This is a genomic window from Bradyrhizobium sp. SZCCT0153 (assembly GCF_018129995.1).
In the GTDB taxonomy this organism is placed as follows: Bacteria; Pseudomonadota; Alphaproteobacteria; order Rhizobiales; family Xanthobacteraceae; genus Bradyrhizobium; species Bradyrhizobium japonicum_G.
On record NZ_JAFCKS010000013.1, the window covers coordinates 56,170 to 105,253 of the forward strand.

At 63.9% G+C, this 49,084-nt stretch carries 49 protein-coding genes and 1 pseudogene; 16 read left to right on the top strand and 34 right to left on the bottom strand.

What is annotated here, in order from left to right:
• Window positions 1-167: 167 nt before the first annotated feature.
• The 5 genes from JQ572_RS32865 to JQ572_RS32885 form a co-directional block, all read right to left on the bottom strand.
• The gene (locus JQ572_RS32865) at window positions 168-791 is read right to left on the bottom strand and encodes a flavin reductase family protein (RefSeq protein WP_211386986.1); all 624 of its coding nucleotides are present in this window, start codon (window positions 789-791) and stop codon (window positions 168-170) included.
• 129 nt (window positions 792-920) lie between these two features.
• On the bottom strand, window positions 921-1,520 hold the full coding sequence (locus JQ572_RS32870; protein WP_211386987.1) for a TetR/AcrR family transcriptional regulator: 600 nt from the start codon (window positions 1,518-1,520) through the stop codon (window positions 921-923).
• A gap of 34 nt (window positions 1,521-1,554) precedes the next feature.
• The gene (locus JQ572_RS32875; RefSeq protein ID WP_211386988.1) at window positions 1,555-4,692 is read right to left on the bottom strand and encodes an efflux RND transporter permease subunit; all 3,138 of its coding nucleotides are present in this window, start codon (window positions 4,690-4,692) and stop codon (window positions 1,555-1,557) included.
• Window positions 4,693-4,872: 180 nt separating this feature from the next.
• Window positions 4,873-5,979, bottom strand: coding sequence for an efflux RND transporter periplasmic adaptor subunit (locus JQ572_RS32880; protein ID WP_211386989.1), 1,107 nt, complete (start codon window positions 5,977-5,979; stop codon window positions 4,873-4,875).
• 188 nt (window positions 5,980-6,167) lie between these two features.
• A complete protein-coding gene (locus JQ572_RS32885; RefSeq protein WP_211386990.1) occupies window positions 6,168-7,499 on the bottom strand; it encodes an MFS transporter in 1,332 nt (443 codons plus the stop codon).
• A 243-nt stretch (window positions 7,500-7,742) separates the two neighbouring features.
• Here JQ572_RS32885 and JQ572_RS35475 point away from each other — a divergent pair, with 243 nt between their 5' ends.
• Window positions 7,743-7,907, top strand: a complete 165-nt coding sequence (locus tag JQ572_RS35475) for a hypothetical protein (protein ID WP_349643123.1) — start codon at window positions 7,743-7,745, stop codon at window positions 7,905-7,907.
• Here the strand turns inward: JQ572_RS35475 and JQ572_RS32890 are convergent.
• From JQ572_RS32890 to JQ572_RS35235, 3 genes and pseudogenes are all read right to left on the bottom strand, one after another.
• Window positions 7,849-9,012, bottom strand: a complete 1,164-nt coding sequence (locus JQ572_RS32890) for a winged helix-turn-helix domain-containing protein (protein ID WP_211386991.1) — start codon at window positions 9,010-9,012, stop codon at window positions 7,849-7,851. The two genes, JQ572_RS35475 and JQ572_RS32890, sit on opposite strands and share 59 nt — an antisense overlap.
• A 117-nt stretch (window positions 9,013-9,129) precedes the next feature.
• Window positions 9,130-9,384, bottom strand: a complete 255-nt coding sequence (locus JQ572_RS32895; RefSeq protein WP_211386992.1) for a hypothetical protein — start codon at window positions 9,382-9,384, stop codon at window positions 9,130-9,132.
• A 120-nt stretch (window positions 9,385-9,504) separates the two neighbouring features.
• Window positions 9,505-9,751: pseudogene (locus JQ572_RS35235) on the bottom strand (hypothetical protein).
• 525 nt (window positions 9,752-10,276) lie between these two features.
• On the opposite strand from JQ572_RS35235, the gene JQ572_RS32900 reads away from it, so the two are divergent.
• Window positions 10,277-10,918, top strand: a complete 642-nt coding sequence (locus JQ572_RS32900; RefSeq protein ID WP_211386993.1) for an OmpA family protein — start codon at window positions 10,277-10,279, stop codon at window positions 10,916-10,918.
• A gap of 59 nt (window positions 10,919-10,977) precedes the next feature.
• Here JQ572_RS32900 and JQ572_RS32905 read toward each other — a convergent pair whose 3' ends face one another.
• Window positions 10,978-12,408 carry a phospholipid carrier-dependent glycosyltransferase gene (locus JQ572_RS32905; RefSeq protein ID WP_211386994.1) on the bottom strand — a complete coding sequence of 477 codons (1,431 nt, stop codon included), beginning with the start codon at window positions 12,406-12,408 and terminating at the stop codon, window positions 10,978-10,980.
• A gap of 51 nt (window positions 12,409-12,459) precedes the next feature.
• On the opposite strand from JQ572_RS32905, the gene JQ572_RS32910 reads away from it, so the two are divergent.
• Together JQ572_RS32910 and JQ572_RS32915 are read left to right on the top strand one after the other, a co-directional pair.
• Complete coding sequence (locus tag JQ572_RS32910) at window positions 12,460-13,161, top strand: FecR family protein (RefSeq protein WP_211386995.1); 702 nt, start codon at window positions 12,460-12,462, stop codon at window positions 13,159-13,161.
• Between the two features lie 2 nt (window positions 13,162-13,163).
• Window positions 13,164-14,219 (top strand): hypothetical protein, encoded by a 1,056-nt coding sequence (locus JQ572_RS32915; protein ID WP_211386996.1) that lies wholly within the window; start codon window positions 13,164-13,166, stop codon window positions 14,217-14,219.
• Window positions 14,220-14,341: 122 nt separating this feature from the next.
• Here JQ572_RS32915 and JQ572_RS32920 read toward each other — a convergent pair whose 3' ends face one another.
• The 3 genes from JQ572_RS32920 to JQ572_RS32930 all read right to left on the bottom strand — a co-directional run bounded on the left by JQ572_RS32920 (window position 14,342) and on the right by JQ572_RS32930 (window position 15,939).
• Window positions 14,342-14,830 (bottom strand): VOC family protein, encoded by a 489-nt coding sequence (locus JQ572_RS32920; RefSeq protein WP_211386997.1) that lies wholly within the window; start codon window positions 14,828-14,830, stop codon window positions 14,342-14,344.
• A 41-nt stretch (window positions 14,831-14,871) separates the two neighbouring features.
• Entirely contained in the window at window positions 14,872-15,300 is a 429-nt protein-coding gene (locus tag JQ572_RS32925) for a VOC family protein (RefSeq protein WP_211386998.1), read from the bottom strand.
• A 126-nt stretch (window positions 15,301-15,426) separates the two neighbouring features.
• Entirely contained in the window at window positions 15,427-15,939 is a 513-nt protein-coding gene (locus JQ572_RS32930) for a cupin domain-containing protein (protein ID WP_007606929.1), read from the bottom strand.
• Between the two features lie 128 nt (window positions 15,940-16,067).
• Here JQ572_RS32930 and JQ572_RS32935 point away from each other — a divergent pair, with 128 nt between their 5' ends.
• Complete coding sequence (locus JQ572_RS32935; RefSeq protein WP_211386999.1) at window positions 16,068-16,286, top strand: CsbD family protein; 219 nt, start codon at window positions 16,068-16,070, stop codon at window positions 16,284-16,286.
• A gap of 59 nt (window positions 16,287-16,345) precedes the next feature.
• Here JQ572_RS32935 and JQ572_RS32940 read toward each other — a convergent pair whose 3' ends face one another.
• Window positions 16,346-16,810 carry an FKBP-type peptidyl-prolyl cis-trans isomerase gene (locus tag JQ572_RS32940; RefSeq protein ID WP_211387000.1) on the bottom strand — a complete coding sequence of 155 codons (465 nt, stop codon included), beginning with the start codon at window positions 16,808-16,810 and terminating at the stop codon, window positions 16,346-16,348.
• 71 nt (window positions 16,811-16,881) lie between these two features.
• Entirely contained in the window at window positions 16,882-18,468 is a 1,587-nt protein-coding gene (gene ggt / locus JQ572_RS32945; protein ID WP_211387001.1) for a gamma-glutamyltransferase, read from the bottom strand.
• A 196-nt stretch (window positions 18,469-18,664) separates the two neighbouring features.
• Between ggt and trhO the strand changes: the two genes are divergently transcribed.
• Window positions 18,665-19,432, top strand: a complete 768-nt coding sequence (gene trhO / locus JQ572_RS32950; RefSeq protein ID WP_211387002.1) for an oxygen-dependent tRNA uridine(34) hydroxylase TrhO — start codon at window positions 18,665-18,667, stop codon at window positions 19,430-19,432.
• Window positions 19,422-19,640, top strand: coding sequence for a SlyX family protein (locus JQ572_RS32955; protein ID WP_256807873.1), 219 nt, complete (start codon window positions 19,422-19,424; stop codon window positions 19,638-19,640). Before trhO ends, JQ572_RS32955 begins: the two co-directional genes overlap by 11 nt.
• A 6-nt stretch (window positions 19,641-19,646) precedes the next feature.
• Here the strand turns inward: JQ572_RS32955 and JQ572_RS32960 are convergent, their stop codons facing one another.
• Window positions 19,647-21,551 (bottom strand): sensor domain-containing diguanylate cyclase, encoded by a 1,905-nt coding sequence (locus JQ572_RS32960; protein WP_211387004.1) that lies wholly within the window; start codon window positions 21,549-21,551, stop codon window positions 19,647-19,649.
• A gap of 172 nt (window positions 21,552-21,723) precedes the next feature.
• Window positions 21,724-21,939 (bottom strand): hypothetical protein, encoded by a 216-nt coding sequence (locus JQ572_RS32965; protein ID WP_211387005.1) that lies wholly within the window; start codon window positions 21,937-21,939, stop codon window positions 21,724-21,726.
• Window positions 21,940-22,048: 109 nt separating this feature from the next.
• On the opposite strand from JQ572_RS32965, the gene hemE reads away from it, so the two are divergent.
• Complete coding sequence (gene hemE / locus JQ572_RS32970; RefSeq protein ID WP_211387006.1) at window positions 22,049-23,083, top strand: uroporphyrinogen decarboxylase; 1,035 nt, start codon at window positions 22,049-22,051, stop codon at window positions 23,081-23,083.
• Between the two features lie 208 nt (window positions 23,084-23,291).
• On the opposite strand, the gene JQ572_RS32975 is transcribed toward hemE, so the two are convergent.
• Complete coding sequence (locus tag JQ572_RS32975; protein WP_211387007.1) at window positions 23,292-24,011, bottom strand: dienelactone hydrolase family protein; 720 nt, start codon at window positions 24,009-24,011, stop codon at window positions 23,292-23,294.
• A 97-nt stretch (window positions 24,012-24,108) separates the two neighbouring features.
• The gene (locus JQ572_RS32980) at window positions 24,109-25,089 is read right to left on the bottom strand and encodes a Bug family tripartite tricarboxylate transporter substrate binding protein (protein ID WP_211387008.1); all 981 of its coding nucleotides are present in this window, start codon (window positions 25,087-25,089) and stop codon (window positions 24,109-24,111) included.
• Between the two features lie 157 nt (window positions 25,090-25,246).
• Between JQ572_RS32980 and JQ572_RS32985 the strand changes: the two genes are divergently transcribed.
• The gene (locus tag JQ572_RS32985) at window positions 25,247-26,152 is read left to right on the top strand and encodes a LysR family transcriptional regulator (protein ID WP_211387009.1); all 906 of its coding nucleotides are present in this window, start codon (window positions 25,247-25,249) and stop codon (window positions 26,150-26,152) included.
• Window positions 26,153-26,277: 125 nt separating this feature from the next.
• Here the strand turns inward: JQ572_RS32985 and hemC are convergent, their stop codons facing one another.
• Both hemC and JQ572_RS32995 read right to left on the bottom strand, forming a co-directional pair.
• Window positions 26,278-27,258, bottom strand: a complete 981-nt coding sequence (hemC, locus tag JQ572_RS32990; RefSeq protein WP_211387010.1) for a hydroxymethylbilane synthase — start codon at window positions 27,256-27,258, stop codon at window positions 26,278-26,280.
• Between the two features lie 25 nt (window positions 27,259-27,283).
• Window positions 27,284-28,909 carry a GMC family oxidoreductase gene (locus JQ572_RS32995; protein ID WP_211387011.1) on the bottom strand — a complete coding sequence of 542 codons (1,626 nt, stop codon included), beginning with the start codon at window positions 28,907-28,909 and terminating at the stop codon, window positions 27,284-27,286.
• Window positions 28,910-29,365: 456 nt separating this feature from the next.
• Between JQ572_RS32995 and JQ572_RS33000 the strand changes: the two genes are divergently transcribed.
• The gene (locus JQ572_RS33000; RefSeq protein WP_211387012.1) at window positions 29,366-29,515 is read left to right on the top strand and encodes a hypothetical protein; all 150 of its coding nucleotides are present in this window, start codon (window positions 29,366-29,368) and stop codon (window positions 29,513-29,515) included.
• A gap of 5 nt (window positions 29,516-29,520) precedes the next feature.
• On the opposite strand, the gene JQ572_RS33005 is transcribed toward JQ572_RS33000, so the two are convergent.
• The 6 genes from JQ572_RS33005 to JQ572_RS33030 all read right to left on the bottom strand — a co-directional run bounded on the left by JQ572_RS33005 (window position 29,521) and on the right by JQ572_RS33030 (window position 33,314).
• Complete coding sequence (locus JQ572_RS33005) at window positions 29,521-29,964, bottom strand: DoxX family protein (protein ID WP_249129639.1); 444 nt, start codon at window positions 29,962-29,964, stop codon at window positions 29,521-29,523.
• A gap of 300 nt (window positions 29,965-30,264) precedes the next feature.
• Complete coding sequence (locus JQ572_RS33010) at window positions 30,265-30,603, bottom strand: GcrA family cell cycle regulator (protein ID WP_349643122.1); 339 nt, start codon at window positions 30,601-30,603, stop codon at window positions 30,265-30,267.
• Window positions 30,604-30,633: 30 nt separating this feature from the next.
• Window positions 30,634-30,813 carry a hypothetical protein gene (locus tag JQ572_RS33015; RefSeq protein WP_211387014.1) on the bottom strand — a complete coding sequence of 60 codons (180 nt, stop codon included), beginning with the start codon at window positions 30,811-30,813 and terminating at the stop codon, window positions 30,634-30,636.
• Between the two features lie 154 nt (window positions 30,814-30,967).
• The gene (locus JQ572_RS33020; protein WP_211387015.1) at window positions 30,968-31,273 is read right to left on the bottom strand and encodes a hypothetical protein; all 306 of its coding nucleotides are present in this window, start codon (window positions 31,271-31,273) and stop codon (window positions 30,968-30,970) included.
• 163 nt (window positions 31,274-31,436) lie between these two features.
• Window positions 31,437-31,652 carry a dodecin family protein gene (locus JQ572_RS33025; protein WP_211387016.1) on the bottom strand — a complete coding sequence of 72 codons (216 nt, stop codon included), beginning with the start codon at window positions 31,650-31,652 and terminating at the stop codon, window positions 31,437-31,439.
• Between the two features lie 1,071 nt (window positions 31,653-32,723).
• A complete protein-coding gene (locus JQ572_RS33030) occupies window positions 32,724-33,314 on the bottom strand; it encodes a TetR/AcrR family transcriptional regulator (RefSeq protein WP_211387017.1) in 591 nt (196 codons plus the stop codon).
• A gap of 100 nt (window positions 33,315-33,414) precedes the next feature.
• Here JQ572_RS33030 and JQ572_RS33035 point away from each other — a divergent pair, with 100 nt between their 5' ends.
• Window positions 33,415-33,780, top strand: a complete 366-nt coding sequence (locus tag JQ572_RS33035) for a nuclear transport factor 2 family protein (protein WP_211387018.1) — start codon at window positions 33,415-33,417, stop codon at window positions 33,778-33,780.
• Between the two features lie 153 nt (window positions 33,781-33,933).
• Here the strand turns inward: JQ572_RS33035 and JQ572_RS33040 are convergent, their stop codons facing one another.
• Window positions 33,934-35,364: a DUF1254 domain-containing protein gene (locus JQ572_RS33040; RefSeq protein ID WP_211387019.1), complete on the bottom strand. Its 1,431-nt coding sequence runs from the start codon at window positions 35,362-35,364 to the stop codon at window positions 33,934-33,936.
• A 568-nt stretch (window positions 35,365-35,932) separates the two neighbouring features.
• Between JQ572_RS33040 and JQ572_RS33045 the strand changes: the two genes are divergently transcribed.
• Both JQ572_RS33045 and JQ572_RS33050 read left to right on the top strand, forming a co-directional pair.
• Entirely contained in the window at window positions 35,933-36,304 is a 372-nt protein-coding gene (locus JQ572_RS33045) for a hypothetical protein (RefSeq protein WP_211387020.1), read from the top strand.
• 342 nt (window positions 36,305-36,646) lie between these two features.
• A complete protein-coding gene (locus JQ572_RS33050) occupies window positions 36,647-38,608 on the top strand; it encodes a putative bifunctional diguanylate cyclase/phosphodiesterase (RefSeq protein ID WP_211387021.1) in 1,962 nt (653 codons plus the stop codon).
• 70 nt (window positions 38,609-38,678) lie between these two features.
• On the opposite strand, the gene JQ572_RS33055 is transcribed toward JQ572_RS33050, so the two are convergent.
• The 4 genes from JQ572_RS33055 to pgm all read right to left on the bottom strand — a co-directional run bounded on the left by JQ572_RS33055 (window position 38,679) and on the right by pgm (window position 43,261).
• Window positions 38,679-39,659, bottom strand: coding sequence for a PDR/VanB family oxidoreductase (locus tag JQ572_RS33055; protein ID WP_211387022.1), 981 nt, complete (start codon window positions 39,657-39,659; stop codon window positions 38,679-38,681).
• A gap of 10 nt (window positions 39,660-39,669) precedes the next feature.
• Complete coding sequence (locus JQ572_RS33060; protein WP_211387023.1) at window positions 39,670-40,422, bottom strand: GntR family transcriptional regulator; 753 nt, start codon at window positions 40,420-40,422, stop codon at window positions 39,670-39,672.
• Window positions 40,423-40,428: 6 nt separating this feature from the next.
• Window positions 40,429-41,478, bottom strand: coding sequence for an aromatic ring-hydroxylating dioxygenase subunit alpha (locus JQ572_RS33065; RefSeq protein ID WP_211387024.1), 1,050 nt, complete (start codon window positions 41,476-41,478; stop codon window positions 40,429-40,431).
• Between the two features lie 136 nt (window positions 41,479-41,614).
• Window positions 41,615-43,261 (bottom strand): phosphoglucomutase (alpha-D-glucose-1,6-bisphosphate-dependent), encoded by a 1,647-nt coding sequence (gene pgm, locus JQ572_RS33070; RefSeq protein WP_211387025.1) that lies wholly within the window; start codon window positions 43,259-43,261, stop codon window positions 41,615-41,617.
• Between the two features lie 128 nt (window positions 43,262-43,389).
• On the opposite strand from pgm, the gene JQ572_RS33075 reads away from it, so the two are divergent.
• Together JQ572_RS33075 and JQ572_RS33080 are read left to right on the top strand one after the other, a co-directional pair.
• Entirely contained in the window at window positions 43,390-43,605 is a 216-nt protein-coding gene (locus tag JQ572_RS33075; RefSeq protein ID WP_211387026.1) for a hypothetical protein, read from the top strand.
• Between the two features lie 96 nt (window positions 43,606-43,701).
• Window positions 43,702-44,841 carry an alpha/beta hydrolase family protein gene (locus tag JQ572_RS33080; protein WP_211387027.1) on the top strand — a complete coding sequence of 380 codons (1,140 nt, stop codon included), beginning with the start codon at window positions 43,702-43,704 and terminating at the stop codon, window positions 44,839-44,841.
• 34 nt (window positions 44,842-44,875) lie between these two features.
• On the opposite strand, the gene JQ572_RS33085 is transcribed toward JQ572_RS33080, so the two are convergent.
• The gene (locus tag JQ572_RS33085; protein ID WP_211387028.1) at window positions 44,876-45,691 is read right to left on the bottom strand and encodes a response regulator; all 816 of its coding nucleotides are present in this window, start codon (window positions 45,689-45,691) and stop codon (window positions 44,876-44,878) included.
• Between the two features lie 251 nt (window positions 45,692-45,942).
• On the opposite strand from JQ572_RS33085, the gene JQ572_RS33090 reads away from it, so the two are divergent.
• Window positions 45,943-46,791: an MBL fold metallo-hydrolase gene (locus JQ572_RS33090; RefSeq protein WP_211387029.1), complete on the top strand. Its 849-nt coding sequence runs from the start codon at window positions 45,943-45,945 to the stop codon at window positions 46,789-46,791.
• Window positions 46,792-46,811: 20 nt separating this feature from the next.
• Here the strand turns inward: JQ572_RS33090 and JQ572_RS33095 are convergent, their stop codons facing one another.
• A complete protein-coding gene (locus JQ572_RS33095; RefSeq protein ID WP_211387030.1) occupies window positions 46,812-47,702 on the bottom strand; it encodes an aldose 1-epimerase family protein in 891 nt (296 codons plus the stop codon).
• 157 nt (window positions 47,703-47,859) lie between these two features.
• A partial coding sequence (locus JQ572_RS33100) for a UDP-glucose dehydrogenase family protein (protein ID WP_211387031.1) occupies window positions 47,860-49,084 on the bottom strand: 1,225 nt, incomplete at its 5' end.

The following is a 49,084-nucleotide window of genomic DNA, read 5'->3' on the forward strand; positions in this document are numbered from 1 at the left end:
GTGGCAGTTCCGGGAGGGGGAATGGAGGAGATGGCTCCACATCGTCATTCCGGGGCGCGCCGTCAGGCGCGAGCCCGGAATCCATACTCACGATCGTGGCTGTGGATTCCGGACTCGACGCTACGCGTCGCCCCGGAATGACGTGTGGAGAGAGCGGTGGCGCGGCCTTAATCCGGCCGAACCATCTCGAACATGTTTTCCGGCTTGATCTCGAAATAATCGCCGCGGCGGCCGGCCCGGACGATCGGGCGGGCGGCGGCGGTCTGGTAGACGCCGTCCTTGATCATGGCCTTGTCGATGTGGACGGCGACGACCTCGCCGAGCGTCAGCCAGGCATCGGCTTCCCTGCCGTCGGCGCCCTTGAGCCGGACGATGTCGGACACCTTGCACTCGAAGGCGACGGGGCTCTCGCCGACCCGCGGCACGTTGACGAGCCTGCCGGGCACGGCGGTCAGGCCCGCGATCTCGAACTCGTCGACCTCGGGCCCGACGTGGGCCGCAGTGGCGTTCATGTGCCTGGCGAGATCCATCGTCGCAAGATTCCAGACGAACTCGCCGGTCTGCTGGATGTTCTCGACCGAGTCCTTCCAGTTGGTGGAGGAGAAGCCGATGATCGGCGGCACGTAAGCGAAGGCGTTGAAGAAGCTGTAGGGCGCCAGATTGACGTGGCCCTTGCTGTCCCGGGAGGAGATCCAGCCGATCGGACGCGGCGCGATGATGGCGTTGAAGGGATCGTGCTTGAGGCCGTGGCCCTGGGCGGGCTCGTAAAAATAGAGGTCTTTGTCGGTCACGCGCTGTTTCCTTCTCGTCATTGAGAGCGCAGCGCCCGCAATGACGGAGCTTGTTGATCCGTCCTGGCCCGCCACCAGCCCGTCATTCCGGGGCCGTCGGCCTGCTTATAGGGGAAAATCCAGCGCCCGTCAGCGGCGCGGCGACAGACCCGCGATGACGAAATCGATCATCTGGTCAATGGTCGGGCCCGGCTTGGTGGCGCACTGGGCGATCATCTGGGGGTGGAAGAAGCGCATCATCGCGGTGCTGGCGCACAGCGCGGACAGTTGCAGGTCGGGCACCTCGAACTCGCCGGAGGCCACGCCTTGCGCGATCATCTGGCCGATCATTCCGGCGATACATTCCATATGGGCCACACAGACGTCCCAGTCCTCCTGCATGGCGATCTCGACCATCTCATGCAGCTTGTTGTCGCCGACATAGCGCTCGGTGTTCATGCGATGAACGGTGGTCAGCAGTTCGCGGAAGCGCTCCAGCACCGGCCCGGACCTCGCCACGATCCGCTGCGCATCGAGCTCGACCTCGCCCATCAGCGAACGGGCCACCGCTTGATGAATCGCCTTCTTCGATTCGAAGAAGCGATAGACGTTGGCGGGGCTCATCCGCAGTTCTTTGGCGATGTCGCCGACCGTGGTCTTCTGGTAGCCGATCTGGCGAAACAGCCGCTCTGCCACCTCGAGGATACGATCCCGGGTGTCGCCTTCGATATGTTCCGCAACCAGTGTCATTTGTCAGGACTCGTCAATCAGCACTACTTCTCACTTATTCAGCTGCCTCAGCAAGCGGAATTGCGGGATGCTCATCGCTGCCATGCTGCAGCGCGGCAGGCGGCTCGGCAGAACCAGCTTCATCCAGGCTCTTGCGGAACCACAGGGCGTAAAGGCCCGGCAGGTACAGGAGCGTCAGGAAGGTCGCAACGAACAGGCCGCCCATGATGGTGATCGCCATCGGCCCCCAGAACGCCGAGCGCGACAGCGGGATCATCGCGAGGATCGCCGCAAGCGCCGTCAGCACCACCGGACGGGCACGGCGGACGGTCGCCTCCACGATCGCCTCGCGGCGGGTGAGGCCGTGCGAGACGTCGGTCTCGATCTGGTCCACCAGGATCACGGTATTGCGCATGATCATGCCGGCGAGCGCGATCAGGCCGAGCAGCGCCACGAAGCCGAACGGGGCATTGGCGACGTTGAGCCCGAGCGAGGCGCCGACGATGCCGAGCGGCGCGGTCAGGAACACCAGGATCAGGCGCGAGAAGCTCTGGAGCTGGAACATCAGCAGCGTCAGCATCACCATGACCATCAGCGGAAAGAGGATGAAGATCGAGGCGTTGCCCTTGGCCGATTCCTCGAACGCGCCGCCCGCCTCGATGCGGTAGGCCGGCTCGAGGTGATCCTGGATCGCCTTCAGCTTGGGCACGATCTGGCCGGTGACATCAGGCGCCTGCACGCCGTCGACGACGTCGGAGCGAACGGTGATCGCCATGTCGCGGTTACGCCGCCACATGATCGGCTCCTCATGGGAGTATTCGATCTTGGCGATCTGCTGGAGCGGCACGGCAACGCCGCCCCGCGAGGTGATGGTGAGATCGCCGACTGCGCCGAGGTCGAGACGTTCGGACGGGACGGCCCGCGCGACGACGCCGACCTTCTCGATCCCGTCGCGCACGGTCGTGACCTGCGAACCCGAGATCAGCATCGACAGCGCCTGCGAGACGTCCTGCGGCGTCAGGCCCATGGCGCGGGCACGATCCTGGTCGACGACGAGCTTGAGGTAAGGCGATTGCTCGTTCCAGTCGAGCTGGACGTCCTTGACGCTCTTGTTCTGGCGCATGACGTCGCGGACCTGGTAGGCGATCTCGCGCACCTTGTTGGCGTCGGGGCCGATCACCCGGAACTGCACGGGGAAGCCGACGGGCGGGCCGAAATTGAAGCGGTCGACGCGCACGCGGGCCTCGTTGAGTGCGCCATCGGCAACGGCGCCTTCAAGCTTGGCCTTGATGCGCTCGCGCGCTTCGACGCCCTTTGCGACGATGACGATTTCGGCAAAAGCCTCGTTCGGAAGCTGCGGATTGAGGCCGAGCCAGAACCGCGGCGAGCCCTGCCCGACATAGGCCGTGTAGGTCTCGATGTCCTTGTCGTCCTTGAGCAGCGTCTCGGCCTCCTTCACCGCCTTTTCCGTGACGTTGAAGGCGGTGCCTTCAGGCAGGCGCAGCTGGAGGAAAAGCTCGGGCCGCTCCGACAGCGGGAAGAACTGCTGCTGGACGTGGCCGAAGCCGACGATGGAGGCGACGAAGACGCCGACGGTCGCGGCCACCACGGTGATGCGGTGATTGACGCACCATTGCACGATGGCGCGCAGGCCCCGGTACATGCGGGTCTCGTAGACCGCGTGCGGATCGTGATTGTGGTGCACCTTGATGTTGGGCAGCAGCATGACGCCGATATAGGGCGTGAAGATCACCGCCACGAACCAGGACGCGACCAGCGCGATCGCCACGATCCAGAAGATGCTGCCGGCATACTCGCCGACCGCGGAATTGGCAAAGCCGATGGGGAGGAAGCCAGCGGCCGTGACCAGCGTCCCCGTGAGCATCGGAAACGCGGTTGATTCCCAGGCAAAGGACGCCGCGCGCATGCGGTCCCAGCCCTGCTCCATCTTCACCACCATCATCTCGACCGCGATGATGGCGTCATCCACCAGCAGGCCGAGCGCGATGATCAGCGCACCCAGCGTGATGCGATGCAGGTCGAGCGACATCGTGTTCATGACGACGAAGACGATGCCGAGCACCAGCGGCACCGAGAGCGCGACGACGATGCCGGTACGCCAGCCGAGCGCCAGGAACGACACGAACAGCACGATGACGAGGGCTTCCATGAAGGAGTGCACGAACTCGCCGACGGCGTGCTCGACCACCTTGGGCTGGTCGGCGATCAGCTTGACGTCGATGCCCTGCGGCACCGCCTTCATGAATTCAGCCGTCGCCTTCTCGACCTCCTTGCCGAGATCGAGGATGTTGGCGCCCTTGGCGGTGACGACGCCGATGCCGATCGCGGCCTTGCCTTCCTGCCGCACGACGAAGCTCGGCGGATCGACATAGCCGTGGGTGACAGTGGCGATATCGCCGAGGCGGAACACGCGGCCGTTGCTCTCGACCGGGGTCTCGGCCACGGCCTTGGCGCCGTCGAGCGCGCCGGTGACGCGCAACGGCACACGCTGCGACGAGGTCTCGACCGTGCCGGCCGGCGTCACGTTGTTCTGCTTGGCGAGCGAATCGAACAGCGCCTGCGGCGTGATGCCGAGGGTGGCGAGCTTGGCGTGGGAGAATTCGACGAAGATGCGTTCATCCTGGTTGCCGTAGACGTCGACCTTGGTCACGCCGGGCACCTTCAGCAGGCGCTGACGGAAGCCTTCGGAGACCTTCTTGAGCTGGGCATAGTCGGCGCCGTCGCCGGTCATCATGTAGAGGATGGAATCGACGTCGGAGAACTCGTCGTTGACGACCGGTCCGAGAATCCCTGATGGCAACTGGCCCTGCACGTCGACCAGCTTCTTGCGCAGGAGATAGAAGAGATAGGGCACCTCCTTCGGCGGCGTCGAATCGCGGAAGGTGACCTGGAGCGCGGTGAAGCCGGGCTTGGAATAGGTCTGCACCTTCTCGAAGTACGGCAGCTCCTGGATCTTCTTCTCGATGGGATCGGCGACCTGCGCCTGCATTTCCTGCGCGGTCGCGCCCGGCCAGATCACGGAGACGTTGACCACTTTCACCGTGAAGAACGGATCCTCGGCTCGCCCGAGCTTCTGATAGGAGAAGAAGCCGGCGACGCCGAGCATGATCATGAGGAACAGGACCAGCGTCGGATGGCTGACGGCCCAGGCCGAAAGGTTGAAGCGCTTCATCGCACTCTCCAAGGATGATCCGGTTGCAAAAAAACGGCAGCCACTCTGTTCAACCCGTCATCGCGAGGCAGCGAAGCAATCCAGGGGGCTGGGCAGGTTCTGGATCGCTTCGCCGCTTCAGCCCCAGCATTTGCGCTTGGGCCGAAACTCACCTCACACGACGTAACTCGTAAACGAGACTTAAAAGGACAGTGACGACACGATCCGCACCTTCTGGCTCGGATCGAGCTTCTGCACGCCGAGGGCGACGATCCTGGCGCCCTCTTCGACACCGCCGGTGATGACGACGTCGTTGCTCTCGTAGGACTTCACCACGACCGGCTGCAACGTGACCGCGCCGTTGTCGTCGACGACGTAGAAGGACGGCTTGCCGCCTTCGTTGAACAGCGCCGACAGCGGCAGCCGCGCGACGCGCTCGGTGGCGGCATCCGTCAGCGTCAGCGTCGCGGTCATGCCGAGCGACACCTTGTCGTCGGCCTCGGGCAGCGAGAATTTCGCGAGATAGGTGCGCGTGGCGGAATCCGCGGTGGGCGCGATCTCGCGCAGCTTGGCGGTATATTTCTTGCCCGGCTCCGACCAAAGAGTGACGCTGGCGGCGCCCGACTTGGCACGTCCGACCAGCGTCTCAGGGATCGCGACGACCGCTTCCTTCTCGGCAAAGCGGGCGACACGGATCGAGGTCTGGCCTGCGGCAACCACCTGGCCGGGCTCGATCAGCGTTGCGGTGACGACGCCACGGGCGTCGGCGTTGAGCGTCGCGTAGGAAAGGGAATTCTTGGTCAACTCGACCGAGCGCTCGGCCCGGTTCAGGCGCGCACGGGCCTCGTCGGCGGCGGCGCGGCTCGTATCCAGCTGTGCGTCGGTGGTCCAGCCCTTGGCCTTCAGGTCTTTGGCGCGCTGCTCGGCGGCGGCGGCCTGAGCCAGCACGCCGGTCGCGGCGGTCTGCTCGGCGACGGCCTGTTCGGCCTGGAGCTTCAGGTCGACCTCGTCGAGGGTGGCGAGCGGCTGGCCGATCTCGACGGTCTGGCCGACCTCGACCAGACGTTTTGCGACCTTGCCGGCGACCCGGAAGCCGAGATCGCTCTCGATCCGCGGCCTGATGGTGCCGACGAAGCTCCGCTCCGGCGTTTCGGCATCGTAATGGGCGGTTGCGACGAGAACCGGCCGCGGAGGCTCGGCCTTCTCAGCGACGGTGTCATTGCACCCGGTGAGGGCGGCAGCCATCAGCGCCAGCGACACACCGGCCAAGAGTTTGGAATAGCTGGACAAAACTGACCGAACGAACATCGGAGGACACTCCTGCGGCTGCAATGAGAGGAATGTCGACTAATCACTGATGAAAGTCAATAATCGTCAGTCATCAGGAATCTGTGATCGTTAAGGGGTGGTAAGGATTGGGGAGCCTTGTGCTGCTGCTGAAGCTCGAGGGATGCCGGATTTCGCTTCGCTCCATCCGTGCTACGCAGGCGAAATGGTTACCGCCCCTGTCCGGCGAACTCGTGCTTGCTGTCGTGGCCGCCGATGAAGACCAGGATGCCGGCGATCAGGGGCAGCACCGCAAGCACCAAGAGTCCGGTCGAGGTCTGGCCGGTGGCTTCCTTGACCCAGCCGATCAGATAGGGCCCACCGAAGCCGGCGAGGTTGCCGATCGAGTTGATCAGGGCGATGGCGCCGGCGGCGGCCGTCCCGGAGAGCCACGCGGTCGGCAGGGTCCAGAACACACCGAAGCAGCAGAACACGCCGATCGCGGCGACCGTGAGCACGATCATCGTCATGGTGGGATCGGTGAGGTAGCTGGAGACGCCGAGCGCGACGGCGGTGAGCAGCAGCGGCGCACCGACATGCATCACGCGCTCGCGCGTGGCATCGGAATGCCGCGCCCACAGGATCATCGCAATGGTGCCGAACAGATACGGGATCGCGGTGACGAACCCGGTCTGGGCGTTGGTGAGGCCGAACGCCTTGACGATCTGCGGCAGCCAGAACTGCATGCCGTAGAGCGCGCCGACGAAGCCGAAATAGACCAGGCTCAACATGATCACCTTCGGTGAGGAGAGTGCCTCGCCGAGCGACAAATGCTTCACCGCCTGCTTGGCCGCGATCTCGGAATCGAGCTTCGTCTTGAGCCACCCCTTCTGCTCGGCCGAGAGCCAGTCCGCCTTCTCCGGCCTGTCGGTGAGATAGAACCAGGTGACGATGCCGAGCAGCAACGAGGGAATGCCCTCGATGATGAAGAGCCACTGCCAGCCCTTCAGGCCCATCGCGCCGTCGAGCCCGAGCAGCAGGCCCGAGACCGGCGCGCCGATCACGGTGGAGACCGGTACGGCGATGGCGAAGGCCGCAAGGAAGCGGGCGCGATATTCGGCCGGATACCAATAGGTCAGATAGAGGATGATGCCGGGGAAAAAGCCGGCTTCGGCGACGCCGAGCAGGAAGCGCAGGACGTAGAAGCTCGTGACGCCGCTCACCATCGCCATCAGCGCCGAGATGATGCCCCAGGTCACCATGATGCGGGCGATCCAGCGGCTGGCGCCGAACTTCTCCAGCGCCAGATTGCTCGGCACCTCGAAGATGAAATAGCCGATGAAGAAGATGCCGGCGCCCCAGGAGAAGATCAGCGGCGTGAACTTCAGCTCGGCATTCATGGTCAGCGCGGCGAAGCCGAGATTGACGCGGTCGAGATAGGAGAAGAAGTAGGCCAGCACCAGAAACGGAATCAGGCGCCAGGAGATGGCGCGAATGGTCGAGGTCTCGACTTCCGACTTGGCTGCGCCGGCGGAACCGGCATAGGTCGTGGTCTGGCTCATGGCTTCCCCCAGGGTTGTTGCTTTTATGGGCTGATCCGGGGTTTTGAGCATCACCGCGAAAGAGTCAATGGAGCAAGCAATGCACGAGGCGCAACCGGTCAAAGCGATTGCGCCTCTTCGGACATCGCTCATCCGCGCCACTCTGGCGCTGGTCGTGATCGCCCGCGGATTGTCGTTGCGCTGGTGCTTTCCGCTCGGCCTTTCGTGGTGAAGTACGGCGGCTCGCTGCTGTGGGCGACCATGATGTTTCTGCTGGTCGTGGTTTTACTGCCGCGGATGTCACGGGCGCAGGTCGCAGCCATCGCCGCAACGATCGCGGTCGTGGTCGAATTTCCTTGGCGGCCCGCCTTCACTCCCCCAGCTGAAACCGTTCGAAGCGGTCGAGCTCTTCCTCGATCCCGCGCTTGAGCTCCTTGCGCCCCGCGGTCTTCTTGCCCTGCCCGACCCAGGTCCATTTCTGCATCAACAGCTTTTTCGCCTGCCGGTCGGTCTTGAGGTCCAGCGCGGCGACGATCTCGTCGCCGACCAGCACGGGGAGCGCGAAATAGCCGAGCTTGCGCTTGGCTTTCGGCACATAGGCCTCGAACAAATGATTGTAGCCGAAAATGAGGTTGGTGCGCTTGCGCTGGATGATCAGCGGATCGAACGGCGACAGGATGTGGACGAGATCGGGCGACGCGCGCTCGCCCGGCTCCAGCGCGGCCGGCTGTGCCCAATGCTCCTGCTTGCCGGCGCCGTCGATGGCGGCAGGCACGAGCTCGCCGCGGCGGACGCGCGCGGCGATCAGGCCGGCCACCGCCTTCTTGCGCGGCGCGTCGAGATGGCAGACCGAATCGAGGCTCACCACGCCCTGCGAACGCAGCGCGCGGTCGAGCAGATAGGCCGTAATGTCCCTGGTCGAGGCCGGCTTCGGCAGCTCGTCCCAGCCGAAATGTCGCGTCATCAGCTCATAGGTCTTGAGCATGCCCTGGCGCTCGCTGATGGTCACGGCACCGGTGTAGAAGGCGAGCTGCAATGCGCGCTTCGAGGGCTTTCGGCTCTGCCAGAGATGCTCCTTCTCGGTGAGCACGTCGTCCTCGATGTCGCGGATCGTCAGCGGGCCGGCGCGCACCAGCCGCATCACCTTGCGCATGTCGGCCGGCTTCACCGAGGCGAACCATTTGTGCCCTTCGCGGCGGTGCTCGCGCATCGCCGGCAGGAAGAAGCGGAAATCGCCGGCCGGCACGTAGGACAGCGCATGGGTCCAATATTCAAAGACGCTTCTGTCGACGCTCTGGGCGTGGCGCAAATCGGCACGGCGGTAGGACGGGATGCGGCTGAACAGGATGTGGTGGTGGCTGCGCTCGATGACATTGATGGTGTCGATCTGCACATAGCCGAGATGGGCGACCGCATCCGCGACCGCGCGCGCCCCTTCGCCGAACGGCGCGCGCTCATCCAGCCGCTGGGCGTGCAGCCAGATCTGCCGGGCCTGTGTCGTGGTGAGCGGGAGCGGTTTGGGCGCGCGTGACATTGCAAGGAGCAATGTAGCGGGATTCGCGCCCGGGAAAAGCAGACGCCGCAGCGGCGCCCCAGGAAAAACCGCGCTGCCGTCTGCTGACAGCGCGGCCGGATGGTGCGCGCTTCGCGCCTACTTCATCATCATCGCCTTCTGCGACTTCATGTAGTGCATGCAGGCGCCCTTCATCTTGCCATTGCTCATGTCCATGTTGGCCATGGCCATTTCCTTGTTCGCCGCCATCTTGGCCGGCGTGTCGGGGGTGCCACCCATCATGGCGGCGGACTTCATCATGTTGTCCTTGGTGCACGCCATCATCGCGGCGGATGCGGGGGACAGTGAAAGGGTGAACGCGACAAAGGCTGCGGCCGTGAGCAAGATCTTCATGGAAAAGTCTCCTCCGTAAGACGAAACCGGCGTCATGCCGGCCTCGCAATTACGTATTCCCCGGCGGAGACGTTTCGTGGAGAAGATGATTTTCTTGCTGCGGTGCGAAGGCGGAGGATGTCAGCGACCATCCTTCGGCGCCTGGGACCGGTCGCCGACGCTGCCTGTCGCGACGTCCGGTTCGCACGAGGCCCTGCCCCGCCCCTCCGCCTGGCAGCGAAAGACGTTGCCGGTCAGGCGGTCGACCAGCCACATGTTCTCCTCGGTCGGCCCTTCAAGGCCGACATAGCGGGGAGGTCAACCCCGTGATCAGGGTCGACAGCAGGATCGCCACCGCGATCATGGCAGCGCCGATATAGATGGGCATTGAGCTCAGGAACAATGTCCGATCCGGCGGGCCGCTGCGGTAGAACTGGTAATCACCTGGCCTCGGCACTGGATGGAACTCGGCTCCCCTCATTTGCGCTTGTCCGATACAGCGACCTGCTAGGCGTGCATCTGGCCGAAAAATTGTCCGCAGACAGGCCATGACGCGACGGCTTTGCGACGATCGGTGAGCACGGGTTTCCGCATGTGAACCGGGCTTGGCAGTCCGGGCGGCACCACGCGCTGCGATCCTCAGTGATCTCGATCACGCCAGCCCTGAAGCGGCTCGAACCCGCGCCGGCATGGATACGACGAACTTCTCCTGGCGCGATTCCCGGCGCGATCGCGCTCACCCTTGCGGTGCCCCGCAGAATGGCCCGTCATGAACCCGAAACCCACCAAATGCACCAGGATGGCCCCGGACGCCTTCGTTTTCCACCGTGACAAGGATCACACCAGGCCATTTGAACCTGCCCTATGCTCGCAGCATCAAATCGACATCAGGCGTAACAGCGAGGATACGACAATGACCCGTTTTATTGAGTTTTTTGGACTGAAGGCGACTACCCTCTCGGCAGTGCTGTCGATGACGGCGGGCCTGGCCCTGGCCGGCGACAACAACGTCTCCACGAACCAGATCCTGGATGCGCTGAAGCCGAAACCGGCGACCCGCGGCCTGTCCGCCGGTCCGCAGGCCGATCCGGCGGTGCAGGCAAAGGAATCGACGTTTCTGAACACCGTGCGCAACCGCTCGACCCGGTCGCTCTCGATGGGCGAGCGCGAGCAGATCGCCGAGCTTGCGGCGACCAAGCCGAAGATCGATCTGGAAATCCAGTTCGACTACAACTCGGCTGACATCGCCAAGACCTCGGTTTCGTCGGTGCAGGCGCTCGGAAAGGCGCTGTCCGACCCGTCGCTCAAGGGCTCGACCTTCGTGGTCGCCGGCCACACCGATGCAGTCGGCACCGAAGAGTATAATCAGGGCCTCTCGGAACGTCGCGCCGACACCATCAAGAAGTACCTGGTCCAGAACTACGGCCTCACCGGCACCGATCTCGTCACCGTCGGCTACGGCAAGACCAAGCTGAAGGACACCGCGAACGGCGCCGATCCGATCAATCGCCGCGTCCAGGTCGTGAACATGGACACCAAGACCGCGTCGAAGTGATCCACGAGCGATCGGCCCACGAAACACGCCGCCTGCCATGACCGTGGCAGGCGGCGAACTCATATCCAGCTCTGGAACAGCATCAGCCGATTGAACATCTGCATCGACGTGCCGATAAAGGCCGCCGAGATCGGCAGCATGACCGCAAAGCCGATCGCGGCGATGCCGACGTAGACCCACAGCAGCCAGCGCGGCAGACCGTCTCTTCGCAGCACGTAGACGAGCGCGAGCGACGCCAGTGTCGCAGCGGGCAGATAGTAGTAGATGAAGCTGAGCGCGCGCGGCAGCAACGCCCAGGCGAGCCAGGAACCGAAATAGAACGCCGCGATCAGGAACGCGTCCCAGCGGCGGGTCACGACGAAATCGCGCAGCACGAGAACGAGCGCGGGTAGCGCCGCCCACAGTACCAGGGGATTGCCGAGCAAGACGATCGCCGAGACATTGTCCTCCGCAATCTTGTCGAACAGGAACCACACCGGGCGCGCGAGCAACGGCCAGGATGGCCACGCGCTCATATAGGTGTGGCCGGCGATCGCGGTGGTGGTGTTGTCGGCGAAGATGCGTCGCTGCGCCTCGATCAGGTCCGGCAGCGACACGCCGTAGAGCGGCACGAAGGCGGCAAGATATGTCATCGCCGGCAGGACGGCGAAGCAGAGCACGACATGGGGCGCCCGAAAATCGGGCCAGAGATCCGGCCGATACCAATCGCCCGGCCTCGCATCCGCAAACGACGTGCGCCAGCCCTGCAACAGGCGGATCGCCGCGACGATGACGATGCAGATTCCAAGCGGAAACAAGCCGCTCCATTTGCAGGCCGCGGCACAGCCGAACAGGCTGCCCGCCAGCGCGAATAACGCATGCGGGCGGTGCTTGCGAAAACCGTGCATGAAGGCGGCAATCGCAAGCAGGCCGAGGCCCAGCGCAAAAATGTCGAGCATCGCGATGCGTGCCTGCACGTAGAGCATCTGGTCGACCGCCGCGATCAGTGCGGCGGCGATCGCGGGCCCTTGCGCGGAGAACAACGCAAGGCCGCACAGATAAATCGCGACGATGGCGAGCGCGCCGAACAATGTCGCCGGATAGCGCCAGCCGAACGCGTTATCGCCAAAGGCCGCGATCGATACCGCGATCAATTCCTTGGCGAGCGGCGGATGCATCGGATTGAGCATCGGTTGCGACATCGCCGGCGCCAGCATCTGCCGCGCGGCGGGCACGTAATGCACCTCGTCGAAGACGAACTTCTCGGGCGTCGCGAGACCGATCAGCAGCGCAAGATGCGCAACCAGGAAAATCACGACAGCGATCACTGCGCTCCGCGACACTTTCGGAACCGCAGGCAATTCAAGCGGCAGCTGTAGGGACGTTTTGCGTGGCAAATCTGCTTCACCGCGGAGAAAAACAAGTCTGGCTCTTTTCATTGAACGCATTCCGCCGCAACTGTCACTAAGCATAACGCACGTCTCGCGCCGCTTGTGATAATTTCGCCACATCAGAAGCGCGCGCGATCCGGTACGATCAGGGACACATCGATCGGTTGCGAGATGAATTTGCGTTTCTGGCTTTTCTCCATGCTGTCGTCGGTCGCCTTGTGCGCAGCGCCTTGCGCGCAGGCGCAGACGCGCGTCGGTGAAGCCGTCGTGATCCAGAACGAGGTGGTGCGCGTGGCCGCGACCACCACGCCTATCAATGTCGGCGACAGCATGCTGCGCGACGAGACCGTGCGCACCGGCGCCGAAAGCGCCGCGCGCTTCGTCATGGCCGACAGCACCAATCTGTCGCTCGGGCCTGGCGCCACGCTCAAGCTCGACCGCACCGTTTTCAACGACGAGCACAGCTATCGCGACGTCGCGATCCGCATGACGACGGGCACATTCCGGTTCGTTACGGGACATTCGGAAAAGACCGCCTACAAGATCACGACGCCGCTCGCGACCATCGGCGTGCGCGGCACCACGCTCGACATCCTGTCCCAGCGCGGGCGCTCCGTCGTCGTGCTGCAGGATGGCGCCGCCAGCGTCTGCACGCTGAACTTCCAGTGCGTGCAGCTCACCCAGCCCGGCGACACCGCGATCATCACGTCCACCGGCGGCAAGGTCAGCATCACCAAGGCCAATACGCCGCCCTGGACCTTCGCCGCAACCTGCGCCGCGAACGCCGGGCTGTGCGCGGTCAACCAATATGCCGACGCCTCGCCAACCATCACGCCCGCCGTCCACGACGACGGCATGCTGTGCGGACGGTGATGATGGCGATAGTCCGCGTCCGACACTTGCTTCGTGCTGCTCTGCTCGCTGCGATCTGCGCCATCACGCTCACGATGGCCGTTGCACCAGCATGCGCCCAGTCACCGACGCCGAGCCCCAGTCCATCGCCATCCCCCTCGCCGACCCCGAGCCCGACGCCGACCGGCGCCGATTCCAGCGGCAGCTCGATCGGCGGCCTCGCCGACCAGCGCTTCAACCAGATGATCACCAACCGGGTGCTCGGCACGGTGCTGCTCGGCGTCAACGAGCAGGTCAATTGCAGCGACTGCATCAGCGCATTCGGCTCGGCCGGCTCGTTCTCGGCCGGCATCCATGGCCGCAAGGAGCTCACCAAAAATCTGTCGCTGCTCGCCGGCATCGCCTACACGCAGTACAGCGAGGGCGGCTACAACATCACCAGCGCGCCGATCGGCGCGTTCGCGCTGCGCTACAACTTCACCGACTGGGGCTCGTCGCGCCCGTTCTTCGACATCGGCACGATCCTGACGCCGTGGGAGAAGGCCCGCTACACCCGCAGCTACAACACCAGCCTCGGCCCGGTGAGCGTCACGAGCTCGACCAACGCCGCGAATTACGCCGTCTACGGCCGCGCCGGCTGGATGAGCCGTGTGTCGCCGCGCGACGAGGTCGCCGCCTCGATCGAGATCTGGCAACTCTGGCAGCGCGTCTCCGGCTATGCCGACAGCGTGGTGGCGTTCAATCCGTTCGATGCCAGCATCGCGACCGGCACCGACCGCACCAGTCTGGTCAAGATCGGCGGGCAGTGGACGCATCTCTTCGGCGGCAACGTCGAGGCCAACATCAATGGCGGCTGGGTGCAGTCGTTCGCCGGCCACAGCGGCATCGTCGCCACCGTGACTGGCGACGGCACGGTGGTTCCGACCATGGGCAATCAGGGCTGGTTCGAATATGGCGGCCGGCTCGGTTTCCGCGTGCAAAAGGGCTGGATCGTGGATCTCTTCGCCAACGGCACGCTCGGCCCGCAGCCGGTCGGCAACACGATCCACGGCGGCGTGGGGCTGCGCATCAATTACTAGCGGCGAGCACAGTCTCCGCAGGGTGGGCAAACGAAGCGTGCCCACCAACTCTCGCAATCGTGGACTGATGGTGGGCACGGCGCGGACGCGCCTTTGTCCACCCTACAGCACCTGTGCTGACGCTAGGCCGCCGACTTGCCCTCGAACGCGCGGCGCAGGACATCCACGTCGAGCTTCACCATCTTCATCATGGCCTGCATCGCGCGTGCGGCAGCCGCCCTGTCGGGACTCGACAGGAACTCGAACATCACCTTCGGCACCACCTGCCAGGCCACGCCCCAGCGATCCCTGAGCCAGCCGCACTGCTCTTCCTTGCCACCATGGGACAGGAGGGCATTCCAGACGCTGTCGACCTGGGCCTGATCGTCGCAATGGATCATCAGCGAGATCGCGTGGGTGTACTCCATCTTCATGCCGCCGTTGAGGGCGACCAGGGGCTGCCCGGCCACCGTGAACTCGACGACGAGCACGGAGCCTGTCTTGCCGGACGGGCCGTCCGAAACGTTGCGCTGAACGTGCGTGATCTCCGAGTTCGGAACGAGCGACACGTAGAATTTCGCGGCGTCCTCGGCATCGCCGTTGAACCACATGCAGGGCACGACCTTTGACATCTTGAATGTTCCACTTCAGTTGCGATGTTCGCGGGCTTCGATCAGGCGTTCGCCCTCTCGGGCTGCGCGGCGAAGGCTGCCATGTCCAGCCAGTTCACACCCCACATATGGCCGTCCGGATCTTCGAAGCTGCGGCCGTACATGAAGCTGAATTCGTCCTTCGGGCTGGGATCGGCCACCCCGCCCGCGGCTTGCGCCCTGCCGACGATGTCGTCGACCTCGTCGCGGCTGTCCGCGGACAGGCAGAACAGCGCCTGGTTCGAGATCTTGGCATCAGCGATCGGCTTCGGCGTGAACTGGCGGAATTTGTCGTGGGTCGTCAGCATGGCGAAAATGGTCTCGGAGAAGACCATGCAGCTGGCCGTATCGTCGCTGAATTGGGGATTCCTGACCGCGCCGATCGCCTCGTAAAAGGCCGTCGCGCGCTTGAGGTCAGTCACTGGCAAATTGACGAAGATCATCCTGGGCATCGGAAGCTCCTTGGGGGTTCTGCCCAAGGACGGATGGCCCTGCGGCCACCCGACACAGCTTCCGAATATTTTTTGGACCATGAACTGCGGGGTTCCGTCGCACCGAACCTTGCGCGATCTCAGGGCCTACTTCTTCTCGTTCGGATCCCGGTGAATGGGATCGACCCACAGCACGGTCTCGGGCTTCTCGACCGGCTCGATGTCGAGATTGATCGCAACCGCCTCGCCGTCGCTGCGCACCAGGACGCATTCCAGCACCTCGTCCGGGCTGGCGTTGATCTCCTGATGCGGCACGTAGGGCGGCACGAAAATGAAATCGCCGGGGCCGGCCTCCGCGGTGAATTGCAGGCTCTCGCCCCAGCGCATCCGCGCCTTGCCCTTCACCACGTAGATCACGCTTTCGAGATGGCCGTGGTGATGCGCCCCGGTCTTGGCGTCGGGCTTGATGCTGACCGTGCCCGCCCACAATTTCTGCGCGCCGACGCGCGCGAAATTGATCGCGGCCGCGCGGTCCATGCCTGCCGTCGACGGCACGTTCGTATCGAGCTGGTTGCCGGGAATGACGCGCACGCCGTCATGCTTCCAGCGATCGTCGTGATCGTGGTCATGGTGGGAATGCGAATGATCATGGCCGGTCATGGGACTTGCTTTCTGTTGGTTCCGTGCGGGCGAAGCTAACCAAAGCGGGCCTATCAAGCCATAGCCAAAATCGGAACTCTCGTAGCCCTCAGGGGTTGTCCCCGCGAGCAAACTGGAAGGAGAGTTTCATGGGTAGCACCAGCGACAAGATCAAGGGCAGCGCCAACGAGGTCATCGGCAAGGCCAAGCAGGGTATCGGCGAAGCCACTGGTTCCGAGCGTCTGCAGGGCGAAGGCGTGGTCCAGGAAGTGAAGGGCAAGGGTCAGAAGGCCATGGGCGATGCCAAGGACGCCGCGAAGGAAGCGATTGATCGCGCCGCCGGGGCGGCGAAGCGCGCGGCCGATTGACGGACCTCGCACTGAAAACGGAAAGACCGGCCGAAAGGCCGGTCTTTTTGTTTGCTGGGCTATTTCACCGCGAGCAATTCGACGTCGAACATCAAGGTCGCGTTCGGCGGGATCACGCCGCCGGCGCCGCGCGCGCCATAGCCAAGCTGCGGCGGAATGATCAGCGTGCGCTTGCCGCCGACCTTCATCGAGGCAACGCCCTCGTCCCAGCCGGCGATGACGCGGCCCTTGCCGATCGGGAATTCGAACGGCTCATTGCGGTCGACCGACGAGTCGAATTTCTTGCCCTTCTGGCCGTTCTCATAGAGCCAGCCGGTATAATGCATCACGCAGATCTGGCCGGGCTTGGGCGAGGCGCCGGTGCCGGCAACGCTGTCGGTGATCTGCAAGCCTGAAGCTGTTGTCATGGTCTTTCCTGCGGTCTGGGCCGAGGCCGTGGTGGAAGCGAAATCGGACACGCTGGCAATCATCGTGATCGCGAGTGCCGACATGATGGCGAGGAGCACGCGCTGGGAACGCTGCATTAGACACCTTCCGTTTGAGGCGGGAGGTGTCTAGCGCAACGAGGGTCTGGTTTCCAGCCCTCAGGCCTCGATCAATAGCCCAGCGCGCAGCCGTCCTTTCGCGGATCGGAACCGCCGGTCAGCGTCCCCTTGTCCCAGTCGATCCAGATCGCCTGGGCGCCGCCGAGCGGGCCGACCACGCTGGTGGTCTTGTGGCCGAGCTTCTTCAGACCTTCGACGATGTCAGCCGGCACGCTGTCCTCAAGCTGGTATTGACCCTCGTAGTGCAGGCCGCGCGGCATGTCGATCGCCTCCTGGACGTCGCAGCCATAGTCGAGAATGTTGGTCACGACGTGGGTCTGGCCGACCGGCTGATACTGTCCGCCCATCACGGCGAACGGCATCACGGACCGGCCGCCCTTGGTGAGGAGGCTCGGCATGATCGTATGCAGCGGACGCTTGCCGCCCTCGATGCAGTTCGGATGGCCGGGCTGGATGCGGAAGCCACCGGCGCGGTTCTGGAGCAGCACGCCGGTCTTGTTGGAGACGATCGCCGAGCCAAAAGAATGCGCGATCGAATTGATGAACGAGCAGACGTTGCGGTCCTTGTCCACGACCGTGATGTAGATGGTCGAGGGATTCATCGGCGGCGCAACGTCAGGCAGGTCGAGCATGCCGTCCAGACGGATCTTGCTAATGTACTCGTCGGCAAAGCCCTTTTCGAGCATCTCGGCGACGTTGATCTTCATGTGGTCGGGAGAAGCGACATGCATCTCGCGGTTCATGTAGGCGATGCGCGCAGCTTCGGCTTCGAGATGGAAGCGCTCGACGCTGAGCGGGGCGAACTTCGTCAGGTCGAACCGCGACAGGATGTTGAGCATCAAGAGCGCGGTGACGCCCGGGCCGTTCGGCGGGCACTGCCAGACGTCGTAGCCCTTGTACATGGTGCCGATCGGCGTCGTCGTCTCGGTGGTGTGCGCGGCGAAATCGTCGAGCGTGTGCAGGCCGCCGATGCCGCGCAGGGTCTCGACCATGTCTTCCGCGATCGGACCCTTGTAGAAGGCGTCGCGGCCGTCCTTGGCAATCGCACGCAGCGTCTTGCCGAGCTCGGCCTGACGGATGATGTCGCCGGCCACGGGCGGCTTGCCATGCGGCAGCAAATAGCGCTCGGTGTTGGTGCCACCCTTCAGCTTCCCGAACTGGTTCTTCCAGTCGAAGGCGATGCGCGGGGCGACGACGTAACCTTCCTCGGCCGCCTTGATCGCGGGCTGCAGCAGCCGGTCGAAGCCGAACTTGCCGTGGTCGCGCAGGACGGTCGCGAAGGCGTCGATCACGCCGGGGATCGAGACCGCATGGGCCGAGGTCAGCGGCACGGAATTGATCTTGCGCTCGAGATACCAGTCGGCATTCGCCGCCTTCGGCGCCCGGCCGGAGCCGTTATAGGCGATGATCTTGCCCTCGCCGCGCGGCTGGATCAGCGCGAAGCAATCGCCGCCGATGCCGGTCGATTGCGGCTCGATCACGCCGAGGATCGCCGAGCCCGCGACAGCCGCATCCACCGCCGTGCCGCCCTCGCGCAGCACCTCGATCGCGGCCAGCGAGGCCTGCGGATGCGAGGTCGCCACCATCGCGTTGGTGGCGTGGACCGTGGACCTGCCGGGAAAATGGAAGTTTCTCATCGAATTCTTGCTCTCGTTAGGCTCTGGTCCGTTGGCGCGGATAGTGGAAAAACCGGGCCTACATGACACATTCCGGCCCGCCGGGGCAATGCTGGCATACCAGGGAAATGGCTGCCATCCGCTGGGCGTATAGACTTTTTGCAGCCTGGCGCCGAGCGGGTTTTCCAGGCGCCGGCCGCCTGCTAAACGAGCCGCCATGATCCACAAGGTCGCCGCCTTCTACCAATTCGCCGCCCTGCCCGATTACCGCGAGCTGCGCGAGCCGCTGCGCGCATTCTGCGCCGGCCTGAGGCTGAAGGGCAGCGTGCTGCTCGCGCGGGAGGGCATCAACGGCACGGTCGCGGGCGCACCGAAGTCGATCGACGCTCTCGCCCACGAGCTCGCGCACGGGGCCATGTTCGGCGGCAGGCTGGACCATCTCGAATTGAAGTTCTCGACCGCCGAGACCATGCCGTTCGGCCGGCTCAAGGTGCGGCTCAAGAAAGAGATCGTCACGCTCGGCGACGAAGCCGCCGATCCGACCCGACAGGTCGGTACCTATGTCGATGCAGCCGACTGGAATGCGCTGATCGCGGCGCCCGACACGCTGCTGCTCGACACCCGCAACGCCTTCGAAGTGGCGATGGGCACGTTCGACGGCGCCGTCGATCCTGATATCAAGAGCTTTGGCCAGTTCAAGGATTTTGCCGCGGTCAAGCTCGATCCGGCAAAGCATCGCAGGATCGCTATGTTCTGCACCGGCGGCATCCGCTGCGAGAAGGCCAGCGCACATCTGCTCGCGCGCGGCTTTGCCGAGGTCTTTCACCTCAAGGGCGGCATCCTCAAATATCTCGAAGAGGTGCCGGAGGCGCAGAGCCGCTGGCGCGGCGAATGCTTCGTGTTCGACGAGCGCGTCGCGCTCGGCCATGGTTTGCGAGAAACCGGCTTGCGGGAACGGGACAAGGACACGCCACGTGACGAATGAGATCAAGGCTCTCGGCGAGCGCGTCGACGCGCTGGAAGCGCGCCTCGCCTATCAGGACGACACGATCGAGACACTGAACCAGACCATCACCGCGCAGTGGAAGCAGATCGACGCCCTGACGCGCAGGATCGCGGAGATCGGCCAACGGCTGCAGGAGGCCGAGGCGAATGCGCCGGGAGCCGCCAATGAGCGCCCGCCACATTATTGAGCGGCGCTACTGACCCGACGCCCTGGGCAGCAGGCTGGTCACCTCGCCCGACATCATCAGCCGGTTGCGGCCGGCCTCCTTGGCGGCGTAGAGCGCCTGGTCGGCGGCCTCGACGAGCGAGACCACGCCGGCCGTGCGCTCCAGCGCCGGCCGGCAGGTCGCTCCGCCGAGCGAAGCCGTGACGCAGCGTGACGCCCGGTTGCTGGTGTGGACGAGGCCCGCATCGCGGATCGCCCGTCGAATCCGGTCGCCGATGCGCGCGCAGCCCGCGGCGTCCGTGCTCGGCAGCAGCATGGCGAATTCCTCGCCGCCGTAGCGTGCCGCCAGATCGCCGGGGCGGTGCGCCTCGGCCGCGATGATCTGCGCCACCTGCCGGAGGCAGGCATCGCCCGCGGGATGGCCATATTCGTCGTTGTAGGACTTGAAGTGATCGACGTCGATCATCAGCAAAGAGAGGCTGGAGCGGTCGCGATAGGCGCGCGCCCACTCTTCCTCCAGTCGTTCGTCGAAGCGACGGCGATTGGCGAGCCCGGTGAGACTGTCCTCGATTGCGAGCGTTTCAAGCCGGGTCTCCAGCTTCTTCTGCTCGGTGATGTCGCGCGAGATCGCGACCACGCCGTCGACGCGGCCATTCTCCTTGCGGGTCACCCGCATGGTCGATTCGAGCCAGACTTCGGAATTCTGCCGGTGCACGTTGCGATAGGTGACGCGCGCCTCCTCCGTGTCGCCGCGCTTCATGGCATCGACAAGGGCCTGGACCTGCGGCCGATCGTCTTCATGAATGCCGGCGAGCGCGAGCGTGCCGATCAGTTGATTGGCCCGCCAGCCGACGACGCGAACCGAGGACGGCGAGACATAGCGCAGCCGCTCGTCGAGCCCGATGCGGGTCACCATGTCGCTGGACCCTTCGGCAAGCAGCCTGAAATGCGCTTCCTTCTCGACCAGCGCGGCGGCCATGCGCTGGCCCCGCTGCAATTGCCGCACCAGGACCGCGCCGATGATTGCGATCAGCATGACCAGCGCGAGCACGTAGAGCATGCGTGAGATCGCCGCAGTGCGCCAGGGAGCCAGCAGTTCGTCCTTGTCGACGGTGGCTAGCAGGACCAGCGGATAACGACCGCTGCGCTTGAAGAAGCTGACGCGTTCGGCGCCATCGAGCGGCGACTTGAAATGATAGGCGCCGCTCGGCCGTTGCAGGCCGGCGTCGCGGAACAGCGGCGTATCGGCAACGTTGCGACCGACGAATTTCTCGTTGCTCGGGTTGCGCGCGATGATCAGGCCGTCGCCGTGCATCAGGGCCACCGAGCTGTTGCGGCCGATCTCGAACTGTTCGTAGAAATGCGAGAGATACTTCGAGCTGATGGTCGCGAGCACCACGCCGCCGAAGCTGCCGTCCGGCTTGTTGAAACGGCGCGACAGGGTGACGATCCACTCGCCGTCGAGCAGGCTCTTCACGGGACGGCCGATATGAGGATCCCGCTTCGGCGAGAGCTGGTGATAGCGAAAGAACGCGTCGTCGCTCAGCGTCGAGCCGATCGTGCCGGGCGAGGTCAGCCAGTTGCCGTGGTCGTCGATGATGGCGAGGCTGTGGACGCGCTCCATCGCCTTCTTGCGCGCCTCCAGCAGGTTTCTGAGCTTGGCGATCGTGGCCGGCTCGGTGCCGTCCATCTCCAGCCGGCTGACGACGCCGACCACGCCGGAATCCAGCAGGTCGAGGCTGTCCTCGGCATGCTGCGTCAGCGAGCGCGCAACGTTCGCCATCTCGGTCTCGGCGCCCTTGAGCACCGCGTCGCGCGCCGCCCATTCCCGCCAGCCGCTGACGCCCAGGATGGTCGCGCAAGTGAGCACGACGAAAGCCGCCGCCCGCAGCGGCAGACGGCTCCATCCGGCTCTCTGTGTGGCGACGCTCATCCGGCAGAAATCTCCGATCGTTCGGAACTTCTGCCGCTTCTGTTATTGAACCCTGAAACGCCCGCCGACATTCGCAGGGATATGCGGCTTTTCCCGTACTCCTACGGACTGCAGCGTCGCTGGATCGCTAACAATGCGTTAGCGACCCTATCGGAAACCGGCGTCCCCGCCGCTAGCTGAAGATGGCCTTAACCTTGTCCCAGAGCGAGGGATTGTCGGCATCCGCGTCGGCCTTCGACGGCGTCGGCTGGGCTGCGCTCACGGGATCGGAGGCCGGGAAGGTATCTTCCAACCCGGTATCCAGCTTGGCGTGACGATCAGCGACGAGCGCCTCGTGCAGATCGTCGGCGTGCTTGTCATGCGGCGCGGGGTTGAACGTCTCAGCCATGGTCTCGTCCTCCATTGGCTGGTCAACGCGGGCCAATTGCGCTGGTTCCCCTGTTCCGCTCGGGGCCGCGGCAGTGTATCAGGAGCCTCAACCTCCTTCAGGACCGTTCGTGCCCCAATCCGCGACAAGCCCCTTCATCGACGTCCTCTCCGGCCAGCGGCAAGCCATTCCGCCGGTGTGGATGATGCGGCAGGCCGGCCGTTACCTGCCGGAATATCGCGAGGTGCGCGCCAAGGCCGGCGGCTTCCTCGATCTCTGCTTCAACCCGGAACTTGCCGCCGAGGTGACGCTGCAACCGATCCGGAGATTCGGCTTCGATGCGGCGATCATCTTCTCCGACATCCTCGTCATCCCCTATGCGCTCGGACGTTCCGTGCGTTTCGAGGTCGGCGAAGGCCCCCGGCTCGAGCCGCTGGATGATCCCGCCAAGGTCGCCACGCTGGCGCCGCGCGCCGACTTCGGCAAGCTCGCGCCGGTATTGGAGGCGCTGCGGATCGTGCGCGGCACGCTCGATCCCGGGACCGCGCTGATCGGCTTCTGCGGCGCGCCGTGGACAGTGGCGACCTACATGGTCGCCGGCCAGGGCACGCCGGACCAGGCACCGGCGCGGATGATGGCCTACCGGCATCCGCAGGCGTTTGCAAAAATCATCGACGTGCTGGTCGAGAACTCGATTCAATATCTGCTGGCGCAGCTCGATGCGGGCGCGAATGCCTTGCAGATCTTCGACACCTGGGCCGGCGTGTTGCCGCCGGCCGAGTTCGCGCGCTGGTCGGTCGAGCCGACGCGTCGCATCGTCGAAGGCGTACGCGCCAAGGTGCCGGATGCCAAGATCATCGGCTTTCCCCGCGGCGCCGGCGCGCAATTGCCCGGCTATGTCGAGGCGACCGGCGTCAACGCCGTCAGCATCGACTGGACCGCCGAGCCGGCCTTCATCCGCGAGCGGGTGCAGAGCCGCGTCGCCGTGCAGGGCAATCTCGATCCACTGGTGCTGATCACGGGCGGCGCGGCGCTCGACCGCGCGGTCGACAATGTGCTGGCGAATTTTGCGCAGGGCCGCTTCATCTTCAATCTCGGCCACGGCATCCAGCCGGAGACGCCGATCGGCCATGTCGAGCAGATGCTGAAGCGCGTGCGGGGCTGACCGGTCCCGGCCTCCAAGGGGCCGGGCATAAAAAGCGCGAAAACAACCCCATGCACAGTAGACAAATAATTGAAAAGTCTGGGCTGGCATGGACGCCACCCGCGCGCGTTTGACACGTCGGGCAAAACAGGCGCACGATGGCATGATCGCAGATCGTGACTTCGCAGGCATGCCGGGACGCCGTTGGGACGCAGCCATTGGCAGCCCATCATGGAACAACCGCCCTGCAAACTGCCGGCTCGAAACCTTCGAGAATCTCACGGGCGCGCTTTATTGAAAAATTGTGTGTCGCCCGATCGAACGACGGGCTTCCCCGCATCATGTAACCATGGCGCACTCCGGGAAAGATGTGCAGTTCGACGTTTTCCATGCGCGCCGCTAAATCACGATACGCCTCCAGCACCTCGAACGGCGCGCGATTGTCCTCGTCGCCCCAAATGAGACAGACTTGCCGGCGAACCCCGACAAGTTCGTGAAGATAGTCCAGCATCTGGGATCCGTGGCAGCAGATGCCGGCGGCATAGCCAAGTCGCTTCGGCCCGAGGATCGCATACGGACCTCCGTAGCAAAACCCCATGACCGCCGCCTGGCCATTGAATTGCGGGAGTGTGCCGAGGTGTCTCAAGGTGTCGGTCATGTCGTCTTCGCCGGCTCTGATTTGCTCAAGGCGCGGCTGCGCGCGCTGAGCCGCGCGCGGGTCGTTCCGCGAAAGTGGGCCGGAAATCGAACGCCAGAACAGATCCGGCACCGCGACGATGAAGCCGTATGCCGCAAGCTCGTCGGCGATTGCGAGCATGTCGGCATCCACGCCATGAATGGCGGAAGCAAGCACAATGGCAGCAACCGGCCTTTCAGACTCGGGCGTGACCAGATAACAATCGAACGCGCCGCCGCCTTTCGCGCAAATATTGCTGAACTTCCCTTGCATGTCGAATCCGACACTTCGTTTGAGGTGCGGCGGCCAATGCCTGGTCCGGCTGGGGATGCGCGGTACGGAGATCGCGACTATCCAAGACGTCGCCGCGCTATTCCGGCCGGATCTTCGCGAGGCTGATCACTTTGGCCCACTTCTCGGTTTCACCGGCCATTAGCTTGCCGAAATCGCCGGGCGAGCCGCCGAGTGTCGTCGCGTCGAGACTACGAAGGCGCATCCTGAACCCGGGATCGGCCAGAGCGGCGTTGGTCTCGTTGTTGAGCCTCTCGATGATCTCGGCAGGCGTGTCTTTCGGCGCCCCGATGCCGAACACCGAACTCGCCTCGTAACCTGGCACGATTTCGCCGATGGCCGGAACAGCCGGCAGGGCTTCGGATCGCGCTGCCGTCGTTATTCCGAGCGCGCGCAGCTTGCCGCTCCGGATGTACCCGATCGATGGCGCCAAGTTCACAAAGACGACCTGTACCTGCCCGCCGAGCAGATCCGTGATCGCGGGCGCCACGCCTCGATAGGGCACATGCTGAAGATCGAGCCCGCCGGCTTCCTGTTTGAACAGTTCCGCAGCGATATGGGTGATGCCCCCCACGCCGCCCGAACCATAGGAGAGTCTCCCGGGATTGGCTTTGGCATAGGCGATGAACTCTGGAATTGTATCGGCAGGAACCGACGGGTGTATCACCATCACCAGGGCGCCACGGGTCAGACTCGCGACCGGCGCAATATCCCGCAGGAAATTGAAATCAAGATTTTCATAAAGCGTCGCATTGATCGCGTTGGGAGAACCGACCAGCAGCAGAGTGTAGCCGTCCGAAGCCGCACGCACGACCGCATCAGTGGCGATATTGCTCCCTGCTCCGGGCCGGTTCTCGACGATGAATTGCTGGCCGAGCCGCTCCGCACACCATTGCCCGACCAGACGCGCAAGGATGTCATTTGGACCGCCCGCGGCGAAGCCGACCATGATACGTACCGGCCGCGACGGGTAAGTATCGGCCCGAGCCAAGCCCGACAGCAGAGGTGGCGCAGCCATGCCCACCGCAAGGTGCAGAAATTGACGTCGGGAGGGCGTCATAGGCATTGCTCCGTCGAACCTGCACCGGCGCCGGCTCTCTTCAGCGGGGTGAGGATAATTGATGTTGTCATAAGCGCATAAGGCTATTGTCTGATGAGATCATCTCAAAACGGAAATGGGTGCTCTCATGCAGATGAGCGATCGCATCGGAAAACGAATGAAGCTGCACGACCTGCATGTGCTCATGGCGGTGGTGCAGGCTGGCAGCATGGGCAAGGCGGCGCTCGTGCTCAATACCACCCAGCCTAATATTTCGAGATCGATCGCGGAGCTCGAGCATGCGTTCGGCGTCCGCTTGCTGGATCGCCACCGGCGAGGGATCGAGCCGACCGAGTGCGGCCGCGCCCTGCTCGATTGCGGTGCCGCCGTTTTCGACGAACTACGCCGCGGCGTGAAGAGCATCGAATATCTGGCCGACCCCACCGCCGGAGAGGTGCGGATTGGAAGCACGGCTTTTCTGGCGGCCAGCTTCGTCTCCGCTCTCATCGATCGGCTCTCCCGGCGTCATCCGGGGATCAGATTCCAGCTCGTGACCGGCTACCTGGAGACACTCCACCGCGATCTGAGCGAGCGCAAAGTCGATCTGTTGTTCGTGAGGAGCAGCGGCTCGATGACTGACGAGCGGTTGCATTTCGAATTTCTTTTTGAAGATCGCTATGTCGTCGCGGCGGGTGCCAAAAATCCCTGGACCCGGCGGCGCAACATCCAGCTCTCGGATCTGGCGGAGGAACGTTGGGTGCTTCCACCGCGGGAAAGCGTGATCGGATCAATCATCACGCAAGCCTTTAGCGCCGGCGGATTTGAGTATCCACGCGCCACGGTGGTCACCGATTCCCCCCATATGCGGGTCAGCTTGCTGGAGACCGGGCGGTTCATCACGGTTTTTCCGTCCTCCGCACTGAATTTCCTGACCAGGGGGGCCGCGCTCAAGGTCTTGTCCGTCGAATTGCCGGCGGCACGTCGACCGAACGGGATGGTCACTATCAAGGATCGCGCCGTCAGCCCCGTTGTGCAGCTTGTCGTAGACAGCGCCCGTAAGCTCGCAAGGCCAATGGCGAAATGAGAGTGGGACAAGCCGGATGTCTGCTTGTGCCCGACCACGACGTACGGCGATGCCGCACGCCAACCTGGTCGCCGTGGCTGCAAGGCGGACGTTGCCTCACTCCACTGGACTTATGGGGACACGGATCAGCGCGGCCGGCTGCGCTCGATGATCTCGGCGGCGCCCTTGTCCAGCAGATCCAGTCCGACCGCACGGCCGAGCTCACGCGGGCGATTGGCGGGGCCTGCGCGCGAGGCTTCGATGATGGTGTTGCCGGAGAGATCGAGCACGGATGCGGTCAGCGACATCTGATCGCCGGCGATGGTCGAAAAACCCGCCACCGGCGAATTGCAGTGACCGTTGAGGACCCAGAGCACCTCGCGCTCGGCATCGGCGCAGGCATGGGCTGAGGGATCGTCGATCGACGACAGGACTTTTCGCGTTTGCCAGTCCTGCGCGGCGCATTCGACGGCGACGATGCCCTGCCCCGCCGCGGGCAGCATCTCCGCCGCCGTAAACTCGTAGGCGATGCGGCTGGAAAGGCCAACGCGATCGAGGCCCGAGCGCGCCATGATCAACGCATCGGCAGGCCCTACCGCGCCGCCATCCGGCAGCTTCTGCTTCTCGCCATTGTCGAGCTTTCGCACGCGCGTATCGGCGGCACCGCGGAAGTGGATGACCTTCACATCGGGAAACAGCCGCCGCGCATAGGCCGCGCGGCGCACGGCGTTGGTGCCGATCTTGAAACCCTTGCCGCGGGACTGGCGCAACGCCTGCAGCGTCACGCCATCGCGCAGCACCAGCGCGTCATTGGGTGGATCGCGCGACAGCGTGGCGCCGATCACGAGGCCAGGAGTGTCTTCGTTGCCCGGCATGTCCTTCAGCGAATGCATCGCGGCCTGGAGTTCGCCTGACAGCACCGCGGCACGGATCTGCGCCACGAAAGCGCCGCCCTTGCCGCCATGCGGCAGCAGCTTGCTGGTCTGGTCGAGATCGCCCGTGGTGTCGAACTTGACGATCTCGACATCGAGACCGGGCACGGCGGCGGTCAGGCGGCGCGCGATCTCTTCCGTCTGTGCCAGCGCCATCGCGCTCTTGCGTGTGCCGATCTTGAATCGCGTCGCCAAGCCGTCTGCTCCTTCTGGCGCAGGTTTACCGCGCATCCTCCAATATCATGTCGGAGGCCTTTTCGGCGATCATGATGATCGGCGCATTGGTGTTGCCCGAGACCAGATCCGGCATGACCGAGCCGTCGACGACGCGCAGGCCCTCGAGCCCCCTCACCTTCAGCCGCTGGTCCACCACCGAAAGCGCATCATTGCCCATACGACAGGTCGAGGTCGGATGGTAGATGGTGCTGCCGCGCTCGCGGCAGTAATCGAGCAGCTCCGCATCCGTGGATACCTTCGCCCCGGGATCGTACTCGCCAGCCACGAACGGCTTCAGCGCCGGCGCATTCAATATCTTGCGCAGGATCTTCAGACCTTCGACGTTGGTGGTACGGTCGGTCTCGGTCGACATGTAGTTGATGCGGATCTCCGGCGGCACGGTCGGGTCCGCGCTCCGGATGCGCAAGGACCCGCGGCTTTCGGGGCGGAGTTGGCACACCGAGGCCGTGAAGCCGGAAAAATCATGCAGCTTCTCGCCCATCTTGTCGGTCGAGAACGGCAGGAAGTGCACCTGGATGTCGGGCGAGGCCAGCCGCGGACTGGTCTTGAAGAACGCACCGGCCGTGCCGGCCGCGATGGTCAGCCAGCCCTTCCGGAACAGCGCGTAGCGCGCGCCGGCCAGCGCGCGGCGGAGCGGATGATTGACGGTGTCGTTGAGCGTGATCTTCTGCGAGCAGCGCATCACGACACGGACCTGCATGTGGTCCTGCAGATCGTGGCCGACGCCCTTCGCGTCCAGCACGACATCGATGCCGTGCTGGCGCAGCAGATCGGCGGGACCGACGCCGGAAAGCTGCAAGAGCTGCGGCGAGTTGTAGGCGCCGCTCGACAGCACGATCTCCTTGCGCGCACGTGCGCGGCGCACGGTCGCGCCTTGCCTGTATTCGACGCCGACCGCGCGGCGGCCCTCGAACAGCACGCGCTGGCCGAGCGCCTCGGTTTCGATCTTGAGATTGCCGCGGGTCTTCGCCGGGCCGAGATAGGCCACCGACGTCGAGGCGCGGCGGCCATTGCGGGTCGTGGTCTGGAACAGGCCGACGCCTTCCTGCGTGGCGCCGTTGAAATCAGGATTGTAGGGCAGGCCGTTTTCGACCGCGGCATCGATGAAGGCCTTCGACAGCGGATCGGTCACGACCATGTTGGATACCGGCAGCGGGCCGCCGCTGCCGTGATATTGATCGGCGCCGCGCGACTGGTTCTCGGCCTTCTTGAAATAGGGCAGCACGTCGTCATAGCCCCAGCCGGTGTTGCCGAGCTGACGCCAGCGGTCGTAGTCCTCGTGCTGGCCGCGGACATAGAGCAGGCCGTTGATCGAGCTCGATCCGCCCAGGGTCTTGCCGCGCGGCTGGAACACCTGGCGCCCCTTCAGCTCGGGCTCCGGCTCGGTCTGGTACATCCAGTTGACGGTCTTCTCCTTGAAGAGTTTGCCGTAGCCGAGCGGCACGTGGATCCAGATGTTGGAATCCTTCGGGCCGGCCTCGAGCAACAGCACACTGTGCTTGCCGTTCGCCGACAGACGGTTGGCGAGCACGCAGCCGGCGGAGCCAGCGCCAACGATGATGTAGTCGAATTCGGGATCAGACGGTGCGAGGGAGGAATTTGCGGTCATCTATTGCCAGGGCCTGTACCTATAAACGTGACATGTCTGCTTCCAAGGGTGAAGCAGACTTAGGCGGCCCATTCCAGTCATTTCGCCTTTCGACCTCTGAGTGGACCAAGACATTGGTTGGGGCAGCTCGAGGGATTCATGCAGGTAGGTTGACATTTGTGGGTCGGGCTGGCGAATCAGATTCTTTTGGCGCGCGACACATCTTTGATATAGGCTGTTTATTCAGCCGCGAGCGGGGCAGTTCCGAAAGCCCGTTTATTCCAAGCGGCATATTGCCCACGGCGGGGTTTCGTCTCTCGGTCAACGCGATTCTGACCGCTGATTGCGCCTTAGTGACATGAACATTCCCCGAAAGGAGGAAGTCACCATGCACTTATCGCGTCGAAGCGGCCAAGAACCTCATCGAAGCCCCTAGCACTTGCCGCATTCAGAACAGATATTTTTGATGAGGTCATCATGTCGGAGACATTTGAATTCTTGCTGTCGTGTGTCGCGCTTGCGACGTGGCTGATGCTTCTCTTCGCGATCGTGAGCGAGGCACTCAAGCCGGTATCAAAGAGCACCCGCCGACTGTCCGAGGAGGCTTTTAAGGCCAAAGTGAAGTGATCGGGCTACATTTTTCGGTCGAAACTGAAGCGGCCCGCCCCAGTGACGAAGATCAACATCGCGCCTCCCATGATCGAGATGTTCTTCAGAAAATGATTGTATTGACCAATCTGCTGCGCACCGGCCGGATACTCCCAGTAGCGGTGTGCAATGGCAGTTGCCACCAGTACGAACATAAATGTCAGCACTGCGCAGAAGCGCGTACCGATGCCCAATACCAGGCTAATGGATATCAATATTTCCAGTGCGATGTTCGTCGCCGTGAACAGCTCGGGTGCTGGAAGGTTCAGCGACCTGGAATAGCCGACGGAGCCGCTGAAGTTGAATATTGCTCCGTAGGCGCTTCCGACGAATACCCACGCAAGTAGGATTCGGCCGACCAAGAGCAGTGCATCAGCTTTACTTGTGGCGAACTCATCTACCGGCCGTGAGTAAAAATTGGATTTCATTGGCAAAGCCTCCGTTGTTGTCCAACACGGCTGAAAACGTTTGCGGGCTGAGAGTAACGTATCACGAATGGCGGAACGGCATGAAGCGGCTCTACCAGCTCTTCGGCGTGCCGCAAACCGCTTCGTCGTTCGTCTGCCAATGACCGACCGGTAGCGGACGTCAAGGGCTCGGCGCAGCAACCCTGCCTTCGCATTTGTGACCCGAAATAGGCCGAGGCCTGGGGAATGCTCACGACAAGCAGACCCGTTCGAGTTGGACTAGGCACGGACGCGGAGCGTACCGACCTTCATGGTGAGCTCTTAGCCAGTGTTCCTGACCGCCTCAGCTAGAACGGCGTAAAGTTGCTGCTTGCTCAATTCCCTCGGCCGCTGCCTCTCTGCTGTGCTCCGCGACACGGTCTTTGCGACTGTACGTGCGGAGGCGGCCGACGACAACGGCCTTAGCTTCGGGGGCGGCCTGATCGTGGGTCTTGCTGTTGGCGGCTTGTGGCCACGCTTCAGGCCCAAACGGGTCAGCATGCCGCAGACCGCGTTACGGCTACACCCGAGACAGCGCGCAATCTGCGCCGCGCTCTGTCCTGCGGCCCAGAGCCTTTTGAGCAGCGCCACGTCTTTCGCACTCCAGCCCATGGGAGCCATTATAGCGCTGACTGCCAGACACCGGCTAGTCTAGTCTTCGTCCGGCTCGCGTATGACGGCCGGTTCGTCGGAGTCATGTTCCACTTCGTCGTCCTCTTCGTCCTCCTCGTCTTCATCAGGATCTCGGGGCGGCATCACGGCGCCCAAAGCCACGAGCGGCGTCCAGACGATCGCCGTGGTGAAAAATGTTTCGAAGGTGTGCTGCTTCATGTTGTTGTTGCTCCTCGAAAAAGCTTGCGCAGCCGAATATTCCTGACGGACAACATCCGGATATCCAGGGCGCGATCGCTCCAACGCGACGGCGATCAGATCGGCTGCAGCGGCAAGGGGCGCCCCCATGCAACTGGCGGCGTTTACGAATACTTCAAGCCCGAGGACGCATCAGTTCTATATTCACCAGAACTTCACCGGCAGTGATTTCAGGATCTCCAAGATCGAGGTCAAGCAGACTTGCCTGAACAAACTCCAGGATCTTGGTGTTCGCTGCATTCGCGCTTTCGCGGTCCTCGAATATCATCACGGCGACACCAACGCCGTCGCCCCCATCCAGCACGTAGTAGGATCTGAATCCGGGCGATTGCCTCAGGATCTGACCGATGCCGCTCTTGGCGCGGCGAGCAGCGTCTGCAACCGAACGAACCTTGGTGTACTTGCGAATGACGATGTACATGAGGTCACCACGCGTTACGGTTTCCGCCCCACGCATCAAAGCATAGCGGGTCCCAGTTGGGCCCTACTTTCAGGATGCGTCACAAACGCCGGCCGGGGAGCCGCGCGACGCACCTTCTCCAGTGCGCCAACCTCGCCCCGCAAGCGGGGCGAGGTGCCGAGGCTCAGGAATCCTCGAACTTGAACGATACGTTGAGCTTGGCGCGATAGGCCTCTACTTTTCCCTTCGCATCCAATTGCATATCGAGCTTGACGACCTCTGCAATGCGAAGATCCCGGAGAGATTTTGCAGCCAGCTCGACCGCATTGGCGGCCGCCTTCTCCCATGAGTCGTTGCTGGTACCGATCAGTTCAATGACCTTGTAGACGCTATCAGGCATGTCGTCCTCCTGTTCGGTATGAAGCAGGAAGCAGGTGCTCCTGCCGTTGTGAAATCTAGCATCATGATATCGGCGCTGATACGACGCGATACGGTCTCGGACGTCGCGCCGGGCCGATAAGGGATAAACTGCATTTCGCGGGGAGGGCGGCTTTCGGCCCTTTTCGGACGTGCCCGACTTCGCCGATGATGCCAGATCATTGTAACAGACAAGACCTGATCTGCGACACTTAGCCCTCCGGTATCCCCGCCAGACGCGTGCCGGATCGCGCCGCTATGTCTAAGATGTTGGCCGACTGTGAAGTACCTTACGTCCCCGTGTTCTTGGCCCGGGCTAAGATGGCCACGGCTTCGGCTTCTTACTTTGAAGGAGGCATCCGATGCTCGCGATAATCAAATGGAACTCCCGATATAATGCGCGCGAATGGGTGATGATGGCTGGGACACTGGTCGTCCAACTCAGCGCACTGAATGCAAAACGACAGAAGGGTGAAAACAAACCAGGGCGGCCACCCTGGAAACACTTCGACGACACTCATCATTGGGACTCAACCGCGGAGGAATGGGTCCCCAACCATGACGTAATCGTGCAACGCACCAGGCGTCCCGCAGGCCGCGTTTAGAGACTTCAAGATCCCTCTCACTCACGACGCTGTCGAGCGGTGCGGTCGCGTTCAAGTAGCAGGATCGGGAGGGTGAGTTCCTGCCGGCCGCTTGAGTGCCGCCACCGCCGACGACAGTGGCACGTCAGCCAGGCGGCGCGCCCCATGAGGTCACGCGCAGCAAAAGCCTCCAAGCCCAATGTGGGTAGCGCCACGGCGCAGGAATCGATCGATCAAGAAGATGAGGTCTTACAATGCAAGCTTACTATCTGCCGCGGCTGCAAGTAGGAGAAGAGCGGAGAATTTGAACCTCTTGCCCGTGGGAGGTACGCGCGACCTGGACGTTCAAAATCCAGGGCAAATGAGCTCGGCGACCACCAGCACGAAACCGATGAGGCGCAAAACCAAGCTTGCGACTGCGATGGCCACGAGCAAGAGGCCAAGCCGGAAGACTGGTGCACCGCGCACGATCATGCGCGGAGGCGTAGTGCCTCGACCAGCGACTTGAACGCACGGGCATATTCCGCGCCCGCCCTTGCGATATCCGCGCGCCCGGCGCAGGCGACCGCGGCCTCCGTCACCGCGCCGAGCAGCAGCCGAGCCAGCGGTTCGACCGGCTGCCGCGCGATCAGCCCGGCCTCCATCGCGGCCGAGAGCGCACGCGGCAGCTTGCCGCCGAAATGCCGCGCGTCGATCTCGCGCCAGCGTTCCCAGCCGAGCACGGCCGGACCGTCGCGCAGGATGATCTGGCCGGTCGGCCCCTTGGCGGTCGCCGCGAAATAATGCTGGGTGCCGGCGACCATCGCGGCGAGCACATCCTTCTCGGCCCGCGCGGTGCTGTCGATCTCGGCAACGAGATCGCGCGAGACAAGATCGAACACGGCCTCGAACACCGCCTCCTTGGTCTTGAAGTGGTGATAGACCGCGCCCTTGGCGATGCCGGCTCCCTGCGCGATCTCGTCCATGGTGGTGGCGGCGAAGCCCTGCGTCCCGAACAGGCGGCGCGCCGCCGTCAGGATCGCCTCCGATGTCGCGGCCCGCCGCTCCGCCTGTTTCGCCATGGCTCTCGTCTAGTCCAATTCCGCACGGGCGGCCAGTTGACTTTTTGACTATCGGTCGGTATTTACCGACCATCAGTCGGTTTGAATCGTGAGGTGCACCATGCCGAGCCGTGAGATCGTCGAAGCTTTTGCGAAGCGGCTGGAGGACGGGGATTTCGTCGGGGCGATCCTGGACTACTACACCCCGGACGCCGCAACCCATGAAAACCAGGCCGAACCCATGGTCGGGCGCGACAAGCTCGCGGCCAAGGAGCGCGGCGTGCTGGCAGCCTTCAAGGAGGTCAAGGCGGTGCGGATCGGGCCGAGCCTGATCGAAGGCGACAACGTCGCCACGCGCTGGAAATTCAGCTTCACCAATGCCGAAGGCGTCACGCGGACGCTCGAAGAGATTGCCTGGCAGACATGGCGCGGCGATCAGCTGATCGAGGAGCGATTCTATTACGATCCGAATCAGTTGGGGCGGTGAGCGATCTCCTGCGGATTTTCGGCTGCAACGAGCCTCGCCGTCGCTGTTGAGGCCTATTTCGTCACAATTCGCCGTCGGCGTTACCGTGCCGGTGGGTTGCCGTTGGTGAAATCGAAAACGTCAGCCAGGTATTCCAGCCCACTGTCGCTCCGTTCAGCTCACCTTCTTCGCCGGCGGAAGCTTCCACGAGCCATCGATGATCGAGGGGTCCTTCTCGCTCGGCCAGTACAGCCGCATCATCAGAACGAAGTCGCCGGAGGGCGCCGGAAGCCAGTTGGACTCCTTGTCCTTGCCCGGCGATTCATTCTGAATGTAGAGATCGGTCGATCCGTCCGGATTGGATTGCAGATTTTGGCGCGCGCTGATCGAATAGCGGTCGATCGGATTGGCCACGAAGAAATACTCGCCGTTGTACATCGTCACCGACCAGAAGCCGAGCGCTGGCGGAAGCTGGCCCTTGGCAAAGTGCATGACGTATTTGTTCGCGCCGCTGTATTTCCGGTCGTCCGCGTCCTTCTGCGAAGTCGGATAGACGGCATCCTGCGGCCGGTTGGCGCCGAGTCCAATGGCGGTGACGAGCGCCCGCATCAGGTAGTCAGTACCGTAGATGCCGGTTTTGGTCGTAAAGGCCCAGCCGTTCTCATCCTTGACGTCCTTGTTGACCTTGAACTGGAGCATGATCCGGTCAAAGCCGACCTCGGGCACGCGCTTGACGAAATCCGCCTTGAGCTTGCTCGCGTCGAAATCCTGTCCCGGCACGATACCGATCCGGGCGAATTTGGCGAGCTGCGGTGCATCCGCGGTCGCAGGCGGATTGTTCTTCATCAGCTTGCAGAGCAGTGTGAAATAGGCCACCGCGTCCATGCGGTTGACCTGCTCGCGCGCCGCCGTCTTCATGTCGAGGGACGGATCAACCGTGCCCGCCGGCGGCGTGTACGGCTTGCCGTAGGCGCTCAGCGGCACCAGCTTGAATTCGTCCTGGAGTTTGTGGACCTCGGCGTAATCCTCCGGCGTTCCGGTGCAATAGATACGGCCGAGCAGCCAAACGATGCTTGTAGGCGATTTGTACTCCGTGACGCCGGCCGGCAATTCGCCTTTCCAACCAGGGCCCGTGATCGCGCAGGTTTGCGCGCCGGTGCCAGTGGTCCGCTTGCCCGGAACCTGGAACACCGTAGTCCAGCCGTCCAGCATCGGAAATAGCGCGTAACGGTCTTTCATGTCAGGGATCGTGAGCACCCACGGCTCATTGCCGACATCGAAGAACGCAGTCGTGTAAAGCGTGTCAGCATTCGGCGCCGTCACGTCGCGGAAGGACGCGTCGGGATATTTGCGCAGCTTGATGATCTGGCCCATCGGTGCCCGCGTCCCGACCGGTGCCGCGACGTTGGTGATGATTCTCCGCGTCATCTCCATCGTCACCAAAGGGTAGCCGAAGATATAGGCGTCGGTGGCGAGTGCGAACTCCTCAAGTCCTTCGCCGATGCCGAGGAATTCACCAAGCTCGGCACGAGCTGATGTGGCCATGGAGGCGCTGGCGAGCAGGCTCATACCGCCAATCGTTGCATTGCGACGGGTGATGTTCATGGAAACAAACTCCGTTGGGTTGAACCCTAAAAATCCTTTGATCTTGCCAAGTCGGTCAGTTCGTCTTGATCTGCGTCAAGCGTGCGCAGACCGCCGCAGGCGCGCGAGAGAACGTGCAACATTTTCTGCACAAGACGCCGTAAGGGCGTCAGCAGAAATCAAGACCGGTGCGCTGGAATTAGTTGGCTGTATGCGTATCGTGAAAAGGCGACGTCGAAGAAAGGTCTACCTCTACGAGTGCCACGCTAGCACGGAAGCCGAGGGCCAGCCATGGTGTTTATCTTGTGCCTCTGCATCGTCGCGATGTGGCTCGCATTCTCGGAGCACAAGCTGCTGCCTGGTTGTTCGAAGTGCCGGGTCGTGTGAGAAAGGAAACGGAACGTAAGAGTCGCTTCCGTTCAGCGGCACGGTTGATGGATACCAGCTTCCATATCGGGCCCGCAACCTTAGTGCTCTCGCTGGAGAGACAATCTCCTTCATTCCCCTTGATTCAGATCAATACGATCCAAACTCGATTGTCGTCCCATGAAATTACTTCAGTAAGATCTCACCCGGGGAGTTCTGCTGCATGAAGATTTTACTTGTATCCTTGGCGATGATAGGCGGCCAAACAGCAATTCCAGTCAGCGAACGCGTCCCTCAACTCAATGTCGAGGCAACCTGCAAAGCAACCGTAGCCACTGACAAGGCGATGGCCCTGGATCTGCCGCAGACTTACGACGACTGCATGCGCGACGAAAATTCCGCGCTGCAACAGCTTCATTCCGTATGGCTCACGAATTCCGAAAGCCTTCGAAACCGATGCGAAGGCGAAGCAACAGCTGGCGGCAATGACAGCTATGTTGACCTGCTTACCTGCATGCAAATGGCCGATTGGGCGAAATCGACGCCGGACGCTCCAAAATTGAGGGGAGCGAGCAAGAACCGAAACAAGCTGTGAGATGGCGCCGCCGGACTTCTCCGTTTCTGACGAAGTTCGCGGCGTTCTGATCGTCAGCTGACAGGCGGGCCCTGGTGTCCATGCAGTCGGCGCTGTGACGCCAAACAGGCGATTATCATTATCGTCCATCCGGTCCAGCAAGCTTCAGCGCCCCAAGTCCGCGACCGCGGCAACGCCGGCGGCGCGCATTTGTATCGATTTGTTATCGATACTGCCGCTTGGACACGCAGAAGTGGTCGCGGCGATGCCGGCCGGGTGAGATAATTCATAGTTCGTCAAAGGTTTGCAGCGAATTCTCGGGGTCGAGCCGGACGAACGGCCCATGCTGCTGCAGGCTCTGGAATGCGGACTCAAACGACCAGCTATTTCGCGCGGCTGTTCGCCGGCGATCTGTCGGCCTTTGGCGGTCCCGCAACCGACGAAGCCGTCGCCGGCCATATCCGCGCCGAACAGATGTCGCTGGTGCTCGGCTATTCCGTCGGCATCATGCTGGCCAATGCCTGCAACGCCGCCGTGCTTGCCATCGCGCTGTGGCATTCGCCGGACCTGAAGCTGGCCTTGATCTGGGCCGTCATCGTGGCGGGCGCCGCGATCGCATTCGGCGTGCAATCCCACGCCGCGCGGCGCATCACCAAACCGCAATTCGTCTCGCGCCGGGCCATGCATCGGCTGGTGCGCAATGCCTTCGTCCTCGGCGCCGCCTGGGGCATCGTTCCGGTCGCATTCTTCGCCGACGCCTCAACCGGCGGGCAGCTCGTCATCACCTGCCTTTGTTCGGGGATGCTGGCGGGCGGCGCTCTGGCCTTCGCCACGATCCCGATCGCGGCGATCGCATTCACGGCCCCGATCTTCGCCGGCATCGCCATCTGCCTCGGCAGGAATGGCGATCCGGCGTTTCTGCTGATCGCCTTCCTGGTGGTGGTGTACGGATCGGTGCTGCTGCGCAGCGTGTTCGTCAATTCGGTCTCGTTCGCGCGGCGGGTGATGCGACAGATCGAGGCGGAACGTACCGTGCGGCAGGATCCTCTCACCCTCCTGCCCAACCGGTTCGCCTTCAACGAGACGCTCGATGCCGCCCTGAAGCGGCTCGCCCTGTCCGGCGAGGAATTCGCGGTGCTGCTGCTCGACCTCGATCGCTTCAAGGAGGTCAACGACCAATTCGGCCATCCCGCCGGCGACGAATTCCTGGTCCAGGTCGCAAGCCGCCTGCAACGCTGCACCCGCGCGGCCGAGCATGTCGCGCGCATCGGCGGCGACGAGTTCGCGCTGGTGATGGCCAATCTCACGCGGCCTGAAGAGGCGCTCGAGCTCGCCGAGCGCTTCGCCGCGGCCTTCGACGAACCGTTCCAGATCGAGGGCCGCCAGATCGTCGGCGCGACAAGCATCGGCATCGTGCTGGCGCCGCGCGACGGCAGCACGCAGCTCGACATCATGAAGAATGCCGACGCCGCGCTCTACCGCGCCAAGAAGGCGGGCCCCGGCACGGTCTGCTTCTTCGAGGAAGCCGACGACCGCTTATCCCGTGATCGCAAGGCGCTGCAATCGGACCTCGAAGGCGCCATCGCGCGCGACGAGCTTTTCCTGGTGTTCCAGCCGTTCCTCGATCTCGATGAGAACCGGATCACCGGCTTCGAGGCTCTGCTGCGCTGGCGGCATCCCTCGCGCGGGCTAGTGCCGCCGAGCGAATTCATTCCGATCGCCGAGGAGACAGGGCTGATCCACGAGATCGGCGAATGGGTGATCCGGCGCGCCTGCGCGACGCTGGCGGACTGGCCGGAAGAGATCAGGGTCGCCGTGAACTTCTCGGCCGCGCAGTTTCGCAACAACGGCCTCCTGCAGATCATCGTGCAGGCGCTTGCCGACGCGAGGATCGCCCCGCACCGGCTCGAGATCGAGATCACGGAATCGATGCTGCTGTCGAAATACGGCTCGGCCGCGTCGGTTCTCAATGCGCTGCTGCAGCTCGGCGTCACCGTGGCGCTCGACGATTTCGGAACGGGCTTCTCCTCGCTCACCTATCTGCGCAAGCTGCCGTTCAGCCGCATCAAGATCGACCAGTCCTTCATCCGCGACATGCTGGTGCAGCCGGACTGCGCCGCGATCGTGAAGTCGGTGATCTCGCTGGCGCGCGACCTGCGCATCGGCGTGGTCGCCGAAGGCGTCGAGACCGCCGACCAGCTCGAATATCTGCGCCAGATCAGTTGCGACGAGGTCCAGGGCTACCTGATCAGCCGGCCGGTGTCGGCCGAAGGCGTTCTGGCGCTGCTGGACACGAAGAAGATGCGGGCGACTTACGCGGCGTAGATCTGCCGCGGCACATCCTTCGAGACGCCCGCCTTTGGAGCCGGGCGAACCATGAGGCCGAGCAGCGAGCTCAGACCGCATCCGCCCGCAGCAACGTATCCACCGTGATGGTGCCGCGCGCGCGGGAGACGCAGGCGCAGATCTTCTGGTTGCTTTGCTTCTGGTGGTCGCTGAAGAAGACGTCGCGGTGATCGATCTCGCCGTCGACGGCGACCACGTCGATGGCGCAGAGGCCGCATTCACCGCGCTTGCAATCGTACATGACGTCGTGGCCGCTGGCGTTGAGCACGTCCAGCATCGAGCGCTCGCGCGGGATTTCGAGCTCGACATCGGAGCCCTTCAGGCGAACCCGGAACGTCTCGGTGGGCAATGTGCCGCTGGAGCCGAACGTCTCGTAGCGGAGATCGGGGAGCGGATGGCCGGCACCGATCCAGGCATGGCGCGCGGCATCCAGCATCCGCATCGGGCCGCAGAACAGCGCCAATGCGCCTTGCGGCAATGACGCGAACAGCGCGTCGAGATCGAGTCGTCTGGCCTCATCGCTCGCATGGACGACCAGACGGTCGCCGAGCATCGCAGCGAGATCGTCGAGATAGGCGGCCTCGCCGCGCGAGCGCACGGCGTAGTGCAGCGTGACATCGGCACCGCGCCGCGCCAGCGCCTGCGCGGCGCCGAGGATCGGCGTGATGCCGATGCCGCCGGCGATCAGGCAATAGCTTTCGCGGGCCCAGTCGACCGCGAGCAGCGAAGCGGGCTGGGTGATGTCGAGCCGCGCGCCGGCTTGTAGCGACCACATATAGCGCGAGCCGCCGCGGGAATCCTCGGCGCGGCGGACCGCGATCCGCAAGCCGCGCGACGCGGCTTCGCCGACCAGCGAATAGGATCGCGTCTCGGGCTGGCCGTCGATGGTTACGCTGACATTGATGTGGCTGCCGACCGGATAGGCGGCACCGTCGAACTGATCCGGCTGGATCAGGAATTCGCGGATGTCGGGGGCGAGATCGCGCGTCGAGACGAGCGTCGCCGGGATCCAGGTTTCGATGAAGCGCATGGCACTGCCCTCAATCGGTTGCGGTCTTGATCAGCGCGAGCGCCGGCAAGAGGTCGAGATGGGTCCGGTTGCGCAGCGCAAGCCGCAGATTGCGGACCGCGAGCCGCGCGTGCTCGCGCATGACCGCCTCGGCGCGGGCGCCTTCGCGGTTCTCGATGGCGTCGATCACGACGCGATGATGCTCCTGCCCGATGATCAGGATCTGCTGCGCCTCGGGCAGCGCGGACTGCGCCATCACGAAGCCGCTGGGCGAGGCGAACGGCAGCGCCGAGGCGCGGTCGATCTGCCGGATCAAAGGGGGGCTGCGCGACAATTCGGTGAGCAGCGCATGGAAGCGCGCGTTCAGCGCGACATAGGACGAGAACGCGTCGACCGAGATCGGCACCTGGCGCAGCAATTCTTCGATCGCGGCGAGGCACTCCTTGAGCGGCTCGAGCTCGCGTGCCGAGACGCCGCGTTCGGCGGCAAAGCGCGCGGCAAGGCCCTCCAGCGTGCCGCGCAGCTCGATGGAATCGGAGATGTCGCGCTCGGAAAACGCCTTCACCATGAAGCCGCCGGACGGGATCGCCTCCAGCAGGCCCTCCTCCTCCAGCCGCACCAGCGCCATGCGCACCGGCGTGCGCGAGGCGCCGGTGGTTTCCACCGCCTGCAGCTCGGAGATGCGCTCGCCCGGGCGCAGAGAGCCCGACAGGATCTGGTCGCGCAGCGCGAGCTGCGCCTTCACGGTCTGCGAGACGGAACGGTCGACCTCACGCTCGGCCATGTCGGCCTACTCCGCAGCCTGGAGATGCTGCGGCGGGTTTTCCTTCGCCACCATCCTGTCGATCAGCTTGCGCGTCCACATCGCGCCGGCGTCGATGTTGAGGTTGTAGAAGATGCGATCGGGGTTCTCATCCATCGCGCGCTGCTGGGCTTCGAGGATCAGCTCGTCCTCGTGGAAGATGCCGGAGACGCCCTCGCGGATCTCGGTGGTGATGCGCTGCTCGCCGATCTGATAGTTGCGCACGAATGCCCAGAAATAGTGGCAGGTCTTCTCGGTCTCGGGCGTGATGGTGTTGAGCACAAAACCGTTGACGCCCTGCGAGCGGTCGCCTTCGGGCGCGCCGGTGCCGGTGGGCGCCACGCCGACGTCGATGGCGATGGTGCACGGCGCCTCGAAGCGGATGATCTGCCAGCGGTCGACGAGGCCGGTCTTGCCGAGCTGCTTGGCCCAGAACGGCGGCGCCTCGATGCCGCGCATCCAGCGCGTCACCGTAACGGTCTTCTCGCCATGGGTGACGTCGAACGGCGCTTCGGCGACCGCGTCATTGCCGATGGAGGAGCCGTGCACGAAGGTCTCGTGGGTGAGGTCCATGAGATTGTCGAGCACGAGGCGGTAGTCGCAATTGACGCGGATGGTCTTGCCATCACCGGCCCAGGCCGGATCGTGGTTCCAGTGCATGTCGGGGACGAGCGCGGGATCGGCCAGCGCGGGGTCGCCCATCCAGAGCCAGATGTAGCGATGACGTTCGACCACGGGATAGGCGCGCACGCAGGCCGACGGGTTGATGGTCTCCTGCGAGGGCATGAAGGTGCAGCGGCCCTGCGCATTGTACTTCAGCCCGTGATAGCCGCAGACGACGGTGTCGCCCTCGAGCCGGCCCTTGGACAGCGGCACCAGGCGGTGCCAGCAGGCGTCCTCCAGCGCGGCCACCGAGCCGTCGGCCTTGCGGTACATCACGACATGCTTGCCGCAGATCGTCCGCGGCAGCAGCGCCGGCTTGACGTCGGCGTCCCAGGCGGCGGCGTACCATGCGTTCATCGGGAAGGGTTTTGTCACCGGTCTCACTCCCAAGGCTTATGAATACGTTATGTATACAATAGCGAGGGCACGAGATTGGTTCAAGGTCGATTTTGGCTTACCAAATTACCATTATCGTCTATTATGTATACAGGATTGACCGGTGCCTTGGCGGCTACGCCCCGAACACCTTCTTCAGCCCCGCCTGGGCTTCTTCCTGAATCCGCTTCAGGTGCTCAGTGCTGCGGAAGCTTTCGGCGTAGATCTTGTAGACATCCTCCGTCCCGGACGGCCGCGCCGCGAACCAGCCGAAATCGGTCTCGACCTTGATGCCGCCGAACGTCTGGCCGTTGCCGGGCGCCTTGCTGAGCGTGGCGCGGACGGGATCGCCGGCGAGATCCTTCAGGCCGAGCTGCTCGGGCGTGACGGACTTCAAGATGTTCTTCTGCGGCGTGGTGGCGGCGACATCGATGCGCGCGTAATGCGGCACGCCGAGCTCGGCCGTGAGGTCGTTGAACAGCTGGCTGGGATCGCGGCCGGTCTTGGCCATGATCTCGGCTGCGAGCAGGCCGAGAATGATGCCGTCCTTGTCGGTGGTCCACACGGTGCCGTCGCGTCGCAGGAACGAGGCGCCCGCACTCTCCTCGCCGCCGAACCCGAAAGAGCCGCCGACGAGGCCGTCGACGAACCATTTGAAGCCGACCGGCGTCTCGACCAGCTTGCGGCCGAGTTTTTTAGCAACGCGGTCGATGATCGAGCTCGACACCACGGTCTTGCCGATCGCCGCGTCCTTGCCCCAGTTCGGGCGGTGCGCGAACAAGTAGGCGATCGCGGTCGCCAGATAATGGTTCGGATTCATCAGGCCGCCGGTGCGCGTCACGATGCCGTGCCGATCGGCATCGGTGTCGTTGGCGAAGGCGACGTCGAAGCGATCGCGCATGGCGATCAGGCTCGCCATCGCATACGGCGAGGAGCAGTCCATGCGGATCTTGCCGTCCCAGTCCACCGTCATGAAGCGGAAGGTCGGATCGATCGCCTCGTTCACCACGGTCGCCTTCAGGCCATAGCGCTCGATGATCGGATGCCAGTAATGCACGGCGGCGCCGCCGAGCGGATCGATGCCGATATTGATGCCGGCGGATTTCACGAGGTCGAGATCGACGACGTTGCCGAGATCGGCGACGTAAGGCGTAACGAAATCATAGGCGCGGACGTTCGACGATTTCAGCGCCTTGGCATAGTCGATGCGCTTTACACCCTTGAGCCCGTCGGCGAGATAGGCGTTGGCGCGTTTCTCGACCACGCCGGTCACATCGGTGTCGGCCGGGCCGCCATGCGGCGGATTGTATTTGTAGCCGCCATCCTCCGGCGGATTGTGCGAGGGCGTGATGACGACGCCATCGGCCAGACCCGACGTGCGGCCCTTGTTGTAGGTCAGGATCGCATGCGAGATGACGGGCGTCGGCGTGTAGCCGCCATCCCTGTCGATCATGATGTCGACGCCGTTGGCCGCGAACACCTCGACGGCGCTGACCAGCGCCGGCTCGGCCAGCGCATGGGTGTCGATGCCGATGAAGAGCGGACCGGTCAGCCCCTTTTCTCGCCGGTAATCACAAATGGCCTGCGTGGTCGCCAGGATATGGCCCTCGTTGAAGCTGTTCTTGAACGAGGTGCCGCGATGACCCGAGGTGCCGAACGCCACCCGCTGTGCGGGATCCGCGACATCGGGCTTGCCGGCGAAATAGGCCGTCACCAGCCGCGGAACGTTGGTGAGCGCGTCCGGCGAGACCTGCTTGCCCGCCGCGGGATGAACATCAGCCACTGAAATATCCTCGTCGTTGAAAGATGAAGGTCCTGTCACACCATACCATCGGGCTTGCACCCGCCAACCCAAAAGCCCTTCGTCAACACTGGCAACAAATGGCCGCATTTGGGGCCGTGAATACAGACATGACCATTTTCGCAACGGCCGTGCTGCTCGCCAGTTCCTTGGTGTTATCGTCTCCGGAACATGTGAGGGAGGCCGACGTCGAGCCCAATCCGATCCTGCGCAATGCGGCGGTGGATCACGACCTCGCCAGGGTGAAGCGACGGATCGAGCGGGCGCTCCACAGCGACGCAACAGATACGACGGAGGCATCCCCTCCTCCGCGCACCGTGCGCTGACGCCACGCGTCGGACCCGTTCCCCGGGCCGTCCGCTCCCACGCACTCGCGGGATCATGCTATGGTTCGAGGCATCCCGGCCCTTCGAATCGTCCCCATGGTCCTCTCGCGCAAGCTGCTGCCCCTGCTGATCGCCTGGCTTGCGCTGGCCGGTGCGTCGTCGCGCGCCATTGCCGCCGAATTCTACACCGAGGACCTCCGCATCCCGATGGCCGAGGCCGGCCCGCAGGGGCTGGAGGCGTTCCTGGTCCGCCCTGCGGGTGCGAAGCGCTATCCGCTCGCGCTGCTCAGCCACGGCTCGCCGCGCAGTTTCGACGACCGCGCGACCATGTCGGCGCACAAATATTACGGCATCGCGCTGGAATATGCCCGGCGCGGCTTTGCGGCGCTTATCGTGATGCGGCGCGGTTACGGCACTTCGCCGGGCGGCCGCGTCGACAGCGTCGGCGGTTGCGCCAATGCCGCTTATCTGCCGGCGGCGGCGGTTGCCGTCGCGGATTTGCGCGCCGCGATCGACGCGATGGGGCGCAGGGCCGACGTGACGACATCGGGCATGATCGCGGCCGGCCATTCCGCCGGCGGGCTCGCCACCGTCGCGCTGACCGCGCAGGCGCCGTCCGGCCTCGTCGCCGCGATCAGCTTTGCCGGCGGCCGCGGCTCGCGCGATCATGACGAGGTCTGCAATCCCGATGGGCTGGTGCAGGCCTTCGCCAGCTTCGGCAAGACCTCGCGCGTGCCGATGCTGTGGGTCTATGCCAGCAACGATTCCTACTTCGGTCCCGATCTCGCGCGGCGCCTCCATGACGGATTTCGCGCCGGCGGCGGCGCCGCGAAATTCATCGCGGCACCGCCTTACGGCGACGATGGCCACTATCTCTATTCCGTCGTGGGCCGTCCGCGATGGACGCCGTATCTCGACGCCTTCCTGCGCGAGCGCGGGCTCGGCCATGATATCCTCAGCCCGCCCGATCCGCTGCCGCCGCCGGGCCAGCTCGACGAGGCCGCGCGCGCCGAATTCGCGCGCTATCTCGCCAGCGCCATGCCGCACAAGGCTTTTGCGGTGTCGCCGAACGGCGGTTACGGCTGGCGCTCAGGACGCGCGACGGCCGACGACGCCCAGAGCGATTCGCTCGGCGCCTGCATGAAATGGTCGCCCACCTGCACGCTCTATGCAGTCGACGACAGGTTGGCTGGCGCGCAAAGGACGTCGACGGATCAGAGCGCCCGCGCGCGATAGGCGCGAGGGCGATCAGATCTTTCGGCAGGTGAGGCTAGAGCCGCTCGCTGAGCGCGAGCTTGTAGCCGACGCCGGTGACAGTCGAGATGACGGGTGTGCCGCTGCCGACGAGCTTGCGGCGCAGCCGCGCCACCAGGGCATCGACCGTGCGGATGTCGACCTCGGCCTGGCGGTTGCTCACGACCTCGATCAGATAGTCGCGGCTGAGCGGCCTGCCGTCGGCGCCGACGAGCGCTGCGAGCAGGTCGAATTCGGCCCGCGTCAACGATACCGGCTTGCCGTCGCTGCCGAGCAACTCGCGCCGCGTCAGGTCGATGATCCAGTCGCCGAACGCGATCGAATTGTGGTTCCGCGCCGCCTTGCGGTCGATCGAACGCCGTCGGAGCACGCTGCGGGCGCGCGCGAGCAGGTCGCGCAGATTGATCGGCTTGGTGACGTAATGGTCGGCGGCGATCTCGAGGCCGAGGATACGATCGACGTCGGTGTCGCGGCGGGTCACGAAGATGATGCCCGCGTTGCTGGTCGCCTGGATCTCCTTGGCGAGCTCAAAACCGTCGCCGTCGGGCAACTGCACGTCGAGGAAGATGAGATCAGTGCGCGCGCGCAGCGCCTGGCGGCATTCCGCGCAGGAGCCGGCACCGACCACGTCGAAATTGTTCTCGCTGAAGTAACCGACCAGCATCGTCCGCGTCACCGGATCGTCTTCGACGACGATCAGCCGCTCGCGGCCAGCGGGACGCAATTCCTGAAGTGCGGAATCAGCCACGATCTTGGATGTCCTGTGTGCCTGCGGGCCCGCCTGAAAATTCAGGTCGTCGCGCAATGCGATGTCTTGTGAACGAGCATTCACAACCGTTCGAGCCCCCGAATTGCCTGCCAGAATACTAGGCGTCTTGTGCCGCCCAAACAACATTGGCCACGATCCAGCCGTATTAAGTATGAATTGGCCCACAATTCTCATCCCGCGCATGGTGTGCCGGAAACCGCCTGCACAAGCGAAAGTTGTGCGAGACTGCAGCCCGAGGCTCCCGCGGCAGCTTGCCCCGCCAAGAGCTTCGAAACTATTGTGCCCCCGAAAAGCCTGCACATGGAGTAGCCGCCATGGAAGTCGTACTGCTCGGCACCGGCGGGCCGCGCCCGGACCCGCGCCGCATGGCGACCACCACGCTGATCAGGCTCGGCGAGGAGAACTTCCTGTTCGACGCAGGCCGTGGCGTCATGCTGCAACTCGGCAAGGCCGGCGTGCCGCTCGGCGCCGTCAACACGGTCTTTCTCACCCATCACCATTTCGACCATATCGGCGACCTCTACGATGTGATGCTGAATTCATGGATGCACGGGCGCAAGGACGAGCTGCGCATCTATGGGCCGCCGGACACCGAACGTCTGGTCAACACGCTGATCACGCAGGTCTACGACAAGGACATCACCTGGCGCGACAAGGGCGAGCCGAGCTTCGGCGGCTGGAAGCCGGTCGTCGCGACGGACATCGTACCGGGCCCCGTTCTCGATACCGGGCGCTGGAAGATCAGCGCCGAGCTGGTGTCGCATGGGGACGGCCTCGACATGCCGCCCGCCTTTCTCCAGCGCTGGATGTGTCTCGGCTACCGCTTCGAGGCGGCGGGCAAGATCATCGCAATTTCCGGCGACACGGTCCCCTGCCCGGGCCTCGAGCGACTGGCGGAGGGAGCCGATTTGCTCGTCCAGTGCTGCTTCCTCGCCACGCCGGAGATCAACAACGAGCACCTCCGCCGCCTTGCGAAATTCACGATTGCCTGCGGCGATACGGTCGGCAAGGTCGCAGCCAAGGCCGGCGTGAAGAAGCTCGCGCTGACCCATCACCGGCCGCGCACCGACGATTCCATGTTGAATGCACTGCTCGCGGACGTCAGGCGGGACTATTCGGGTCCCGTCGTGCTCGGCGAGGACCTCACGCGGATCGAGGTTTGAGAGCCATCAGGCGGCCGGCTTCAGGACGATCCGACCTCGATCCGGAACGACAATTGCTCTTCCGTTCCCGGCGCGATGTGCATCAGGCCCGGCTTGTCGCTGAACTCGCCATCGAAGCCGGCAGGACTGGCATAGCCGCGCCAGGGCTCGATGCAGAGGAACGGCGCGCCTGTCGGCCTCGACCAGACACCGAGCTCGCGAAAGCCGCGCCACGACATTGTCAGCCACGGCCCGCTGGACGCGCCCTGCCCCGCGGCATAGCGGACCGAACTGCTCGCGATCCGGTCGAAGATGATTGCATCGTCGACGAACAGGGAAGCGGACAAGGGCAGCACGGTGCCGTCGACCGGGCTCGGCTCCGCTGCCGGACGCAGCAAGCCGCCATCGAGACGGCGGACGGGGGATGGCTCTGCGTTCGCGAAGGTCAGCGCGTAACTCTCCTTCGCCACTCCCGGTCGGAGCGGCCAGTTGAAAGCGGGATGGCCGCCGAGCGAGGCCGGCAACGTTTCGTTGCCGGTGTTCGCGATCGTGAGCGAAAGATCGAGACCGAATTCGTCGAGCACATAGGTCGCCGTCAGGCGAAACGCGAAGGGGTAGAGCGCACGTGTCGTCTCGCTGTCTTCGAGCACGAGGGCACAGCGACTCTCGCCGCGTTCCGACCACGCAAAGCGGCTGTCCCGCGCGAATCCGTGCTGGGTCATCCGGTACGTCCTGCCCCGGTGCCGCAATTCGTCTTTGGCGAGACGCCCGACGATCGGAAACAGCAGCGGCGCATGGCGCGGCCAGGCCGGCTCCGCCTGCCAGACGAATTCGACGCTGTCCTTGTGCTTGAGCGAGCACATCTCGGCGCCGTGCGCCTTGATGGTCGCGGTGAGAGCGCCGCTGCGGATCGTGTGCGTGTCGTCGGTCATGACCGTCCTCATCGCGAAAGTCGAGGTGGCGGGCGAAGCGCCGCTGCCTCGTGCGAGCAGACCATAAGTATTGGAGGATGTTTTGCCCGCCCCGGTATGGGCGAAGCGAAGCTCAGCTTCGCATCGCCGTGCCAGGTCCGCCTGCCAGGCTTCCTCGTCAGGCTTGGGACGACCGTCCGACGCTCTCATAGACGAACCCAGCCGCAGCCATCTCTTCGGGACGGTAGATGTTGCGGAGATCCACGACGACGGGCTGGATCATGGTCGCCTTCAGCCGGTCGAGATCGAGCGCACGGAACTGCACCCATTCGGTGACGATGACGATCGCGTCGGCGCCTTGCGCGCAGGAATAGGCGTCCTCGCAATAGGTGATGCTGGGCAGCTCGCCCTTGGCCTGCTCCATGCCGACGGGGTCGAACGCCTTCACCTTCGCCCCCATGTCGATCAGGCCGGTGACGAGCGGGATCGACGGCGCGTCGCGCATGTCGTCGGTGTCGGGCTTGAAGGTGAGCCCGAGCACGGCGATGGTCTTGCCGCGCAAGCTACCGCCGAGCGCCTGGCTCACTTTCCGCGCCATCGCGCGCTTGCGGTTCTCGTTGACCGCCAGCACGGATTCGACGATGCGCAAGGAGACGTCATAGTCCTGCGCGATCTTGATCAGCGCCTTGGTGTCCTTGGGAAAGCAGGAACCGCCGAAGCCGGGGCCGGCATGCAGGAATTTGGTGCCGATGCGGTTGTCCAGGCCAATGCCGCGCGCGACCTCCTGCACGTTGGCACCGACTTTTTCGGAGAGGTCGGCGATCTCGTTGATGAAGGTGATCTTGGTCGCGAGGAACGCGTTGGCGGCGTATTTGATCATCTCCGCGGTGCGGCGTTCGGTGAACATCAGCGGCGCCTGGTTCAGCGACAGCGGGCGGTAGATGTCGCCCATCACCTTGCGGCCGCGCTCGTCGGAGGTGCCGACGACGACGCGATCGGGAAACTTGAAGTCGCGGATCGCCGCGCCCTCGCGCAGGAATTCGGGGTTCGAGGCGACGACGACATCCGCCTTCGGATTGGTCTCGCGGATGATGCGCTCGACCTCGTCGCCGGTGCCCACAGGCACGGTCGACTTCGTCACCACCACGGTGAAGCCGGACAGCGACTGCGCGATCTCTTTCGCAGCGGCATAGACATAGGACAGATCGGCATGACCATCGCCGCGGCGCGAGGGCGTGCCGACCGCGATGAACACGGCATCGGCATCCGCAACCGGCTTCGACAGATCGGTGGTGAAGTCGAGCCGCTTGGCCTTCACATTGGTTACGACCAATTCGTCAAGGCCGGGCTCGTAGATCGGGATCTCGCCGCGATGAAGCGCTGCAATCTTCTTCTCGTCCTTG

Excerpts from the sequence above, each read along its gene's own strand:
- JQ572_RS32870 (WP_211386987.1), bottom strand. The coding sequence starts at position 1,520 with ATGACACTGGTTGCGGAACATATCGAAGGCGACACCCGGGATCGTATC.
- JQ572_RS32875 (WP_211386988.1), bottom strand. The coding sequence starts at position 4,692 with ATGAAGCGCTTCAACCTTTCGGCCTGGGCCGTCAGCCATCCGACGCTG.
- JQ572_RS32880 (WP_211386989.1), bottom strand. The coding sequence starts at position 5,979 with ATGTTCGTTCGGTCAGTTTTGTCCAGCTATTCCAAACTCTTGGCCGGT.
- JQ572_RS32885 (WP_211386990.1), bottom strand. The coding sequence starts at position 7,499 with ATGAGCCAGACCACGACCTATGCCGGTTCCGCCGGCGCAGCCAAGTCG.
- JQ572_RS35475 (WP_349643123.1), top strand. The coding sequence starts at position 7,743 with ATGTTTCTGCTGGTCGTGGTTTTACTGCCGCGGATGTCACGGGCGCAG.
- JQ572_RS32890 (WP_211386991.1), bottom strand. The coding sequence starts at position 9,012 with ATGTCACGCGCGCCCAAACCGCTCCCGCTCACCACGACACAGGCCCGG.
- JQ572_RS32895 (WP_211386992.1), bottom strand. The coding sequence starts at position 9,384 with ATGAAGATCTTGCTCACGGCCGCAGCCTTTGTCGCGTTCACCCTTTCA.
- JQ572_RS32900 (WP_211386993.1), top strand. The coding sequence starts at position 10,277 with ATGACCCGTTTTATTGAGTTTTTTGGACTGAAGGCGACTACCCTCTCG.
- JQ572_RS32905 (WP_211386994.1), bottom strand. The coding sequence starts at position 12,408 with ATGTGGCGAAATTATCACAAGCGGCGCGAGACGTGCGTTATGCTTAGT.
- JQ572_RS32910 (WP_211386995.1), top strand. The coding sequence starts at position 12,460 with ATGAATTTGCGTTTCTGGCTTTTCTCCATGCTGTCGTCGGTCGCCTTG.
- JQ572_RS32915 (WP_211386996.1), top strand. The coding sequence starts at position 13,164 with ATGGCGATAGTCCGCGTCCGACACTTGCTTCGTGCTGCTCTGCTCGCT.
- JQ572_RS32920 (WP_211386997.1), bottom strand. The coding sequence starts at position 14,830 with ATGTCAAAGGTCGTGCCCTGCATGTGGTTCAACGGCGATGCCGAGGAC.
- JQ572_RS32925 (WP_211386998.1), bottom strand. The coding sequence starts at position 15,300 with ATGCCCAGGATGATCTTCGTCAATTTGCCAGTGACTGACCTCAAGCGC.
- JQ572_RS32930 (WP_007606929.1), bottom strand. The coding sequence starts at position 15,939 with ATGACCGGCCATGATCATTCGCATTCCCACCATGACCACGATCACGAC.
- JQ572_RS32935 (WP_211386999.1), top strand. The coding sequence starts at position 16,068 with ATGGGTAGCACCAGCGACAAGATCAAGGGCAGCGCCAACGAGGTCATC.
- JQ572_RS32940 (WP_211387000.1), bottom strand. The coding sequence starts at position 16,810 with ATGCAGCGTTCCCAGCGCGTGCTCCTCGCCATCATGTCGGCACTCGCG.
- ggt (WP_211387001.1), bottom strand. The coding sequence starts at position 18,468 with ATGAGAAACTTCCATTTTCCCGGCAGGTCCACGGTCCACGCCACCAAC.
- trhO (WP_211387002.1), top strand. The coding sequence starts at position 18,665 with ATGATCCACAAGGTCGCCGCCTTCTACCAATTCGCCGCCCTGCCCGAT.
- JQ572_RS32960 (WP_211387004.1), bottom strand. The coding sequence starts at position 21,551 with ATGAGCGTCGCCACACAGAGAGCCGGATGGAGCCGTCTGCCGCTGCGG.
- JQ572_RS32965 (WP_211387005.1), bottom strand. The coding sequence starts at position 21,939 with ATGGCTGAGACGTTCAACCCCGCGCCGCATGACAAGCACGCCGACGAT.
- JQ572_RS32975 (WP_211387007.1), bottom strand. The coding sequence starts at position 24,011 with ATGCAAGGGAAGTTCAGCAATATTTGCGCGAAAGGCGGCGGCGCGTTC.
- JQ572_RS32980 (WP_211387008.1), bottom strand. The coding sequence starts at position 25,089 with ATGACGCCCTCCCGACGTCAATTTCTGCACCTTGCGGTGGGCATGGCT.
- JQ572_RS32985 (WP_211387009.1), top strand. The coding sequence starts at position 25,247 with ATGAAGCTGCACGACCTGCATGTGCTCATGGCGGTGGTGCAGGCTGGC.
- JQ572_RS32995 (WP_211387011.1), bottom strand. The coding sequence starts at position 28,909 with ATGACCGCAAATTCCTCCCTCGCACCGTCTGATCCCGAATTCGACTAC.
- JQ572_RS33000 (WP_211387012.1), top strand. The coding sequence starts at position 29,366 with ATGTCGGAGACATTTGAATTCTTGCTGTCGTGTGTCGCGCTTGCGACG.
- JQ572_RS33005 (WP_249129639.1), bottom strand. The coding sequence starts at position 29,964 with ATGAAATCCAATTTTTACTCACGGCCGGTAGATGAGTTCGCCACAAGT.
- JQ572_RS33010 (WP_349643122.1), bottom strand. The coding sequence starts at position 30,603 with ATGGCTCCCATGGGCTGGAGTGCGAAAGACGTGGCGCTGCTCAAAAGG.
- JQ572_RS33015 (WP_211387014.1), bottom strand. The coding sequence starts at position 30,813 with ATGAAGCAGCACACCTTCGAAACATTTTTCACCACGGCGATCGTCTGG.
- JQ572_RS33020 (WP_211387015.1), bottom strand. The coding sequence starts at position 31,273 with ATGTACATCGTCATTCGCAAGTACACCAAGGTTCGTTCGGTTGCAGAC.
- JQ572_RS33025 (WP_211387016.1), bottom strand. The coding sequence starts at position 31,652 with ATGCCTGATAGCGTCTACAAGGTCATTGAACTGATCGGTACCAGCAAC.
- JQ572_RS33030 (WP_211387017.1), bottom strand. The coding sequence starts at position 33,314 with ATGGCGAAACAGGCGGAGCGGCGGGCCGCGACATCGGAGGCGATCCTG.
- JQ572_RS33035 (WP_211387018.1), top strand. The coding sequence starts at position 33,415 with ATGCCGAGCCGTGAGATCGTCGAAGCTTTTGCGAAGCGGCTGGAGGAC.
- JQ572_RS33040 (WP_211387019.1), bottom strand. The coding sequence starts at position 35,364 with ATGAACATCACCCGTCGCAATGCAACGATTGGCGGTATGAGCCTGCTC.
- JQ572_RS33045 (WP_211387020.1), top strand. The coding sequence starts at position 35,933 with ATGAAGATTTTACTTGTATCCTTGGCGATGATAGGCGGCCAAACAGCA.
- JQ572_RS33050 (WP_211387021.1), top strand. The coding sequence starts at position 36,647 with ATGCGGACTCAAACGACCAGCTATTTCGCGCGGCTGTTCGCCGGCGAT.
- JQ572_RS33055 (WP_211387022.1), bottom strand. The coding sequence starts at position 39,659 with ATGCGCTTCATCGAAACCTGGATCCCGGCGACGCTCGTCTCGACGCGC.
- JQ572_RS33060 (WP_211387023.1), bottom strand. The coding sequence starts at position 40,422 with ATGGCCGAGCGTGAGGTCGACCGTTCCGTCTCGCAGACCGTGAAGGCG.
- JQ572_RS33075 (WP_211387026.1), top strand. The coding sequence starts at position 43,390 with ATGACCATTTTCGCAACGGCCGTGCTGCTCGCCAGTTCCTTGGTGTTA.
- JQ572_RS33080 (WP_211387027.1), top strand. The coding sequence starts at position 43,702 with ATGGTCCTCTCGCGCAAGCTGCTGCCCCTGCTGATCGCCTGGCTTGCG.
- JQ572_RS33090 (WP_211387029.1), top strand. The coding sequence starts at position 45,943 with ATGGAAGTCGTACTGCTCGGCACCGGCGGGCCGCGCCCGGACCCGCGC.
- JQ572_RS33095 (WP_211387030.1), bottom strand. The coding sequence starts at position 47,702 with ATGACCGACGACACGCACACGATCCGCAGCGGCGCTCTCACCGCGACC.